General features: G+C 53.8%; 47 protein-coding genes, 5 tRNA genes and 2 pseudogenes (2 of these 54 running past the window's edge). 19 read left to right on the top strand and 35 right to left on the bottom strand.

All coding sequences use genetic code 11. The features are described from left to right. The 4 genes from thiH to LCD46_01035 all read left to right on the top strand — a co-directional run. Window positions 1-586, top strand: partial view of a 2-iminoacetate synthase ThiH gene (gene thiH / locus LCD46_01050; GenBank protein UOY70969.1) — the 3' portion only. It extends 548 nt beyond the left edge of the window; the window shows 586 of its 1,134 coding nt (coding positions 549-1,134); the start codon falls outside the window, past its left edge; its stop codon occupies window positions 584-586. 317 nt (window positions 587-903) lie between these two features. Further along, complete coding sequence (locus LCD46_01045) at window positions 904-2,445, top strand: sensor domain-containing diguanylate cyclase (GenBank protein UOY70968.1); 1,542 nt, start codon at window positions 904-906, stop codon at window positions 2,443-2,445. 179 nt (window positions 2,446-2,624) lie between these two features. Continuing rightward, the gene (locus tag LCD46_01040) at window positions 2,625-2,933 is read left to right on the top strand and encodes a PTS sugar transporter subunit IIB (GenBank protein UOY70967.1); all 309 of its coding nucleotides are present in this window, start codon (window positions 2,625-2,627) and stop codon (window positions 2,931-2,933) included. Next, the gene (locus LCD46_01035) at window positions 2,933-3,250 is read left to right on the top strand and encodes a PTS lactose/cellobiose transporter subunit IIA (GenBank protein UOY70966.1); all 318 of its coding nucleotides are present in this window, start codon (window positions 2,933-2,935) and stop codon (window positions 3,248-3,250) included. Before LCD46_01040 ends, LCD46_01035 begins: the two co-directional genes overlap by 1 nt. A 54-nt stretch (window positions 3,251-3,304) precedes the next feature. Here LCD46_01035 and rpoC read toward each other — a convergent pair whose 3' ends face one another. The 13 genes from rpoC to LCD46_00970 all read right to left on the bottom strand — a co-directional run bounded on the left by rpoC (window position 3,305) and on the right by LCD46_00970 (window position 17,375). Next, window positions 3,305-7,528, bottom strand: coding sequence for a DNA-directed RNA polymerase subunit beta' (rpoC, locus tag LCD46_01030; GenBank protein ID UOY70965.1), 4,224 nt, complete (start codon window positions 7,526-7,528; stop codon window positions 3,305-3,307). 76 nt (window positions 7,529-7,604) lie between these two features. Beyond that, window positions 7,605-11,633, bottom strand: coding sequence for a DNA-directed RNA polymerase subunit beta (gene rpoB, locus LCD46_01025; protein ID UOY70964.1), 4,029 nt, complete (start codon window positions 11,631-11,633; stop codon window positions 7,605-7,607). Between the two features lie 319 nt (window positions 11,634-11,952). After that, on the bottom strand, window positions 11,953-12,321 hold the full coding sequence (gene rplL, locus LCD46_01020) for a 50S ribosomal protein L7/L12 (GenBank protein ID UOY70963.1): 369 nt from the start codon (window positions 12,319-12,321) through the stop codon (window positions 11,953-11,955). Between the two features lie 66 nt (window positions 12,322-12,387). Further along, a complete protein-coding gene (gene rplJ / locus LCD46_01015) occupies window positions 12,388-12,885 on the bottom strand; it encodes a 50S ribosomal protein L10 (GenBank protein ID UOY70962.1) in 498 nt (165 codons plus the stop codon). A 291-nt stretch (window positions 12,886-13,176) separates the two neighbouring features. Then, window positions 13,177-13,881, bottom strand: a complete 705-nt coding sequence (gene rplA / locus LCD46_01010; protein ID UOY70961.1) for a 50S ribosomal protein L1 — start codon at window positions 13,879-13,881, stop codon at window positions 13,177-13,179. Window positions 13,882-13,884: 3 nt separating this feature from the next. Further along, window positions 13,885-14,313, bottom strand: coding sequence for a 50S ribosomal protein L11 (rplK, locus tag LCD46_01005; protein ID UOY70960.1), 429 nt, complete (start codon window positions 14,311-14,313; stop codon window positions 13,885-13,887). A 156-nt stretch (window positions 14,314-14,469) separates the two neighbouring features. Next, entirely contained in the window at window positions 14,470-15,015 is a 546-nt protein-coding gene (gene nusG / locus LCD46_01000) for a transcription termination/antitermination protein NusG (GenBank protein UOY70959.1), read from the bottom strand. A 1-nt stretch (window position 15,016) separates the two neighbouring features. Next, window positions 15,017-15,400: a preprotein translocase subunit SecE gene (gene secE, locus LCD46_00995; GenBank protein UOY70958.1), complete on the bottom strand. Its 384-nt coding sequence runs from the start codon at window positions 15,398-15,400 to the stop codon at window positions 15,017-15,019. A gap of 229 nt (window positions 15,401-15,629) precedes the next feature. Then, window positions 15,630-16,814, bottom strand: a complete 1,185-nt coding sequence (gene tuf / locus LCD46_00990; protein UOY70957.1) for an elongation factor Tu — start codon at window positions 16,812-16,814, stop codon at window positions 15,630-15,632. A 118-nt stretch (window positions 16,815-16,932) separates the two neighbouring features. Then, a tRNA-Thr gene (locus LCD46_00985) sits at window positions 16,933-17,008 on the bottom strand. Window positions 17,009-17,014: 6 nt separating this feature from the next. Continuing rightward, a tRNA-Gly gene (locus LCD46_00980) sits at window positions 17,015-17,089 on the bottom strand. 117 nt (window positions 17,090-17,206) lie between these two features. Further along, window positions 17,207-17,291 (bottom strand) — tRNA-Tyr (locus LCD46_00975). Between the two features lie 8 nt (window positions 17,292-17,299). Then, window positions 17,300-17,375, bottom strand: a tRNA-Thr gene (locus LCD46_00970). 317 nt (window positions 17,376-17,692) lie between these two features. Here LCD46_00970 and coaA point away from each other — a divergent pair. Beyond that, window positions 17,693-18,643 carry a type I pantothenate kinase gene (gene coaA / locus LCD46_00965; GenBank protein ID UOY70956.1) on the top strand — a complete coding sequence of 317 codons (951 nt, stop codon included), beginning with the start codon at window positions 17,693-17,695 and terminating at the stop codon, window positions 18,641-18,643. Between the two features lie 44 nt (window positions 18,644-18,687). Here the strand turns inward: coaA and dppF are convergent, their stop codons facing one another. The 9 genes from dppF to LCD46_00920 form a co-directional block, all read right to left on the bottom strand. Next, complete coding sequence (gene dppF, locus LCD46_00960; GenBank protein ID UOY70955.1) at window positions 18,688-19,701, bottom strand: dipeptide ABC transporter ATP-binding subunit DppF; 1,014 nt, start codon at window positions 19,699-19,701, stop codon at window positions 18,688-18,690. Continuing rightward, entirely contained in the window at window positions 19,698-20,681 is a 984-nt protein-coding gene (dppD, locus tag LCD46_00955) for a dipeptide ABC transporter ATP-binding protein (GenBank protein ID UOY70954.1), read from the bottom strand. The genes dppF and dppD overlap by 4 nt, the downstream gene beginning before the upstream one ends. Before the next feature lie 10 nt (window positions 20,682-20,691). Then, window positions 20,692-21,594 (bottom strand): dipeptide ABC transporter permease DppC, encoded by a 903-nt coding sequence (gene dppC / locus LCD46_00950; GenBank protein UOY70953.1) that lies wholly within the window; start codon window positions 21,592-21,594, stop codon window positions 20,692-20,694. A gap of 9 nt (window positions 21,595-21,603) precedes the next feature. Beyond that, window positions 21,604-22,623 (bottom strand): dipeptide ABC transporter permease DppB, encoded by a 1,020-nt coding sequence (gene dppB / locus LCD46_00945; GenBank protein ID UOY70952.1) that lies wholly within the window; start codon window positions 22,621-22,623, stop codon window positions 21,604-21,606. 160 nt (window positions 22,624-22,783) lie between these two features. Further along, on the bottom strand, window positions 22,784-24,391 hold the full coding sequence (locus LCD46_00940) for an ABC transporter substrate-binding protein (protein ID UOY70951.1): 1,608 nt from the start codon (window positions 24,389-24,391) through the stop codon (window positions 22,784-22,786). Between the two features lie 621 nt (window positions 24,392-25,012). After that, window positions 25,013-25,089, bottom strand: a tRNA-Pro gene (locus tag LCD46_00935). A gap of 91 nt (window positions 25,090-25,180) precedes the next feature. Continuing rightward, the gene (gene eptB / locus LCD46_00930; GenBank protein ID UOY70950.1) at window positions 25,181-26,872 is read right to left on the bottom strand and encodes a kdo(2)-lipid A phosphoethanolamine 7''-transferase; all 1,692 of its coding nucleotides are present in this window, start codon (window positions 26,870-26,872) and stop codon (window positions 25,181-25,183) included. A gap of 260 nt (window positions 26,873-27,132) precedes the next feature. After that, window positions 27,133-28,335, bottom strand: coding sequence for an MFS transporter (locus LCD46_00925; protein UOY70949.1), 1,203 nt, complete (start codon window positions 28,333-28,335; stop codon window positions 27,133-27,135). A gap of 238 nt (window positions 28,336-28,573) precedes the next feature. Continuing rightward, complete coding sequence (locus LCD46_00920) at window positions 28,574-29,272, bottom strand: autotransporter domain-containing protein (protein UOY70948.1); 699 nt, start codon at window positions 29,270-29,272, stop codon at window positions 28,574-28,576. Window positions 29,273-29,434: 162 nt separating this feature from the next. Between LCD46_00920 and tag the strand changes: the two genes are divergently transcribed. Both tag and LCD46_00910 read left to right on the top strand, forming a co-directional pair. Continuing rightward, the gene (gene tag / locus LCD46_00915; GenBank protein UOY70947.1) at window positions 29,435-30,016 is read left to right on the top strand and encodes a DNA-3-methyladenine glycosylase I; all 582 of its coding nucleotides are present in this window, start codon (window positions 29,435-29,437) and stop codon (window positions 30,014-30,016) included. Then, complete coding sequence (locus LCD46_00910; protein UOY70946.1) at window positions 29,994-30,440, top strand: N-acetyltransferase; 447 nt, start codon at window positions 29,994-29,996, stop codon at window positions 30,438-30,440. Before tag ends, LCD46_00910 begins: the two co-directional genes overlap by 23 nt. Here LCD46_00910 and LCD46_00905 read toward each other — a convergent pair. Beyond that, window positions 30,403-32,730 carry a molybdopterin guanine dinucleotide-containing S/N-oxide reductase gene (locus LCD46_00905; GenBank protein ID UOY70945.1) on the bottom strand — a complete coding sequence of 776 codons (2,328 nt, stop codon included), beginning with the start codon at window positions 32,728-32,730 and terminating at the stop codon, window positions 30,403-30,405. The two genes, LCD46_00910 and LCD46_00905, sit on opposite strands and share 38 nt — an antisense overlap. Before the next feature lie 163 nt (window positions 32,731-32,893). On the opposite strand from LCD46_00905, the gene LCD46_00900 reads away from it, so the two are divergent. From LCD46_00900 to ghrB, 6 genes are all read left to right on the top strand, one after another. Further along, a complete protein-coding gene (locus LCD46_00900; protein UOY70944.1) occupies window positions 32,894-33,556 on the top strand; it encodes an OmpA family lipoprotein in 663 nt (220 codons plus the stop codon). Window positions 33,557-33,653: 97 nt separating this feature from the next. Continuing rightward, window positions 33,654-34,670: a LacI family DNA-binding transcriptional regulator gene (locus LCD46_00895; GenBank protein UOY70943.1), complete on the top strand. Its 1,017-nt coding sequence runs from the start codon at window positions 33,654-33,656 to the stop codon at window positions 34,668-34,670. 103 nt (window positions 34,671-34,773) lie between these two features. Continuing rightward, on the top strand, window positions 34,774-35,523 hold the full coding sequence (locus LCD46_00890) for a sugar phosphate isomerase/epimerase (GenBank protein UOY70942.1): 750 nt from the start codon (window positions 34,774-34,776) through the stop codon (window positions 35,521-35,523). Window positions 35,524-35,526: 3 nt separating this feature from the next. Further along, window positions 35,527-36,465 carry a sugar kinase gene (locus LCD46_00885; GenBank protein UOY70941.1) on the top strand — a complete coding sequence of 313 codons (939 nt, stop codon included), beginning with the start codon at window positions 35,527-35,529 and terminating at the stop codon, window positions 36,463-36,465. A gap of 82 nt (window positions 36,466-36,547) precedes the next feature. Next, the gene (locus LCD46_00880) at window positions 36,548-37,828 is read left to right on the top strand and encodes an MFS transporter (GenBank protein ID UOY70940.1); all 1,281 of its coding nucleotides are present in this window, start codon (window positions 36,548-36,550) and stop codon (window positions 37,826-37,828) included. Window positions 37,829-37,854: 26 nt separating this feature from the next. After that, entirely contained in the window at window positions 37,855-38,829 is a 975-nt protein-coding gene (gene ghrB, locus LCD46_00875; protein UOY70939.1) for a glyoxylate/hydroxypyruvate reductase GhrB, read from the top strand. 58 nt (window positions 38,830-38,887) lie between these two features. Here the strand turns inward: ghrB and cspA are convergent, their stop codons facing one another. Then, window positions 38,888-39,100, bottom strand: a complete 213-nt coding sequence (gene cspA / locus LCD46_00870; protein ID UOY70938.1) for an RNA chaperone/antiterminator CspA — start codon at window positions 39,098-39,100, stop codon at window positions 38,888-38,890. A 246-nt stretch (window positions 39,101-39,346) separates the two neighbouring features. Further along, on the bottom strand, window positions 39,347-40,057 hold the full coding sequence (locus LCD46_00865) for a DUF3053 domain-containing protein (protein ID UOY70937.1): 711 nt from the start codon (window positions 40,055-40,057) through the stop codon (window positions 39,347-39,349). 330 nt (window positions 40,058-40,387) lie between these two features. Here LCD46_00865 and LCD46_00860 point away from each other — a divergent pair, with 330 nt between their 5' ends. Beyond that, window positions 40,388-40,675, top strand: coding sequence for an HTH-type transcriptional regulator (locus tag LCD46_00860; GenBank protein ID UOY70936.1), 288 nt, complete (start codon window positions 40,388-40,390; stop codon window positions 40,673-40,675). A gap of 38 nt (window positions 40,676-40,713) precedes the next feature. On the opposite strand, the gene LCD46_00855 is transcribed toward LCD46_00860, so the two are convergent. From LCD46_00855 to LCD46_00840, 4 genes are all read right to left on the bottom strand, one after another. After that, on the bottom strand, window positions 40,714-42,333 hold the full coding sequence (locus LCD46_00855; GenBank protein ID UOY70935.1) for an ATP-binding cassette domain-containing protein: 1,620 nt from the start codon (window positions 42,331-42,333) through the stop codon (window positions 40,714-40,716). 229 nt (window positions 42,334-42,562) lie between these two features. Next, entirely contained in the window at window positions 42,563-44,632 is a 2,070-nt protein-coding gene (gene glyS, locus LCD46_00850) for a glycine--tRNA ligase subunit beta (GenBank protein ID UOY70934.1), read from the bottom strand. Between the two features lie 9 nt (window positions 44,633-44,641). After that, window positions 44,642-45,553 (bottom strand): glycine--tRNA ligase subunit alpha, encoded by a 912-nt coding sequence (glyQ, locus tag LCD46_00845; GenBank protein ID UOY70933.1) that lies wholly within the window; start codon window positions 45,551-45,553, stop codon window positions 44,642-44,644. A gap of 160 nt (window positions 45,554-45,713) precedes the next feature. Beyond that, on the bottom strand, window positions 45,714-46,019 hold the full coding sequence (locus LCD46_00840) for a hypothetical protein (protein ID UOY70932.1): 306 nt from the start codon (window positions 46,017-46,019) through the stop codon (window positions 45,714-45,716). Window positions 46,020-46,202: 183 nt separating this feature from the next. Between LCD46_00840 and LCD46_00835 the strand changes: the two genes are divergently transcribed. After that, entirely contained in the window at window positions 46,203-47,198 is a 996-nt protein-coding gene (locus tag LCD46_00835) for an acyltransferase (protein ID UOY70931.1), read from the top strand. On the opposite strand, the gene LCD46_00830 is transcribed toward LCD46_00835, so the two are convergent. The 5 genes and pseudogenes from LCD46_00830 to LCD46_00810 all read right to left on the bottom strand — a co-directional run bounded on the left by LCD46_00830 (window position 47,191) and on the right by LCD46_00810 (window position 52,654). Beyond that, the gene (locus LCD46_00830) at window positions 47,191-48,111 is read right to left on the bottom strand and encodes a helix-turn-helix domain-containing protein (protein ID UOY70930.1); all 921 of its coding nucleotides are present in this window, start codon (window positions 48,109-48,111) and stop codon (window positions 47,191-47,193) included. The two genes, LCD46_00835 and LCD46_00830, sit on opposite strands and share 8 nt — an antisense overlap. Further along, on the bottom strand, window positions 48,087-48,650 hold the full coding sequence (locus tag LCD46_00825) for an isochorismatase family protein (protein ID UOY70929.1): 564 nt from the start codon (window positions 48,648-48,650) through the stop codon (window positions 48,087-48,089). Before LCD46_00825 ends, LCD46_00830 begins: the two co-directional genes overlap by 25 nt. 101 nt (window positions 48,651-48,751) lie before the next feature. Beyond that, window positions 48,752-50,206, bottom strand: coding sequence for a xylulokinase (xylB, locus tag LCD46_00820; GenBank protein ID UOY70928.1), 1,455 nt, complete (start codon window positions 50,204-50,206; stop codon window positions 48,752-48,754). Between the two features lie 60 nt (window positions 50,207-50,266). Beyond that, window positions 50,267-51,526, bottom strand: a pseudogene (gene xylA / locus LCD46_00815) (xylose isomerase). A 147-nt stretch (window positions 51,527-51,673) separates the two neighbouring features. Then, window positions 51,674-52,654 carry an IS5 family transposase gene (locus LCD46_00810; protein UOY70927.1) on the bottom strand — a complete coding sequence of 327 codons (981 nt, stop codon included), beginning with the start codon at window positions 52,652-52,654 and terminating at the stop codon, window positions 51,674-51,676. 68 nt (window positions 52,655-52,722) lie between these two features. On the opposite strand from LCD46_00810, the pseudogene LCD46_00805 reads away from it, so the two are divergent. From LCD46_00805 to LCD46_00790, 4 genes and pseudogenes are all read left to right on the top strand, one after another. Beyond that, window positions 52,723-53,310 (top strand): annotated as a pseudogene (locus LCD46_00805) (substrate-binding domain-containing protein). 72 nt (window positions 53,311-53,382) lie between these two features. Then, entirely contained in the window at window positions 53,383-54,924 is a 1,542-nt protein-coding gene (locus LCD46_00800; protein ID UOY70926.1) for a xylose ABC transporter ATP-binding protein, read from the top strand. After that, window positions 54,902-56,083 (top strand): sugar ABC transporter permease, encoded by a 1,182-nt coding sequence (locus tag LCD46_00795; protein ID UOY70925.1) that lies wholly within the window; start codon window positions 54,902-54,904, stop codon window positions 56,081-56,083. Before LCD46_00800 ends, LCD46_00795 begins: the two co-directional genes overlap by 23 nt. Before the next feature lie 33 nt (window positions 56,084-56,116). After that, window positions 56,117-57,295: a XylR family transcriptional regulator gene (locus LCD46_00790; GenBank protein UOY70924.1), complete on the top strand. Its 1,179-nt coding sequence runs from the start codon at window positions 56,117-56,119 to the stop codon at window positions 57,293-57,295. 39 nt (window positions 57,296-57,334) lie between these two features. On the opposite strand, the gene LCD46_00785 is transcribed toward LCD46_00790, so the two are convergent. Beyond that, on the bottom strand, window positions 57,335-57,671 hold the 3' end of the coding sequence (locus LCD46_00785) for a protein bax (protein ID UOY70923.1). 488 nt of this gene lie beyond the right edge of the window; the window shows 337 of its 825 coding nt (coding positions 489-825); the start codon falls outside the window, past its right edge; it ends in the stop codon at window positions 57,335-57,337.

Genomic DNA, 57,671 nt, shown 5'->3' with positions numbered 1-57,671 from the left:
AACCTACCACGAGGCGACATATGCCCGGCACCACCTCAAGGGAAAGAAACAGGATTTCTTTTTCCGGCTGGAGACACCGGACAGACTGGGACGCGCCGGGATCGACAAAATCGGTCTGGGGGCGCTGATCGGGCTATCGGATAGCTGGCGGGTAGATTGCTACATGGTGGCAGAACATCTGCTATGGCTCCAGCAACGCTACTGGCAGAGCCGTTACTCTATCTCCTTCCCCCGGCTGCGGCCTTGCACGGGAGGGGTTGAACCGGCGTCTCTGATGGATGAGCGTCAACTGGTGCAAACCATCTGTGCGTTCCGCCTGCTTGCTCCGGAGGTTGAGTTGTCTCTCTCAACGCGCGAGTCCCCGGCGTTTCGCGATCGCGTGATCCCACTTGCGATCAACAACGTTAGCGCATTTTCCAAAACGCAGCCCGGCGGCTACGCCGACGACCATCCGGAACTGGAGCAGTTTGCGCCACATGACGGGCGACGTCCGGAAGCCGTCGCTGCCGCCCTGATTGAACAGGGTCTACAGCCTGTCTGGAAAGACTGGGACAGCTGGCTGGGAAGAGCCTCGCAATTGCGTTGAAACGCACTGCAACACGTTAAAAAATTGTCGAGACGCGACGAAAAGGCAAAACCGGATGATTGTCAGCAATCGTCCGGTTTTTTATTGTCTCAAGGCCAGCAACGGACGCTGGCCAGGGCGAAAAGCTTCTTCCTCGTTTCGCCCTGCCTCTGCCTGAATCCAGAATGTTCATAAGTAATTTCTTAGTGATTCTTAATATAAATCATCTCGTCTGAAACCGTACATCGTATAATTCACAGCCAATCGCAGGACAGCGACTATGCTGAGAGGATATCGGCAGACAAAAAGCATTCACCATCAGGATCGATGTACAACTCATGGCACTTCACAGCAAAAAACTCTCTTTCACCCGGCCAATTATGCTCAGCTTCGCGGGGATCCTGTGCAGTTTTGTGCTGATCGCGGTCGCGGTGACGCTTTCGCAACGAAAAGATTTTCTTGAGGATTATCACAAGATTAATAGCAATTTCACGCATAACCTGGCGGTGAATTACACCGAATCTATCCTGCGTGAAAATGACTATATCCTTGGCCGTTCCGCGATGTACTTCGCGCGCGACGACAGGCTAAACGAGACGCTAAACGTTAACCCGACGCAGGGGCTGCAGATGATGATGCATTTGCAGAACCTGATGCCGACCGTCTCATCCATTTCACTGGCAGACACGCAGGGGCATTATCTCCGCGCACCGGAAGTGCTCCCTACGGAGACGAGTAAAACCTTCGATCCCCGGACGCGACCGTGGTTTGTCGCCCAGGCGGAAGCCAGCATCTTCAGCCACTATACCCGCCCTTATATGGATTACTTTACGGGTCACCCCACGGTCACTCTTTATAAGCCCGTGATTTCACCAGAAGGCAGGCTGAAGGGAACGCTCGCTTTTCATCTCGATCTCACGTCAATGGGCTATACTCTGCGCCAGATGGTAGCACCCGTTCAGGGGGAGTTCTTCATCGTCGAACGCGACGGTGCTGTGGTGCTGCACCCAGATACCGGTGCACTCTTCAAGCAGTACGTGAGCGAAGCGCTGATGGACAAAATGACCAGCGGCGAAGGGCATCTTTACGACAAGAAAAGCAACGCCTGGTATTACTATTATTCGTTTACCAACCCGGACTGGTTTGTTATTTACCGGGTATCGGGTGCGACGCTCACTGATATTACTCGCCACGAAACGACGATTGTTGGCTGGGGGTTTGCCCTGGCGGCCATCATCATCATCCTCTTTGGTTTATACCTGCGCCATGCATCGCGTACCGTGCTGATGCACATTATCAATGCCATCAAAACCGGCGTCGTCAGCGAAGCGCCGCGTCTGGAAGCGATGCTGAGCCACACTATCCAGTCCAATAAAGAGCGTGAGATGGCGTATGTCCGCCAGGCAACGCACGATGCGCTGACGGGCTGCAAAAACCGCCGCGCGTTCGATAGCGATGTGGCGGAGCTTCTGGAAGCACACCAGCCTTTTGCAATGGCGCTGGTGGATATTGATAACTTCAAGTCGATTAACGATACGCTGGGCCACTTAACCGGTGACATCGTCCTGCGCAACGTGGCCCGCGAAGGGCTCCAGATAATGCAGCCACATCACGTCTCGGTTTACCGTTACGGAGGGGAAGAGTTCGCGGTAGTCTTCCAGGCTGAGCAGATTGCTTCTGCACTTTCATTACTTGAGGCGTGGCGTACCGCCGTTGAAAAACGCGCCTGGCGGGAAGAAAACCTGCGGGTAACGTTCAGTGGTGGTCTGGGAGAATGGCACCACGAACCGCTGGGACAATTTGTGGGTAGTGTTGATAACGCACTTTACAGCGCGAAGCAGCAGGGAAAAAATCGCATTATCCGCACGTCCATCAGCTAATCCTCACCTTTCAGCCTGCCCGTTCCGGCGGGTAAGCTGCTCACCAATGCAAAATTGTAACCGGTTTCAGAAAATCGTCGGTTTCTTTGTGATGCCTCACACACAATCACGGTAAAGCGGTTGTTGAAGCGTTCTGCACGGGATAATTATCAATAAACACATGTAGATCGAGGCTGATTATGAAGAACATCGTTTTATGCTGTGCAGCGGGAATGTCAACCAGCATGCTGGTTCAACGTATGAAAGATGCCGCACAGAAAAAAGGGGTTGAAGTCACCATTAAGGCCGTTCCGGTTGCGGAGTTTAAAGACAACATCGCGACGGCCGACATCGTATTACTGGGGCCACAGGTTAAATACGAGCAGGCTAAACTACAGGCACAGGCCGACCCACTGGGTAAAAAGGTCGCGGTGATCGACATGATGGATTACGGCATGATGAAAGGCGATGCCGTACTGGAAAAAGCGCTCAAACTGCTGGAGTCATAATGGAAGACTTAGAAACCACAATCATGGAACTGCTCGTCAACGCAGGTGCGGCACGCAGTGCTGCCCTTACGGCGTTGCAGATGGCACGTAAAGGTGACTTTGCCGAAGCCGAAAAGGCGATGGAAGAGTCGCGCGAATATGTGAAGCATGCGCACACGATTCAGACGCAGCTTATTGGTCTTGATGAAGGTACCGGGAAGCTGCCGGTTAACCTGATCACCGTCCATTCTCAGGATCACCTGATGAACGCGATGGTCATTCAGGACCTGGCGGGCGATATGATAGAGCTGTACCGTCGGCTACCGCTGATTAACTGAAAAAAGAGATAAAAAAACCCGCCGAAGCGGGTTTTTTATTAGCTGAATCAACGATTACTCGTTGTCGGAACCACCCAGACCTGCGTTCAGCAGTTCTGCCAGGCTCGCGGATGCATCTTCAGCAGTGACCTGCGGTGCAGCTGGCAGTTCACCCGCAGCACGACGACGCATACGATCCTGATGGTACGCATAGCCGGTACCAGCCGGGATCAGACGACCCACGATAACGTTCTCTTTCAGACCGCGCAGTTCATCACGTTTACCTGCAACAGCCGCTTCGGTCAGGACACGCGTAGTTTCCTGGAACGATGCTGCAGAGATGAAGGACTCGGTTGCCAGAGACGCTTTGGTGATACCCAGCAGATCGCGTGCGAAGGTCGCACCGATTTTGCCGTTCGCTTCCAGATCGCGGTTAGCGATCTTAACGCGAGAGTATTCAACCTGCTCGCCTTCCAGGAACTCAGAGCTACCTGCGTTTTCGATGGTTGCTTTACGCAGCATCTGACGAACGATAACTTCGATGTGTTTATCGTTAATCTTAACGCCCTGCAGACGGTATACGTCCTGTACTTCGTTAACGATGTAACGAGTAACAGCATGCACACCACGCAGACGCAGGATATCGTGCGGCGCTTCTGGACCGTCGGAAACCACGTCACCACGTTCTACACGTTCACCTTCGAACACGTTGAGCTGACGCCACTTAGGAATCATCTCTTCGTACGGCTCGCTGCCATCTACTGGAGTGATAACCAGACGGCGTTTACCTTTGGTCTCTTTACCGAAGGAAATGATACCGCTGATTTCAGCCAGGATTGCCGGCTCTTTCGGACGACGTGCTTCGAACAGGTCCGCAACGCGTGGCAGACCACCGGTGATGTCCTTAGTACCGCCGGATTCCTGAGGAATACGCGCCAAGGTGTCACCAGAGCTGATCTGTACGCCATCTTCCAGCTGTACAATCGCTTTACCTGGCAGGAAGTACTGCGCAGGCATATCGGTACCCGGGATCAGAACGTCGTTACCCTGAGCATCAACGATTTTCAGTGCAGGACGCAGATCTTTACCGCCAGTAGTACGCTCTGCGGAATCCAGAACCACCAGAGAAGACAGACCGGTCAGCTCGTCAGTCTGACGAGTAATGGTCTGGCCGTCGATCATGTCAGTGAAGCGGATGAAACCACTTACTTCGGTGATAACTGGCATGGTGTGTGGATCCCAGTTTGCAACGGTTTCACCGCCGGCAACCTGCTCACCATCACCTTTCGCCATAACCGCACCGTAAGGTACTTTATAGCTCTCTTTGGTACGACCGAATTCGTCGATCAGTTTCAGCTCGGTGTTACGAGAGGTCACAACCAGCTTGCCTGCGGAGTTAACAACAGACTTCGCGTTGCTGAGCTTGATGCTACCTTTGTTTTTCACCTGGATGCTGGATTCAGCAGCCGCACGAGATGCCGCACCACCGATGTGGAACGTACGCATCGTCAGCTGTGTACCCGGCTCACCGATGGACTGCGCCGCGATAACACCGATTGCTTCACCTTTGTTGATGATGTGGCCACGCGCCAGGTCACGACCATAGCAGTGCGCACATACACCAAAGTCGGTGTCACAGGATACAACGGAACGTACTTTCACTGAGTCAACAGAGTTTGCTTCCAGCAGGTCACACCACTGTTCGTGCAGCAGCGTATTGCGTGGAACCAGAATGTCTGCAGTACCCGGCTTCAGAATGTCTTCCGCGGTTACACGACCCAGTACGCGATCGCGCAGCGGCTCTTTAACATCACCACCCTCGATAACCGGGGTCATGGTGATACCTTCGAGGGTGCCACAATCGTCTTCGGTTACAACCAGATCCTGCGCAACGTCAACCAGACGACGCGTCAGATAACCGGAGTTCGCTGTTTTCAGTGCGGTATCCGCCAGACCTTTACGAGCACCGTGAGTAGAGATGAAGTACTGGAGTACGTTCAGACCTTCACGGAAGTTCGCGGTGATTGGCGTTTCGATGATGGAGCCATCTGGCTTCGCCATCAGACCACGCATACCTGCCAGCTGACGAATCTGTGCAGCAGAACCACGCGCACCGGAGTCGGCCATCATGTAGATGCTGTTGAAGGAAACCTGCTGTTCTTCAACGCCGTCACGGTTAATCACGGTTTCGGTCTGCAGGTTATCCATCATCGCCTTGGATACACGATCGTTCGCCGCAGCCCAGATATCGATAACTTTGTTATAGCGTTCGCCCGCGGTTACCAGACCAGACTGGAACTGCTCCTGGATCTCAGCAACTTCGGCTTCCGCTTCAGAGATGATCTCGTGTTTCTTCTCTGGGATGACCATGTCATCAATACCAACAGATGCACCTGAACGCGCTGCATAAGCAAAGCCGGTGTACATTGTCTGGTCAGCGAAGATTACGGTCGGCTTCAGACCCAGAATGCGGTAACAGGTGTTCAGCATTTTGGAGATCGCTTTCTTGCCCAGCGCCTGGTTGACGATGGAGAAAGGCAGACCCTTCGGTACGATCATCCACAGAATGGCACGGCCAACGGTCGTGTCTTTCAGGCTGGTTTTCGCAACGAACTCGCCGTTTTCATCTTTTTCGTATTCGGTGATACGCACTTTAACGCGCGCATGCAGAGAGGCCAGGCCAGCGCGATAAATACGCTCAGCTTCTTTCGGGCCAGTCAGTACCATGCCTTCGCCTTTGGCGTTAACACAGTCACGGGTCATGTAGTACAGACCCAATACAACGTCCTGAGAAGGAACGATAATAGGTTCACCGTTCGCTGGAGACAGGATGTTGTTGGTAGACATCATCAGCGCACGCGCTTCCAGCTGGGCTTCCAGCGTCAACGGTACGTGAACAGCCATCTGGTCACCATCGAAGTCGGCGTTATATGCCGCACAAACCAGCGGGTGCAGCTGGATAGCTTTACCTTCGATCAGGACTGGCTCAAATGCCTGGATACCCAGACGGTGCAGGGTTGGTGCACGGTTCAGCAGTACCGGGTGTTCGCGGATAACTTCGTCCAGGATATCCCAAACGACAGCTTCTTCACGCTCAACCATTTTCTTAGCGGCTTTGATGGTGGTGGCCAGGCCACGCAGCTCCAGCTTGCCGTAGATGAACGGTTTGAACAGCTCCAGCGCCATTTTCTTAGGCAGACCGCACTGATGCAGACGCAGGTATGGACCTACGGTGATTACAGAACGACCGGAGTAGTCAACACGCTTACCGAGCAGGTTCTGACGGAAACGACCCTGCTTACCTTTGATCATGTCGGCCAAAGATTTCAGAGGACGTTTGTTAGAACCGGTGATCGCACGACCGCGACGACCGTTATCCAGCAGGGCATCTACTGCTTCCTGCAGCATACGTTTTTCGTTGCGTACGATGATATCCGGCGCAGCCAGATCCAGCAGACGTTTCAGACGGTTGTTACGGTTAATGACGCGACGATATAGATCGTTCAGGTCAGAAGTCGCGAAACGGCCACCATCCAGCGGAACCAATGGACGCAGATCTGGCGGCAGAACCGGCAGAACGGTCAGGATCATCCACTCTGGTTTGTTACCAGACTGAACGAACGCTTCCAGCAGTTTGATACGCTTGGTCAGCTTTTTACGCTTGGTTTCGGAGTTGGTTTCGTTCAGCTCTTCACGCAGCTGCTCGCACTCTTGCTCCAGATCCATGCTCTTCAGCAGGGCCTGAATAGCTTCCGCACCCATCTTCGCGTCGAATTCGTCACCGAATTCTTCCAGCGCGTCCAGATACTGCTCTTCAGTCAGGATCTGGTGACGTTCCAGATTCGTCATCCCGCCTTCGATAACCACATAAGATTCGAAGTACAGAACACGTTCGATATCGCGCAGCGGCATATCCAGCAGCAGACCGATACGGGACGGCAGAGATTTCAGGAACCAGATGTGAGCGGTTGGAGATGCCAGCTCAATGTGGCCCATGCGCTCACGGCGCACTTTGGTCTGGGTCACTTCAACGCCGCACTTCTCACAGATCACACCACGGTGTTTCAGGCGCTTGTACTTACCGCACAGGCACTCGTAATCTTTTACTGGCCCGAAAATACGCGCACAGAAAAGGCCGTCACGCTCAGGTTTGAACGTACGGTAGTTGATGGTTTCCGGCTTTTTAACTTCACCGAACGACCATGAACGGATCATGTCTGGCGAAGCCAGAGCAATTTTGATCGCATCAAACTCTTCGGTTTTAGTCTGCGCTTTCAGAAACTTTAATAAATCTTTCACGGATTTGCTCCCGTCGGAGTTAGCACAATCTGGTGCCGGGGGTTAACCCGGCACCAGTGACCTGTTTGAGCGAGAATTACTCGTCTTCCAGTTCGATGTTGATACCCAGCGAACGAATCTCTTTCAACAGTACGTTGAAGGATTCTGGCATGCCCGGTTCCATCTGATGGTTGCCGTCCACGATGTTTTTATACATCTTGGTACGACCGTTCACGTCATCAGACTTAACGGTGAGCATTTCCTGCAGGGTGTATGCCGCGCCGTATGCTTCCAGCGCCCACACTTCCATCTCCCCGAAGCGCTGACCACCGAACTGTGCCTTACCACCCAGCGGCTGCTGAGTAACCAGGCTGTAAGAACCGGTAGAACGAGCGTGCATTTTGTCGTCGACCAGGTGGTTCAGTTTCAGCATGTACATGTAACCTACGGTTACCGGACGCTCGAACTGTTCACCGGTACGGCCGTCAAACAGCGTAATCTGACCAGACGTTGGCAGACCACCCAGTTGCAGCAGCTCTTTAATTTCAGCTTCTTTTGCACCGTCGAATACCGGCGTTGCAATTGGCATACCTTTGCGCAGGTTCTCTGCCAGACGCAGCACTTCTTCATCGCTGAAGGTGTTCAGGTCGACTTTCTGACGCACATCGGTACCCAGATCGTAGGCACGCTGGATGAACTCGCGCAGTTTCGCGACTTCCTGCTGCTGTTTCAGCATGGCGTTAATCTTGTCGCCAATACCTTTTGCAGCCATACCCAGGTGGGTTTCCAGAATCTGACCGATGTTCATACGAGACGGTACGCCCAGTGGGTTCAGTACGATATCTACCGGCGTACCGTTAGCATCGTGCGGCATATCTTCGATCGGGTTGATCTTAGAGATAACACCCTTGTTACCGTGACGACCTGCCATCTTATCACCAGGCTGGATCTGACGTTTAACAGCCAGATATACCTTAACAATCTTCAGCACGCCTGGTGCCAGATCGTCGCCCTGAGTGATTTTACGGCGTTTCGCTTCGAGTTTTTTCTCGAACTCGTGTTTCAGTTCGTCATACTGCTCAGCCAGTTGTTCCAGCTGATTTTGTTTCTCTTCGTCGGTCAGGCCCAGTTCCAGCCAGCGATCGCGTGGCAGTTTGTCGAGCTTCTCAGCTTCAACGCCACCGGCAACCAGCACCGCATAAATACGGCTGAACAGACCTGCTTCGAGGATCTGCAGTTCTTCAGACAGGTCTTTCTTAGCCTGTTTGAGCTGCATCTCTTCGATTTCCAGCGCACGCTTATCTTTTTCAACGCCATCACGAGTGAAGACCTGAACGTCGATAACCGTACCGGAAACACCGTTTGGTACGCGCAGAGAAGAGTCTTTAACGTCAGACGCTTTCTCACCGAAGATTGCACGCAGCAGTTTCTCTTCTGGCGTCAGCTGGGTTTCACCTTTCGGCGTTACCTTACCAACCAGAATGTCGCCGCCGGTCACTTCCGCACCGATGTAAACAATACCGGATTCATCCAGTTTAGAGAGCGCAGCTTCACCCACGTTAGGGATGTCAGCGGTGATCTCTTCTGGCCCCAGCTTGGTGTCACGGGACACACATGCCAGTTCCTGAATGTGGATGGTGGTGAAACGATCTTCCTGAACCACACGCTCGGAGACGAGGATGGAGTCTTCGAAGTTGTAACCGTTCCACGGCATGAACGCTACGCGCATGTTCTGACCGAGCGCCAGTTCACCGAGGTCGGTGGACGGACCGTCTGCCAGCACGTCGCCGCGCTCAACTGGCTCACCCAGAGATACGCAAGGCATCTGGTTGATACAGGTGTTCTGGTTAGAACGGGTGTATTTGGTCAGGTTATAAATGTCGATACCTGCTTCACCCGGGTACATCTCGTCTTCGTTAACTTTGATAACGATACGAGAGGCATCCACGTACTGAACAGTACCGCCACGTTTAGCAACTGCAGTAACACCGGAGTCAACGGCAACAGCACGTTCCATACCGGTACCAACCAGCGGCTTATCAGCGCGCAGAGTCGGAACGGCCTGACGTTGCATGTTCGCACCCATCAATGCACGGTTGGCGTCATCGTGTTCCAGGAACGGGATCAGGGACGCACCGACGGATACCACCTGTTGGGTGGATACGTCCATGTAGTCAACCTGGTCGCGGCTGAACAAGCTGGATTCGCCTTTGCTACGGCAGGTAACCAGATCTTCTACAAAGTGGCCTTCGTCATCCAGGTTGGAGTTCGCCTGAGCGATAACGTAGTTACCTTCTTCGATAGCAGACAGGTAATGAATCTCGTCGGTTACAACACCGTCGGTCACTTTACGATACGGGGTCTCGAGGAAACCGTATTCGTTTGTCTGTGCGTACACGGACAGGGAGTTGATCAGACCGATGTTTGGACCTTCAGGCGTTTCGATTGGACATACGCGACCATAGTGAGTCGGGTGTACGTCTCGAACTTCGAAGCCTGCGCGTTCACGGGTCAGACCGCCTGGGCCGAGTGCAGAGATACGACGCTTGTGCGTGATCTCAGACAGCGGGTTGTTCTGGTCCATGAACTGAGACAGCTGGCTGGAACCGAAGAACTCTTTCACTGCTGCAGAGATCGGCTTGGCGTTGATCATATCCTGAGGCATCAGGGTATCCAGATCGCCCAGAGACAGACGCTCTTTCACCGCACGCTCTACACGTACCAGGCCAACGCGGAACTGGTTTTCCGCCATTTCGCCAACGGAACGGATACGACGGTTGCCGAGGTGGTCGATATCATCCACTTCGCCTTTACCGTTACGGATATCGATGAGCTTCTTCATCACTTCGATGATGTCGTCTTTGCTCAGGATACCGGAACCTTCGATCTCATCACGCAGCAGAGAACGGTTGAACTTCATACGACCAACCGCGGACAGATCGTAGCGGTCTTCGGAGAAGAACAGGTTCTCGAACAGGCTTTCAGCCGCTTCGCGAGTTGGTGGCTCACCAGGACGCATCATGCGGTAGATTTCAACCAGCGCACTCAGACGATCGGTCGTTGGGTCGACGCGGATAGTCTCAGAGATGTATGGACCATGGTCCAGATCGTTGGTGAACAGCGTTTCGATACGTTTGTGGCCAGACTGGCTCAGCTTAGCCAGCAGATCCAGGCTCAGCTCCATGTTCGCCGGGCAGATCAGCTCGCCAGTTGATTCATCAACGTAATCTTTCGCGGCTACTTTTCCTGCAATGTATTCAACTGGAACTTCGATGTGTTTGATATCATCTTTTTCCAGCTGGCGGATGTGGCGCGCGGTGATACGGCGACCTTTTTCCACATACACTTTGCCGTCGGCTTCGATGTCGAACGACGCGGTCTCACCACGCAGACGTTCCGGCACCAGCTCCATCTGCAGCTTGTTGTCGCGGATTTCAAAGATCACTTTCTCAAAGAACAGGTCCAGGATCTGCTCAGTGGTATATTGCAGCGCACGCAGAATGATGGTTGCAGGCAGTTTACGACGACGGTCGATACGGACAAACAGGTTGTCTTTTGGATCGAACTCGAAGTCCAGCCATGAACCACGGTAAGGAATGATGCGCGCGTTATACAGTACTTTACCGGAAGAGTGTGTTTTACCTTTATCGCTGTCGAAGAAGACGCCCGGGCTACGATGCAGCTGGGAAACGATAACACGCTCAGTACCGTTGATGACGAAAGTACCGTTGTCTGTCATGAGTGGAATTTCACCCATGTAGACTTCTTGTTCTTTAATGTCTTTTACGGTGCCTTCTGGCGCTTCGCGCTCATAGATCACCAGACGCAGTTTTACGCGCAGCGGTGCGGAATAGGTCACGCCACGGATCTGACATTCCTGAACGTCAAACACCGGCTCGCCAAGGCGATAGCTGACGTACTGCAGCTCGGAATTACCGCTGTAGCTCTGAATCGGGAACACGGAACGGAAGGCTGCTTCCAGACCGTACTGCCCTTCAGGATCTTGCTCGATAAACTTCTGGAACGAGTCAAGCTGGATAGAAAGGAGATATGGAATGTCCAGAACTTGTGGACGTTTACCAAAATCCTTACGAATACGTTTTTTCTCGGTATAGGAGTAAACCATAGGGTTCCTCAGCTCGCTGACAAGTCGACCCATCTGTCCGACGAAGGGACAGTTTGTGCAACACCATTTTGTGGACCGGAAAATCGAATACTTTCCGCAATACCTGTTGCTATCACGCTTAAACCATTTCGTTGCGATTTACACAGAGCGAGCACCCTGTCGCAATATATTAAGTCGTCGATAGAAACAAGCATTGTCAGGACAACCAGCAGTCAAACAGTGTGAAATGCTACTGATGCCTTACAGCGCAAAAAGGCTGGTGACTAAAAAGTCACCAGCCATCAGCCTAATTACTTAGGCTGCAACCAGAAAAGTTGGCTTATTTAACTTCAACTTCAGCGCCAGCTTCTTCCAGAGATTTTTTCAGTGCTTCTGCGTCGTCTTTGCTCACGCCTTCTTTCAGCGCAGCTGGAGCAGATTCTACCAGGTCTTTAGCTTCTTTCAGACCCAGGCCAGTTGCGCCACGTACTGCTTTGATAACAGCAACTTTGTTAGCGCCTGCAGCTTTCAGAATTACGTCGAATTCAGTTTTTTCTTCAGCAGCGTCAGCAGCTGGGCCAGCAGCAACAGCTACAGCGGCAGCAGCAGAAACACCGAATTTTTCTTCCATTGCAGAAATCAGTTCTACAACGTCCATTACGGACATAGCTGCAACTGCTTCAATGATTTGATCTTTAGTGATAGACATTTAAATTGTTCCTGAAAATCAGAATAAGTTTATACGTAAGCAAATGCTTTATAAAGACAACTGCGATTAAGCAGCTTCTTTCGCATCGCGAACAGCAGCCAGAGTGCGAACCAGTTTGCCAGCCGAAGCTTCTTTCATGGTTGCCATCAGGCGTGCAATTGCTTCTTCGTAGGTCGGCAGGGTTGCCAGGCGATCGATTTGCGATGCCGGGATCAACTCACCTTCAAAGGCTGCAGCTTTGACCTCAAATTTTGCATTCGCTTTCGCGAACTCTTTGAACAGACGAGCAGCAGCGCCCGGGTGTTCCATAGAGTATGCAATCAGGGTCGGACCAACAAACGTGTCTTTCAGGCACTCGAATGGAGTACCTTCAACTACGCGACGCAGCAGGGTGTTACGAACAACACGCATGTATACGCCAGCTTCACGACCTGCTTTACGCAGTTCAGTCATTTTGTCTACAGTAACGCCACGGGAATCCGCAACTACTGCAGACAGCGCGCCTTTGGCTACTTCGCTGACTTCAGCAACAATCGCTTGTTTGTCTTGAAGATTTAAAGCCATTAGCTTTGCTCCTGGATGTTTGCCGGAACTCATGTTCCGGAACTCACTTCACTCGACCCAACGGGAAGAGCGTCTAAATACGGTGAGCAGAAACAAGCCAGAGTATTCAAAAAATAATCTTAGCGTTCTGTCACCGTCTACGCAGGGGATTAAGTCTCTTACGAAACACCTGCGGTCTTCGACGGAGGCCTGGATAGGCCAGGCTCCAACGAACAAATCTTTTAGCCGCTAACTTTCGTTAGCAAACGTGGGGGTAAGATTGTAGACAAAATCACCGCCCACGTAAAGGCATTAGTTTGCAGCAGCGCTCAGGCCAGCCTGGTCAACTGCAACACCTGCACCCATGGTGGTGGAGATGCTAACTTTCTTGATGTACACGCCTTTCGCCTGAGTTGGTTTTGCTTTTTTCAGCGCAACCAGCAGAGCTTCCAGGTTTTCTTTCAGTTTGTCAGCGTCGAAGTCCACTTTACCGATGGTGGTGTGGATGATGCCGTTTTTGTCGTTACGATAACGAACCTGACCTGCTTTAGCGTTCTTAACCGCTTCAGCAACGTTAGGAGTAACGGTACCCACTTTCGGGTTTGGCATCAGGCCGCGTGGACCCAGAACCTGGCCCAACTGGCCAACAACGCGCATTGCATCTGGAGATGCGATAACAACGTCGAAGTTCATTTCGCCTTTCTTGATCTGGTCAGCCAGATCTTCCATACCTACCAGTTCAGCGCCAGCAGCTTTAGCAGCTTCTGCGTTTGCACCCTGAGTAAATACAGCTACGCGAACGGAACGGCCAGTACCGTGTGGCAGTACAGTTGCACCACGAACGTTCTGATCAGATTTACGAGCATCGATGCCCAGGTTAACAGCAACGTCAACGCTTTCAACGAACTTAGCGGTAGCCAGTTCTTTCAGCAGAGCGATAGCTTCGTTGATGTCGTACTGTTTGGTCGCATCAACTTTGTCACGGATCACGGACATGCGCTTGGTCAGTTTAGCCATTTCTTAGTCCTCCACTACCAGGCCCATGGAACGTGCAGTACCTTCGATGGAGCGAGTCATCGCTTCAATGTCGGCACCAGTCATGTCGGCAGCTTTGGTCTGCGCGATTTCCTGCAGCTGAGCGCGGGAAATTTTACCCACTTTGTCTTTGTTCGGTTTACCGGAACCAGACTTGATACCAGCCGCTTTCTTCAGCAGAACTGCTGCTGGAGGGGTTTTGGTAACGAAAGTGAAAGAACGGTCAGCGTAAACAGTGATTACGACTGGGATTGGCAGACCTTTTTCCAGGGATTCAGTTTTTGCGTTGAACGCTTTACAGAATTCCATGATGTTCACACCCTGCTGACCCAGAGCTGGACCAACTGGTGGACTTGGGTTCGCCATACCAGCTGCAACCTGCAGCTTGACGTAGGCTTGTACTTTCTTAGCCATTCTAAAATCCTCTGATTGGGTAATAACGCCTCAGCGAGGCTCCCCGTGAATAAAATTCGTTTTACGGGCCGTTGCCCATAAAAACAAAAGGCGCGAAATTGTATTCCAATCTCGCGCCCTGTGCAACGATTAAATCGTCGCTTTTTTGATCGCTGCTTAGGCTTTTTCGACCTGGGCAAAGTCCAGTTCTACCGGGGTCGCACGACCGAAGATAGAAACAGAGACTTTCAGGCGGGACTTCTCGTAGTCCACTTCTTCAACCACACCATTAAAGTCAGCAAATGGACCGTCATTAACACGAACCATTTCACCCGGTTCAAACAGCGTTTTCGGACGCGGCTTATCACCCACCTGCTGCAGGCGGTTCATAATCGCATCAACTTCTTTGTCGCTGATTGGCGCCGGACGGTCAGATGTGCCGCCGATAAAGCCCATCACACGCGGTACGCTGCGCACAAGGTGCCAGCTCGCGTCGTTCATAACCATCTGAACCAGCACGTAACCCGGGAAGAATTTACGCTCGCTTTTGCGACGTTGGCCGCCACGGATCTCGACCACTTCTTCGGTCGGAACCATAACTTCGCCAAATAACTCTTCCATGTTGTGTAATTTGATATGCTCACGCAGCGACGTTGCTACGCGGCCTTCAAAACCGGAAAACGCCTGAACGACGTACCAGCGCTTTTTAGGGGCTTCAGACATCTCAGAACCTCAGGCCAGTGATAAAGGATACCAGGCGAACCAGAATACCATCCAGTCCCCACAGGATCAGTGACATTACAGCGGTAACCGCCGCTACAATCAGCGTGGTGTGCAATGTTTCCTGGCGAGTCGGCCAAATTACCTTGCGGACTTCGGTACGCGCTTCGCGAGCAAAAGCGACAGTCGCTTTGCCTTTCGTCGTCAACAGCGCGACACCACCCGCTGCAGCAATCAGAATTACCACTGCAAGCGCACGTAGCGGCAGCATAATGTCACGATAAAGGTAGTTGCCAACAATCGCTACGATCAGCAGAACGGCTACCACTACCCATTTCATCGCTTCCAGGCCGCGCCCGCTCCCTTGAGCTTCGGTATTCGCACTCATAAACCAACCTGTCAGAAGTATTCTACAAACATTTTCACCCCGCGATCGCGAGGCAAACCAAATCGAAATGCTAATTCGCTTTTCGAATTATACGCTCTCTGCAGAGCCTGTCTCAGCAATGATTATGACAAAAATAATCACTGATGAGCCAGGTTCTGACGTGAAAGCGTGCAAAAAGGGCATCAAATGATGCCCTTTTATTGCGCATTGCGTCAAATGTTATCAGCAATTAGCCGAGAACTTTAGCAACCACGCCCGCGCCAACGGTACGGCCGCCTTCACGGATTGCGAAACGCAGGCCGTCGTCCATCGCGATTGGGTGGATCAGAGTCACAACCATCTTGATGTTGTCGCCTGGCATTACCATCTCTACGCCTTCTGGCAGTTCGATGGTACCGGTCACGTCAGTAGTACGGAAGTAGAACTGTGGACGGTAGCCTTTGAAGAACGGAGTATGACGGCCGCCTTCGTCTTTGGACAGAATGTACACTTCAGATTCGAACTTGGTGTGTGGCTTGATTGAGCCTGGCTTCGCCAGAACCTGACCACGTTCGATTTCTTCACGTTTGATACCACGCAGCAGAACACCAACGTTCTCACCAGCACGGCCTTCGTCCAGCAGTTTGCGGAACATTTCAACGCCAGTACAGGTAGACTTCGCAGTCTCTTTGATACCAACGATTTCAACTTCTTCACCAACTTTGATGATACCGCGCTCTACACGACCGGTAACAACGGTACCACGACCGGAGATGGAGAATACGTCTTCGATTGGCAGCAGGAATGGCTTGTCAATCGCACGCTCTGGTTCTGGGATGTAAGAATCCAGGAAGCCAGCCAGTTCGATGATTTTCGCTTCCCACTCTGCGTCGCCTTCCAGCGCTTTCAGAGCAGAACCACGAACGATTGGGGTATCGTCGCCTGGGAAATCGTACTGAGACAGCAGTTCACGAACTTCCATCTCTACCAGTTCCAGCAGCTCTTCGTCATCAACCATGTCGCACTTGTTCAGGAACACGATGATGTAAGGAACGCCTACCTGGCGACCCAGCAGGATGTGCTCACGGGTCTGAGGCATTGGGCCGTCAGTCGCAGCAACAACCAGGATCGCGCCGTCCATCTGCGCAGCACCGGTGATCATGTTTTTAACATAGTCGGCGTGGCCTGGGCAGTCTACGTGTGCGTAGTGGCGAGTCGGGGTGTCGTACTCAACGTGAGAGGTGTTGATGGTGATACCACGAGCTTTTTCTTCTGGTGCGTTATCGATCTGGTCGAATGCGCGAGCAGAACCACCGTAGGTTTTTGCCAGAACGGTAGTGATTGCAGCGGTCAGCGTTGTTTTACCATGGTCAACGTGGCCGATAGTACCGACGTTAACGTGCGGTTTTGTACGTTCAAACTTTTCTTTAGACATCGATTGTCCCTCTAAGACACGGATAAATCGGTGATATCACCACATCAACCAGGCGAAATGCCTGAATTGTTGAATACAGTAAAATTGAAACAGAGAGAAACGGGAAGGAGAAGTGAAGTGGTGCTGATACCCAGAGTCGAACTGGGGACCTCACCCTTACCAAGGGTGCGCTCTACCAACTGAGCCATATCAGCACGTATTGGAGCGGGCAGCGGGAATCGAACCCGCATCATCAGCTTGGAAGGCTGAGGTAATAGCCATTATACGATGCCCGCATCCTGAAACTCGGCTACCCAGTTCTTTCTGTAACAAAAAAAGAGATTTCTCTCTTTTTAAGTTTGAGCTGGTTAATTTTTCCAACCAGCTCCGGCGGCATTAACGCTGCCAGAAAGTGGTGGTGGGGGAAGGATTCGAACCTTCGAAGTCTGTGACGGCAGATTTACAGTCTGCTCCCTTTGGCCGCTCGGGAACCCCACCGGACTTGATGGTGCCGACTACCGGAATCGAACTGGTGACCTACTGATTACAAGTCAGTTGCTCTACCTACTGAGCTAAGTCGGCATCAAGTAGCGCGCATTCTATGGATACCTGCGCAGTCATGCAACTAAAAATTTGCATAAAACGTTCTTTCGCTCACATTTTATGCGAACAGCGTGCTGAACGCTGTAAAAGTAGTCATTCGAGGTCAAATATTCAACATATCACGCTGATTTGCACGGTATACACCGTAGCGTGACGGCTTACGCGTAACGCAGCGCTTTCCATCTTTTTTCTTATTATTCCTGTCATCTGGTGTTAACCTCCTGCCCATTGTCCAAAATTAACTGTGTGATGAGCCATGATCCGGCAGTATTGTGCTGGCTCACTGAAGCATGCTTATGAGCAAAAAAGAGCAATCGTTAATGACACCTTATCTTCATTTTAACCGCAGCCAGTGGGCTGCCCTGCGTGATTCCGTCCCTATGACGCTGACGGAAGGTGAAATCGCACGGTTAAAAGGGATAAACGAAGACCTGTCCCTGGAAGAGGTCGCAGAAATATATCTCCCCCTCTCTCGCTTGCTTAACTTCTATATAAGTTCCAACCTGCGCCGTCAGGCGGTGCTGGAACAGTTCCTCGGGACGAATGGTCAACGCATTCCTTATATCATTAGTATTGCGGGTAGCGTGGCCGTGGGTAAAAGCACGACTGCGCGTGTCCTGCAGGCGCTGCTGAGCCGCTGGCCGGAGCACCGCAGCGTGGAGCTGATCACCACCGATGGCTTCCTGCATCCAAACGAAGTACTAAAAGAACGCGGGCTGATGAAGAAGAAAGGCTTCCCGCTCTCTTATGATATGCACCGTCTGGTGAAATTTGTTTCTGACCTGAAATCGGGCGTGCCTCACGTGACTGCGCCGGTGTATTCACACCTGATCTACGATCGCATCCCGGACGGAGATAAAACGGTGGTCCAGCCGGATATCCTGATTCTGGAAGGGCTGAACGTTCTGCAAAGCGGAATGGACTATCCTCACGATCCGCATCATGTGTTTGTCTCCGATTTTGTCGATTTCTCTATTTATGTCGATGCGCCGGAAGATTTACTCCAGAACTGGTATATCAACCGCTTCCTGAAGTTCCGTGAGGGGGCATTCACTGATCCGGACTCCTATTTCCATCACTACGCCCAGCTTTCTGAAGAAGAAGCGGTTAATGTGGCAAGAGGGCTGTGGAACGAGATCAACTACGTGAACCTGAAAGAGAACATCCTGCCAACGCGCGAGCGTGCGAGCTTAATCCTCACCAAGAGCGAGAAGCACGCTGTCGACCAGATTCGCTTGCGGAAATAATAGCGCAGAGATAAAAAAACCGGCTTAACGCCGGTTTTTTTGTTTTAAGCATGTGGCTTTTCGCCATTTTCATCCTGATCGACTGCAAAGCAGGCGACCAGTTGACCACCATAATCCTTCAGCTGTGGCTGGAGCTGGGTGCAAGGACCGAAGCGACGACTGCAGCGGGCGTTGAATGCACACCCCGGAGGCGGATTCAGCGGGCTTGGCAACTCGCCCGTCAGCTTAATACGCTCACGACGATCGTCCGGGTTCAGACGCGGCGTCGCGGAAAGCAGTGCCTGGGTATACGGGTGACGAGGATTATTAAAGATCTGATCTTTCGTCCCCTTCTCCACGCAACGCCCCAGATACATCACCATCACTTCATCAGCAATGTGCTCCACCACTGAAAGGTCGTGCGAGATGAACACGTAAGAGAGCCCAAGTTCCTGCTGCAAGTCCATCATCAGGTTCAGCACCTGCGCGCGGACGGAAACATCGAGTGCCGAAACCGGTTCATCGGCAATCACCACATCCGGGTCGAGCATCAGACCACGTGCAATAGCGATACGCTGACGCTGTCCACCGGAGAACATATGCGGGTAGCGGTCGTAATGTTCAGTTTTCAGGCCAACTTTCGCCATCATCGCCAGCGCTTTTTCCCGACGCTGCTCTTTGCTCAGATTGCTGTTAATCAGCAACGGCTCTTCCAGGATCTGTCCCACTTTTTTACGCGGGTTCAAAGAGCCATACGGGTTCTGGAACACAATCTGGATTTTCTGGCGACGCAGTTTCTGTGCCTGCGGATCATGCTTGAGCAGATCTTGCCCCTGATAGTAAAGCTCACCACCGGTTGGCGTTTCAATCATCGTCAGCAGACGGCCCAGCGTCGATTTACCGCAGCCCGACTCCCCGACCACCGCCAGCGTTTTACCGCGTTCGAGGGTAAAGGAGACGCCATCCAGCGCTTTCACCAGGCGCTCAGGGGCAAAAATCCCCTTCTTCACCGGGTAGTGTTTTTTCAGGTCGATGGCCTGCAACAGCGGTTGTTGCGTGGTGGCCTGTTGCGTACTCATAGTGTTGGCCTCCCGGCATCATCGAGTGGGTAGTGGCATTTCGACTGACGACCGTCAGCCAGCTGGTTCAGCTCTGGCTCTTCTGCCCGGCATTTGTCCGTCGCATACGGGCAGCGCGGATTGAGCAGACAGCCCTGCGGACGGTCAAATTTACCCGGCACCACGCCCGGCAGTGACGCCAGCCGCGCTTTGTCCTGGGCAAACTCCGGCAGTGCACGTAGCAGAGCCTGAGTATACGGATGACGCGGCGCGCGGAAGATATCGTGCGAACTTCCGGTCTCCACCACCTGGCCGGCATACATCACGATGATTTTGTGCGCCGCTTCGGCCACCAGCGCCAGGTCGTGCGTAATCAGCACCAGCGCCATATTCTCTTTCTGCTGCAGTTCCAGCAGCAGCTCGATGATTTGCGCCTGAATGGTTACATCCAGCGCGGTCGTCGGTTCATCCGCGATCAGCAGTTTTGGCCTACAGGCAATCGCCATCGCGATCATCACGCGCTGGCTCATGCCGCCAGAGAGCTGATGCGGATAAACGTCCAGACGCGATGCCGGGTCAGGAATCCCGACCTGGTTCAGCAGATCGATCGCGCGCTGACGACGGGTTTTCTTGTTCCCGCCCTGATGCACCTTAATCGCTTCCATAATCTGGAAACCGACGGTATAGCACGGGTTCAGGCTGGTCATTGGATCCTGGAAAATCATCGCCACTTCCGCGCCCACCAGCTGGCGGCGCTGTTTTTCGGAAATACGCTTCAGATCCTGACCGTTGAACTGCAGGTTTTCCGCCATTACGCGGCCTGGGTAATCAATCAGCCCCATAATTGCCAGCGAGCTTACCGACTTACCGGAACCTGACTCCCCTACGATGCCAACCACTTCGCCCTGATTTACGCTGTAGCTGATGCGGTCCACGGCGCGAAACGGGGTGCCTTCATCGCCGAAGTGCACCGATAATTTATCTACATTTAATAACGCCATCTCGTGCCTCTTACTGCTTCAGTTTGGGATCAAGTGCATCACGCAGACCATCACCCATCAGGTTAAATGCCAGCACCGTCAGCAGAATCGCCAGACCCGGGAAGGTGACGACCCACCAGGCGCTTTGTGCGAACTGCAACACGTCGGAGAGCATAGTGCCCCACTCCGGTGTTGGCGGCTGCGCACCCATGCCCAGGAAGCCAAGAGCGGCCATATCAAGAATGGCGTTAGAGAAACCGAGCGACGCCTGAACAATCAGCGGCGCAAGGCAGTTAGGGAAGATATTGACGAACATCTGACGCATAGCGCCTGCACCCGCCACGCGAGACGCCGTGACGTAATCACGGTTCACTTCCACCAGCACCGCCGCACGCGTTAAACGTACGTAGTGAGGAAGCGCCACGAAGGTCAATGCAAGCGCAGCGTTACCAATCGACGGACCGAAGATCGCCACCAGCACCAGTGCCAGCAACAGGCTTGGCAGAGCCAGCATAATATCGACGATACGCATGATGATGTTATCAACGATACCACCGAAGTAACCGGCAACCAGACCCAGTACAATCCCCATGATCAGGGAAAGCACCACCACCAGGCAGCCGACCAGCAGCGACAGACGTGCACCGTACATCAGACGCGACAACACGTCACGACCCACATCATCGGTACCTAACAGGTGCGCCAGGCTACCACCGTCCTGCCACGCAGGAGGTGCTAGCAGAGCATCACGGAATTGATCCGCCGGGTTATACGGTGCCAGGACGTTCGCAAACACCGCAATCAGGATCATGATAGAGACATAGACCAGCCCCACTACCGCGCCTTTGTTGCGCTTGAAGTAGTGCCAGAATTCCTGCAGCGGCGTCATTGGAACCGGTGCAGCAACCACTTTATTTTCAGAAAGTTGTGACATGATGGCCCCTTACTTCTTATGACGAATACGCGGGTTCACCACGCCGTACAGCAAATCGACCAGCAGGTTAACGAGGATAATCATCGTCGCAACCAGCAGCACACCGCCCTGCACGACCGGATAGTCACGGCGTTGCAGCGCGTCAATCAGCCAACGCCCCAGGCCTGGCCAGGAGAAGATGGTTTCGGTCAGGATCGCACCTGCCAGCAACGTACCCACCTGCAGACCGATAACGGTCACCACCGGCAGCATGGCGTTACGCAGCGCATGAACGATGATGACACGCATACGCGTCAGGCCTTTGGCGCGCGCGGTGCGGATATAATCCTCACCCAGTACTTCCAGCATGGATGAACGGGTCATACGCACAATCACCGCCAGAGGAATCGTACCGAGCACCATTGCAGGCAGGATCATGTGCGCGACAGCATCAATGAAGTTGCCCTCTTCGCCCCAGATAGCCGTATCAATCAGCATAAAGCCGGTCAACGGGTTGGAATCATCGAGGAAGACCATATCACTGACGCGCCCGGAGACCGGCGTCAGGTTAAGCTGCACCGATACCAGCATAATCAGCATCATGCCCCACCAGAAGATAGGCATGGAATAGCCGGTCAGCGCCAGGCCCACAGCAGTATGGTCAAAAATAGAGCCACGTTTAACCGCAGCCAGGACTCCAACAGGAATACCCACCGCAGTGGCGAAAATCATGGCGCAGACACCAAGTTCGAGTGTCGCTTTGAAACGCGGCACGAACTCATCCCACACCGGAAGACGGCTTTTCAGCGAAATACCCAAATCACCGTGCAACACGCCCCAGATATAGTTGAGGTACTGCTGCCACAGCGGCTTGTTCAGACCAAGCTCAGCCAGCAGCTGTGCATGGCGCTCAGGGGAAATACCACGCTCGCCCGCCATAATCATTACCGGGTCGCCGGGGATCATATGGACGAAGGCAAAAGTGAGAAGGGTGATACCGATAAACGTGGGGATAACAAGTCCCAGACGTCGGAGGATGAACTGCAACATAACCCGGATTCTCTCTGATGACGCACGACCAATGGCGTGACGTCTGTATTGCTCACAAATGTAAATTCCCTCTCCCGTCGGGAGAGGGTTAGGGTGAGGGGATGCATGCACGTCCCTCACCCCTGCCCTCTCCCGGGGGAGAGGGAGAACACCCTACTTATTATTCAACCGATACGTTTTCGAAGTGGTGTTTGCCCAGTGGATCAACCACGTAGCCCTTCACTTCTTTACGCACTGGCTCGTAAACGGTGGAGTGAGCAACAATCAGCGCCGGAGCCTGATCGTGCATAACAACCTGAGCCTGCTTGTACAGTTCAATACGTTTGTTGTGATCGTCGGTCGCACGCGCCGGCTGGATCAGGTCTTCAAACGGCTTGTAGCACCAGCGAGAGTAGTTGGAACCGTCTTTCGCAGCAGCACAGCTGAACAGGGTGGCGAAGAAGTTGTCCGGATCCCCGTTATCACCGGTCCAGCCCATCATTACCGCCTGGTGCTCACCCGCTTTGGCGCGCTTCAGGTACTCGCCCCACTCGTAGGTCACAATCTTGGCCTGTACGCCAATCTTCGCCCAGTCAGCCTGAACCATTTCCGCCATACGGCGTGCGTTCGGGTTATACGGACGCTGTACCGGCATCGCCCACAGTTCAACGGTAAAGCCTTTATCCTGGCCTGCTTCTTTCAGCAGTGCTTTCGCTTTCTCAGGATCGTAGCTGTAGTCTTTAACGTCGTCGTTGTAGCCCCACATTGTTGGTGGGATCAGGTTCTTAGCGGCTACGCCTGCGCCCTGGTAAACGGCTTTGATGATCGCTTCTTTGTTCACCGCGTAAGTCAGCGCCTGACGCACTTTCACATCATCAAACGGTTTCTTCTCGGTGTTAAAGGAGAGATAGCCCACGTTCAGGCCAGCCTGCTCCAGCAGGTTGATATTCTTATCCTGCTTCATGCGAGCGATATCAGCCGGGTTCGGGTATGGCATAACCTGGCATTCGTTTTTCTGCAGTTTTGCATAACGCACAGACGCATCAGGCGTGATGGAGAACACCAGACGGTCGATCTGAGGTTTCGTACCCCAGTAGCCCGGGAACGCTTTATACAGGATGCGAGAATCTTTCTGGTACTGCAGCAGCTGGAATGGGCCGGTACCGATTGGATCCAGGTCCACTTTTTCCGGCGTACCGGCTTTCAGCATGTTATCTGCATATTCTTTAGACAGAATAGACGCGAAGTCCATCGCCAGGTCAGCCAGGAATGGCGCTTCCGGGCGAGTCAGCACGAACTGCACGGTTTTATCGTCAACTTTTTTCACTTCAGAGATCAGATCTGGCAGCCCCATCCCTTCGAAGTATTCATAGCTGCCGCCAGACACTTTGTGGTACGGGTTCTGAGCGTTTTTCTGACGGTCGAAGGAGAACACCACGTCATCGGCGTTGAAGTCGCGCGTGGGTTTGAATTCTTTGCTGTCCTGCCACTTCACGCCCTGGCGCAGGTGGAAGGTATAGGTTTTACCGTCTTCGCTGACGTCCCACTTCTCAGCCAGACCAGGAACAACTTCCGTGGTACCGGTTTTGAATTCAACCAGACGGTTATAGATCGGTACAGAGCTTGCGTCGTAAGTCGTACCAGAGGTAAAGAGCTGTGGGTTAAAGCCTTCCGGCGAGCCTTCAGAACAGTAAACCAGGGTTTTTGCCTGTACGCTTGCTGCCACGGTCATCGCCACCAGGCTCAAACCAAGCTTCAGCATCCCTGACTTCTTCAAGGAAATACTCATTATTCTGCTCCAATGTGATGTTTTGCTTTGTTGTGTTACGCCGCCTGACCTTTATTTATTTTTTACCCGGTCCGGTCGGTGATGCCCTAAGGCGTTAAAGGGATGGAGAATCCTTTCAGAAGAGCGTTTGAGTTGCAGCGCAGATCGTCCCTGAAATGCCCCTCATGCCCTACAATCTGTCAACAGAATGTGAAAACGTCAATACAGGTGGCGGGGATTTACGCTGAGTGTGAGAAACCGCAAACAAAGATTAAAAAAACTATGCATGCCAGTTTTCAGCAGGGAAATTTATGCTACTCGCTATCTTGCAGCACAAATATCTTCATATTTCGCAACAATTAGTGATTAACTTTTATTCAGAATGGGTAAATTTTCTTACAGAATGGCGATTATCTGAGCACTAAATTCCACGAACGTTAAAACGCACAGCGAAAAATGCTGAGGTTATCCATAAGCAACGCGAAAAAAGATCAATCTATATATAAAAAAATACAATGGATTATGTCACAAAATCGTTAACAGGCAGGGAGAAGCAGGGATAAGAGGCGTTTTGGTTAGTCTGGCGGGTTAAGGCTCTAATGCAAAAAGGGCTAACCTTACGGTTAGCCCTTTTTTAGAATGTGGTCGGCGAGAGAGGATTCGAACCTCCGACCCACTGGTCCCAAACCAGTTGCGCTACCAAGCTGCGCTACTCGCCGAATGCGGAGCGCATCTTACTGCTGAGGTGCGCCCCCGTCAATCCCTTATTTTCAAAAAGCCATTCAACTGGCGATATTCTCGCCAGGCGAGCTACTGCGCGGCTTTGGAGGTGCGATCAGGGAGTTTGCACCAGTTGTTATTTTCGTTAATACCGCCATCTGGTGAGGTGTAACCCAGGCAACCTAAAATGGTGTCGTACAGCTCAACATGACGACGCGGTACCTTCATATCAGCTTCTTTCTTCAGTTGAGCAAACATCTTCGCTTTCTCCGGATCTTCCAGATACTTGTCAGACATCCACACAATCATTGGCACGCGGAACTGCTCCGGTGGAGCCATCTTACGTGGCGTACCGTGCAGGTGCTCGAACTCATTGATGGATTCACCGTGGTCAGCCGCATAGAACACAATCGCTTTCTTATCGCGGACCTGGTCAATCACCGAATCAATAAAGTGATCCACATACATCACCGAGTTGTCGTAGGAGTTAATCAGCTGCGCTTTAGAGCAGTCTTTATCCACGCCAACGCACTCCGGCGTCCATTTGGCAAAGCTGCGCGGGTAGCGCTGGGTGTAGTTAAAGTGCGACCCTTTAGTATGCAGAATGATCATATGCTTACCATCAGGATTTCCGTTCAGAGACAGTTTCATCTCGTCAATCAGCAGCATGTCATCGACAGGCTTGCCACGGTTACGCGCCTCCGCACCAATCTGCTCGCGATAAGAAATGTTCTGGGCCATGGTGTTGCTGTAGAACCACATCTCGCTCTGCATCGCATAGAGGTCAGACGTAAACCCAAGCTGATGCAGCACCGAGAAGACGTTTTGCTCTTTCAGGGTACGTTGTGGGTTATCGCTCGCCCCACCCTCGCGTACGAACATGCAGCGTAAGGAGAGCTTGGTGGCGGTGTCGCAGGAATAACCGCGATAGGCAATCAGGTTTTTCTCCTGTGCCATTTTTGGTGTGGTATCGCGGTCATAGCCAAGAATACCCATATGATCCCAGCGCGTAGTTTCCCCGATAATAAAGACGACATAGGTATCATCGATATCTTTTGGCGCGACATAAGTGAATTTCTTCGCCGGGTTAATCAACGATTTATTATCAGAAGACTCATCCACCTGCGCCCACGCGTATAACCCCAGCGCGGAGATCCAGTTAGACGGTAAATAAGAGTTGGCGACCACACCACCGTAGCTTGGCAGATCCACGCCAGAGGTACGCTCATCATATTTCTGTTTCACTTCCAGCAGACGAATAGGTCCCCAGACCATCAGACCGGCCAGCAGAACTATCGCCACGCTTCTGAAACGTTTTCCCGGCGTGCGGATCTGGTGAACCAGCGTATACCGGCAACGGTTACTCCAGATAAGGAGCAGCGGCAGGGCACTCACGGCCACCAGCCAGAGTACAAAATGCAGCCCAACCACTTCTTTAGAGAGATCGATGTCCGTGGTCATCACCGAGGCGATAATGCCGTAGCCAATGACAACGTTCATAAAGGTCATGTAATAGCTGGCCCCTGCCGAGCACAGCACGATAAACGTCGCCAGCACTCGCCAGACGCGACGGCCAAACAGCGTAAGAATACGGAATAAAAAGAAGGTGACCAGTACAGCAGCGACCAATTCGACAACCGCTGCAATTCCTTTCCAGACGGTAAAATCTTGCGCGTAACCGTCGAACCGACGGAAAAACACTGCGCCATTCATAAACAGGCCGATGTACAACGCCAGCAAAAAGCACAGCTTTTGTTGCGCCATCGATTTAATGTATTTCATGCAATCTACCCGGAAAAAGGGACAGTACAGCCGCCCACCTCAATATAAAAAGTGGACAGATTAGACATACGCTCAGGGGATCGTTCAATGAAACGACTACAAGCGTGGTAAGTAGACCACAGGGAAGGGAAAAAGTGGCAGCAGAGAGTGTGATCGGTACAGTTATTTACAAAAAAGCAGACCCAGAATCCGACAAATGCGTCTAAAGGCAGTATTGTTCGATAAGAAAAAGGCCGGATGACCGGCCTTTTTCTTCGTTGTCAGGCATGCGCTTCTTTAAAGACTTCCCGCTGCGGCTGTCGAATCGTCGTAGACAGCGCCAGCGAAATGATCAGCAAGGCGAAGATCACGCAGAAGGTCACATAGAACCCACCGAACAGTGAGGCAATCAGCGAACCGCAGATACTGCCGATCCCGAAGCCAAGATAAATAACACCGTAGTTTTTCGCGAGATTGTTAAGACCAAAGAATTCGCTCACCAGTGACGGGAAGACCGTAATGGTGCCACCGAAGTTGAACGCAACGCAGGCAATCGCCGCGAAGAAGGTCGCTTCATTCAGAGGTGCGAAAAGCAGCGCCGCCATGCCCACCAGCGAAACAACCTGGCCAATCGTAATCACACGGATACGGGCGATTTTGTCAGACAGAATACCCAGCACCAGACGCCCGGAAAGGTTGGCAATGGAGATCACGGTCACCGCATTCGCAGCCGTTGCCGCATCCAGTTTCACCATTCCCTGAGCGATATCTTTCGCCACACCGATGACGTACAAACCACTCATGCAGGCCGTCAGGAACATCACCGCCAGCATCCAGTACTGCGGTTTACGCATAGATTGCGCCAGGGTGAAATCGTTCTCCACCACACCGTTCACGGATTTAACCTCCTGCTGAGGCGCATCTTTCATCAGCGTAGCACCAAAGAGGATCATGACCAGAACGATAACCCCCCAGATCATGAAGGTTTTTTCGAGACCAACGGAAGCCAGCAGATGAGAATCGATAAATTTAAAACCGAGGCTGCCCAGGCCATAAGAACCGATGGCAAACGCAGAGATAAGGCCTTTACGTTCCGGGAACCACTTCACGCAGTTCGAGAGTGTCAACAGGTAACCTGCACCATCTGCCAGCCCCACCAGTACCCCGGCGCTCAACCACAGCATCATCAGGTTGCTGGAGTGTGCCGTCAGGAAAAAACCCACGCCCAGCAGAATGCCGGACGCCATGGTCACACGCTTCACACCAAAACGCTCCTGCAGCTTGCCCGCGACGGAAGACGAGAGCGCCAACCCGAGACTCAGTAGCCCAAAGGAGAATGCAACCTGGCTGACCGGTGCGCCGAGCTTATCGGAAAGTGCGCTGTTAAACAGGCTCCAGGTATAGACCGAACCCAACGCAAACTGGGTGACGATGGTACCAAAGAGCGTTAGCCAGCGCGTACGGTTATAAGTTGATGTGTTCATGGCAGTTGTCCTGCAAGAGAAATTAAGGAAGTTCGCTGAGGACAACGATAAACAAAACCTTAAAAGACCTGGGGTAAAACGGCATGAAATGCAGGAAGAATGGAATGAAATGCCTGGAATCAGGAATGAATGACCTTGTGGGGGAATGAAGCGATAGCGTGTTAGTACCTGCTATCGCTACAACCCCTATGGCTATTGTATTTGAGATGTTACCGTAACGTTTAAAAAAGTAACAACTCTAGAAATTCGCACTCACGCCCAGGGTGTACATAAATTCCTCACCTGTGGTGGCGCGTTCCCCTTGAGCGAGCGACGCATAGGCCGCTACATGCGTGTTAAACGGAATATCCGTACCGACCGTCACATCCATCCAGCTCCCGTTTTGTACCGGGGCTGGGGTTTGCGGCATGCCAAACTGAGATTTCCACTGGTTTTCACCAAACTGCTGGTTATAGCTGATCTGTGCCCACGGACGAAGATCGCCGTACTGGGTATTCACGCGCCAGCCCAGCGTGCTAACACTGGCATGCCAGAGCGGGTCAGTGACTGACTGTGTCGACGCGCTATCACCAAATTCGTTGATCATCATGGGAGCCGTGCCGTCGTACCGCCACGCCACGACAGGGCCGGTAGTGATATGCGCTGAAACGGGAAAATTCCAGCCCACGCTCATTGCCCCCTCTGTCGTACTGCCAGACGGTACATTCAGGGCAAGACCTGGCGCATTTTGTGAAGTCTGAATACGCTCAGCAAGAATATCCTCATAACGCGGTTGGTGATCCGCGTCCCATGTATAGCGTTCCGCCGTATTATTTTGGGCGTCTGAAACGATATATTCCTGTTGCCAGGCAGACGCTGTATTACAAAAAAACAGGCAGGCTGAAATTCCCACCAGGCCAGAAGCAGCATGGCGACCACTGATTTTTTTTATCATCATCAACGCGACCCCAGAGAGAGCCGAATTCGGCGATATTTGTCGTTATTCAGGAAGAGCTTATAGAGCATATGGCCCTGTATTAACTATTGTCTTTATAGTAAACACGTCAAGCCAGTCAGAACGAAATATTTGCAAAATCAGTATCAATAAGGGAGATGACGGATGGAACGTTGCGGTTGGGTAAGCCAGGATCAGCTGTATATCGACTATCACGACCAGGAATGGGGCGTGCCGGAGAAAGATGGTAAAAAACTCTTTGAGATGATCTGCCTGGAGGGTCAGCAGGCGGGTTTGTCGTGGATTACTGTGCTCAAGAAACGTGAAAACTACCGCAATGCCTTCCACCAGTTTGATCCTGTCGCCGTCGCCGCCATGACCGATGAGGACGTCGAAAGACTGGTGCTGGATGCCGGCATCATCCGCCATCGCGGTAAAATTCAGGCCATCATCGGCAATGCACGCGCCTGGCTGGCGATGGAACAAAACGGCGAATCATTCTCAGACTTTGTCTGGTCGTTTGTGAATAACGATCCGCAAATCACCCACGCCGCCACGCTGGCAGAGATCCCGGCATCGACGCCTGAATCAGATGCACTCTCTAAGGCCCTGAAAAAACGCGGTTTTAAATTTGTCGGCTCCACCATCTGCTACGCCTTTATGCAGGCCTGTGGCCTGGTCAACGACCACGTTACCGGCTGCTTCTGTCATCCGGGAGGCCATCATGATCCGCAAATGGCAAAATGAGAATACCGCGCCACTTCTGAGCCTATGGCTTGAAAGCACCACAGAAGCGCATCCGTTTATCGAGGCGAGTTACTGGAAAGAGAACGAGGCGATGGTGCGGGACGTTTACCTGCCTTCGGCTGAAACCTGGGTCTGGGAAAAGGATGGCGAACCCTGCGGATTTATCAGCGTGATGCAGTCTAAATTTGTCGGGGCACTGTTTGTTGCACCACCGTTCATCGGGAAAGGCATCGGGCAAGCGCTGCTGAACCATGTTCAACAGCACTTCCCGTATTTAAGCCTGGAGGTGTACCAGAAAAATGTCCGGGCGGTGAATTTCTACCATGCTCAGGGCTTTCGCATCGAAAACAGCGCCTGGCAGGATGACACCCAACATCCGACCTGGATCATGAGCTGGCAGGCGGATCAAACGCCGTTAAGGTAAGCTCGGGTCCCTCATACTTTTCGACCCATGCCAGTGCCGTATTCCCTGCACAACCATTCCCCAGCTTCGAGCTGGGGAGATCTTTGGTCAGTACGTTAACCGCCCCGTTTTTACAGATACCGCCTTCGGCCGGCTCAAGATCTGGCCATGCCCCCTGGTGAATGCACAGAACACCCGGTTTAATCCCGTCACTGACCACCGCACCGGCCAGGACCTGTCCCCGCTGGTTCCAGACGCGCACCACGTCACCGTCTACAATCCCACGGGCTTTGGCATCGAGGATATTCAACGTGATCGGTTCTCGCCCGGCAACCGCATACCGTTCGCGCAGCGAGGTATAGTTAAGCTGGCTGTGCAGGCGGTGCGCAGGATGGGCAGACAACACCTGGAGCTGCTCCGGCTGGGCATTACCGTGCCACTCGTCCGGCTCGAGCCACATAGGGTGTGGCGGGCAGTCGGCATACCCGAAGCTGGCGATGCGCTCGCTGTAGATCACGATCTTTCCGCTCTCGGTTTTCAGCGGGTGGCTCTCCGGGTCACGGCGGAAATCGGCAAAACGAACAAACTGCGCGTTCTGTTCACTCTCGGGCATCTCGAATATCTGGTTCGCTTCCCAGAATTCAGTAAACGGTGGGAGTGTCACACCCTGGGCGGCACCGCGCTGGCTGGCTATCTGGTAGAACGTCTCAAGCCACTGCAGATCGGTTTTACCTTCGGTAAAACGCTCGCGGCCACCTGCTTCCCACAGCTCGCTCAGTTCAGCAAACACCTCGAAATCATCGCGAGCTTCATCACGCGGGGACACAACGCGCTTCATTGGCACCATATGCTGGTTGCTGTAGTCACCGGTCATGGTGAGATCGTTACGCTCAAACGAGGTGGTTGCCGGGAGCACAATATCGGCGTGTTTGGCCGAACCTGTCCAGAAGCACTCTGAGATCACCACCAGCTCTGGTTTCTGCCAGGCGCGGATCAGGCGATGGGTATCCTGATGATGCGTGAAGTTCGACCCGCCCGCCCACCAGACAAATTTAATATCCGGGAAGTGACGGTCCAGCCCATTGTGCTGATAAAACCCCCCCGGGTTTTCCAGGGCTTCAACAATACGCGCCACCGGGATTTTATCCACGGCATCCACGCCGCCCTGCACCGAGCCTTGCAGAGACGCCAGCACCGCCGCTTTACGCGTTGGGTTACCGCCGTTCGCAAAGTGATAGGAGAGACCAAAACCCCCGCCCGGCGTGCCGATCTGCCCAAGCATTGCGGCAAGCGTCACCAGCATCCAGTGTTTCTGCTCGCCAAACTGCTGGCGCTGCATTCCCCAGCCGGACATTAACATCGTGGTATTTTTATGGAATAACGCCGCCAGTTCGCGGATTTTATCCGCAGTAACGCCGCAAATATTTGCCGCCCACTCTGCCGTTTTCGCTACCCCATCGGATTGGCCCGTCAGGTATTCAGCGAATTTATCGAAGCCAGTGGTACAACGCCTCAGGAATTCGCCATCGTGCCAGCCGTTTTCGACCAGCGTATGGGCGATACCCAGCATCATCGCCACGTCGGTGCCCATATGCGGGGCAATCCACTCGGCACTGTCGCCGAAGAAATCCATGGTTTCAGAGCGCATCGGGTCAATGCAGATGATGCGCTTGCCGCTTTTGCGCAGCGCGTCGAAATACCCAATACCCTGTTCGTCGCTGGCATTCCAGGCAATTTTCAATGTGTTGAGAGGGTTAGCGCTCCACAGCACCACCACGTCGGTATGCTCCAGCACCAGCGGCCAGCTGGTCTGTTGCTGATAAACTTCGTTTCCCCCCACCACGTACGGCATGATCGCCTGCGCCGCGCCGGTGGAGTAATCCCCCAGATGACCGGTATAGCCTCCCGCCAGGCTCATATAGCGCTGCAGCAGCGTCGAGGCCTTGTGCAGCACGCCGTTAGAACGCCAGCCGTAAGACCCGGCAAAAATGGACGACGGTCCCCAGGTATCGCGAATGCGCTTATGCTGGGCGTGAATCAACGCCAGCGCCTCATTCCAGCTCACGCGAACAAACTCATCCTGACCACGGATTCCCTGCGGTTTGTCCGGCGAGGCCAGAAAACCTTTACGCACCATCGGCCAGCGCACGCGCGTTTTGCTATGCACCTGATCGCGAACGGTGGTCTGTAACGAGTTGGGATGTTGGGTTGGCAATGCCCCGCGGGACGACAGAACATTTTCGCCATCGGTTTCGACCAGCATCGGCCCCCAGTGGGCGGCGGTCAGAATGGTTTTCGTTGAGGTGCTCAAGCGTGCGCTCCTGGTTGCGTGCAGGTTTACCGCCTTCTTGTTGAGGCAGTTTATGGTTTGTCACAAATTTCAGAGTAATACCCGGAATTTTCTCCGTATCTGGACGTCATAATCAACTGCCACGCTCGCCGTGGCAAAGAATAAAAAGGATTAAGGAAAGAAGATGAAAAAACGCGTACTCGTTATTGCCGCTCTGGTGAGCGGTGCACTGGCTGTTTCTGGCTGCACAACTAACCCTTACACCGGTGAAAGCCAGGCGGGTAAATCCGGCATCGGCGCGGGTATCGGCTCGCTGGTAGGGGCTGGCGTTGGCGCGCTCTCCTCCTCCAAGAAAGACCGTGGCAAAGGCGCACTGATTGGCGCAGCGGCGGGAGCCGCATTGGGCGGTGGCGTCGGCTATTACATGGACGTGCAGGAAGCGAAACTGCGCGACAAAATGAAGGGAACCGGCGTGAGTGTGACGCGTAGTGGCGACAACATCATTCTGAACATGCCGAACAATGTTACCTTCGACAGCAGCAGCGCGACGCTGAAACCTGCGGGTGCGAACACCCTGACAGGTGTGGCAATGGTACTGAAAGAGTATAACAAGACCGCCGTGAATGTGATTGGCTACACCGACAGCACCGGTAGCCAGGATCTGAACATGCGTCTGTCTCAACAGCGTGCCGATTCCGTGGCCAGCTCGCTGATCACTCAGGGCGTTGAAGCGAACCGCATCCGCACCAGCGGAATGGGTCCTGCCAACCCTATCGCCAGCAACAGCACGGCGGAAGGCAAAGCGCAAAACCGCCGCGTTGAGATTACGTTAAGCCCTGTGCAGTAATCGCATTTCCCCCTCTCCTCGCAGGAGAGGGTATGAACCACTTGCCATCGTTGATTTTCCCGCTAAGGTATTCTCACTAAATTCAGGGAAATCAGCGATGAGCAAACCAGCCCGGGCCACCATCAGCGACGTGGCGAAAGCAGCCAAAACCGGTAAAACCAGCATTTCGCGCTATCTCAACGGCGAAAAACACCTGTTGTCCGATGCGCTGCTGGCTCGTATTGAACAGGCCATTGCCGATCTCGACTACCGCCCCAGTATCATGGCACGCGGGCTCAAACGGGGACGTACCCGTCTTATTGGGCTTATCATCGCCGATATCACCAACCCCTACTCCGTAAACGTGCTGAGCGGTATTGAAGCCGCCTGTCGTGAGAAAGGTTTTACGCCACTGGTCTGTAACACCAACAACGAAGTCGACCAGGAGCTGCATTATCTCGATCTGCTGCGTAGCTACCAGGTGGAAGGGATTGTGGTTAACGCCGTGGGTATGCGTGAAGAAGGTCTAAACCGCCTTCAACAATCGTCCCTGCCTATGGTCCTGATTGACCGTAAAATTCCTGAATTCGCCTGCGATGTCGTCGGACTGGATAACACCCAGGCCGCCACTACCGCCACCGAGCATCTGATCGAACAGGGTTTCGAAGCCATTCTATTTCTGAGTGAACCACTGGGGATGGTTAACACGCGTCGCGAGCGTTTGAGTGCATTTCGCGCCACTTTGGAACGTTATCCCGGAGTGATCGCCGAAAATGCCGAAACCCCGCTGCACGAAGCCGATCGACTCGACAATACCCTGCGCCAGTTCCACACCCGGCATCGTGGAATGCGCAAAGCCGTCATTTCCGCCAACGGGGCTCTGACGCTGCAAGTCGCCCGCTCGCTCAAACGCATTGGCCTGCACTGGGGCAGCGATATCGGTCTGCTGGGGTTCGATGAACTGGAGTGGGCGGAACTGGCAGGCGTCGGCATTACCACCCTCAAACAACCCACCTGGCAGATTGGCTATGCTGCTGTAGAACAAGTGGTTCGTCGTATTGAAGGCACCAGTGATGCCGTACGCGAGCAGGTCTTCTCCGGCGAGCTGATCGTTCGCGGCTCCACCGCGCGTTAATTTTCCCTTGTGATACCGATCATAATTTCGACATCCTGAACTTTCCTTTGGAACCGGTTCCATATAGCGTAATAACATTGATATGTTGCGATGGAGTCCGAAGATGGGCAGGAAAATCATGGTGGTCACCGCCGCGTACGGCGCGGAACAGGTGCGACAGGCAGGCGGTCAACGGGCAATGCTTCCCGTGATTGCGGGCGCAGGTGCCGACGGCGTGGAGATCCGCCGCGAGCTGTTCAACAGCGAAGAGTTACTGGCACTGCCTGCGCTGGGTGAATCTATTGAACTGTTGGGCCTGCTGGCGTGTTACTCCGCCCCCGCCGCCCTGTTTATGCCTGACGGTACCCTCAACCCGGACCTGCCCCGCTATCTCTCCGAGGCCAGCACCCTGAATGCGCTGTGGCTGAAAGTTTCACTCGGGTATTTCAGCGACACCCAGCCGCTTGAAGCCCTGCGGAACCTGCTGAATAAAAGCGGCATGGCACTGGTGGTGGAAAACGACCAGACCGACTGCGGCCAGCTTGCGCCAATGCAGCGCTTTAAAGCTGCCTGCCGGGAGAGGGCACTGCCCGTTACGCTAACCTTCGATATGGGTAACTGGCTATGGGTCGGCGACTCCCCTGAAGAAGCCGCCCGTCATCTGGCCCCTGCTGTGAGCTATATCCACGTTAAAGCCGCCGTTCCGCATAAGGATAATTTCCGCGCCGTGGCACCGGATCGTGCTGATGCGCGCTGGCTGGATCTGCTCTGCCAGTTACCCGCCGATGCCCCGCGCGGTATCGAGTTTCCGCTGGAAGGGACGGATTTAACCGCCGTTACCCGCCATTACGTCAACCTGCTGCGCGAGGAGTAAACCATGCACAAGACGCTGGATGTCATTACGATTGGCGAGGCCATGGCGATGTTTGTCGCTACCGAAACCGGCGAGCTGAGCGCGGTAGAGCATTTCATCAAACGCGTGGCTGGCGCAGAGCTGAACGTCGCAACCGGTCTGGCGCGTCTCGGCCTTAACGTGGGCTGGGTCAGCCGCGTAGGGGACGATAGCTTCGGTCATTTCGTTCTCGACTCGTTGAAAAAAGAAGGGATTGATTCGGCAGGCGTGACGCTCAACGGGCGCTTCGCGACCGGCTTTCAGCTTAAATCTAAGGTCGAAAATGGAACCGATCCCATTGTGGAGTATTTCCGTAAAGGGTCGGCGGCAAGCCATCTCTCAGTGGAAGATTACCACGCCGACTATTTTGCCTCTGCACGCCATTTGCACCTGAGCGGCGTGGCGGCAGCGCTCTCAGCCAGCTCATACGCATTGCTGGATCATGCTGCATCTATCATGAAGGCACAGGGTAAAACGATCTCTTTCGATCCTAACCTGCGTCCGGTGCTGTGGAAAAGTGAAGCGGAAATGGTGGAGAAACTTAACCATCTGGCATTCCAGGCTGACTGGGTTCTGCCGGGAGTGAAAGAAGGGATGATCCTCACCGGTGAAAGCACGCCTGAAGGCATCGCCGACTTCTACCTGAATAAAGGGGTAAAAGCCGTGGTGCTGAAAACCGGTGCCGATGGTGCATGGTTTAAAACCGCCGAAGGTGAACAAGGTGCGGTCGCTGCGGTAAAAGTTGAAAACGTGGTCGACACCGTCGGCGCGGGCGATGGCTTTGCCGTGGGAGTCATTAGCGCTCTGCTGGAAGGTAAACCACTGCAGCAAGCCGTCGCGCGGGGCAACAGGATAGGCTCGCTGGCTATTCAGGTACAAGGCGATAGCGAAGGATTACCAACCCGAGCAGAGCTTAACGAATAAACATTCCCCTCACTCAACAAAACAAACCACCGTGTACCCTACAGACAACGGCGGTAACAACCTCAACAACAGAGGCAAGCCTATGAACAGTTCGACCAATGCAGTGAAACGCTGGTGGTACATCATGCCAATCGTGTTTATCACGTACAGCCTGGCGTACCTTGATCGTGCCAACTTCAGTTTCGCGTCCGCGGCGGGGATCACCGAAGACCTTGGGATCACCAAAGGTATCTCCTCTCTGCTGGGTGCCCTTTTCTTCCTGGGTTATTTCTTCTTCCAGATCCCCGGCGCTATCTACGCCGAACGCCGCAGCGTGCGTAAGCTGATCTTCATCTGTCTGATCCTGTGGGGTGCCTGCGCATCACTGACCGGCGTGGTGAACAATATTCCTACACTGGCCGCCATTCGCTTTATCCTCGGCGTCGTTGAGGCGGCCGTCATGCCGGCGATGCTGATCTACATCAGCAACTGGTTTACTAAATCTGAACGCTCCCGCGCGAATACCTTCCTGATCCTCGGTAACCCGGTCACGGTACTGTGGATGTCGGTAGTTTCCGGCTACCTGATCCAGTCCTTCGGCTGGCGCGAAATGTTTATCATCGAAGGGGTACCCGCGGTTATCTGGGCCTTCTGCTGGTGGGTGCTGGTGAAAGATAAGCCGGCTCAGGCGAAATGGCTTTCCGAAGACGAAAAAGCGGCGCTGCAGGCACAGCTGGATAAAGAACAACAAGGTCTGAAGGCCGTACGTAACTATGGTGAAGCCTTCCGCTCGCGTAACGTGATCCTGCTTTGTGCGCAATATTTTACCTGGAGTATTGGCGTGTACGGCTTTGTGCTGTGGCTGCCGTTGATTATCCGCAGCGGTGGCGAAAACCTCGGCATGGTAGAGGTAGGCTGGCTCTCTTCCGTGCCGTATCTGGCGGCAACCATCGCCATGATCGTCGCATCGTGGGCATCGGATAAACTGCAGAACCGTAAGCTGTTTGTCTGGCCGCTGCTGCTGATCGCTGCCTTTGCTTTCATTGGCTCCTGGGCCGTAGGTGCGAATCACTTCTGGGCCTCTTACGCTCTGCTGGTCATTGCCGGTGCAGCCATGTACGCCCCGTACGGTCCGTTCTTTGCCATCATTCCGGAAATGCTGCCGCGTAACGTGGCGGGCGGCGCGATGGCGCTGATTAACAGTATGGGTGCGCTGGGTTCGTTCTGCGGCTCCTGGTTTGTCGGTTATCTGAACGGTGCTACGGGCAGTCCATCCGCATCATACATCTTTATGGGGGTAGCGCTTTTCGCCTCCGTGTGGCTTACTCTGATTGTTAAGCCTGCTAACAATCAACAACACCCCGTCGGCGCACGCCACGCCTGAATCCTTAGAAATCAACGGAGATTAGCATGAAGCCGTCCGTCATTTTGTATAAAGCCCTGCCGGAAGATCTGCAGAAACGTCTTGAAGAACACTTCAGCGTCACGCAGGTGAAGAACCTGAGCCCGGAGACCGTGGCACAGCACGCTGAAGCGTTCGCCAGCGCCGAAGGCCTGTTGGGTTCAAGCGAAAAAGTGGATATCGCCCTGCTGGAAAAAATGCCGAAGCTTCGTGCTACCTCTACCGTTTCCGTGGGTTACGACAACTTCGATGTGGATGCTCTTAACGCCCGCAAGATCCTGTTGATGCACACGCCACATGCCCTGACGGAAACCGTGGCCGACACGCTGATGGCGCTGGTACTCACCACGGCCCGTCGCGTGGTGGAAGTGGCTGAACGCGTCAAAGCGGGCGAATGGACAAAGAGCATTGGTCCGGACTGGTTTGGCGTGGATGTTCACGGCAAAACGCTGGGCATTGTTGGCATGGGGCGTATCGGGCTGGCGCTGGCGCAGCGCGCACATTTTGGTTTTAACATGCCGATTCTGTATAACGCGCGCCGCCATCACAGTGAAGCTGAAGAGCGCTTTAACGCGCGCTATTGCGAGCTGGATACGTTGCTGCAGGAAGCCGATTATGTTTGCCTGATCCTGCCGCTGTCGGAAGAAACGCATCATCTGATTGGCAAAGAGGAATTCGCGAAGATGAAGAAATCAGCCATTTTCATCAACGCGGGTCGTGGCCCGGTGGTGGATGAGAAGGCGCTGATTGAAGCCCTGCAAAACGGCGAGATCCATGCCGCAGGTCTGGACGTATTTGAACAGGAGCCGCTTCCGGTGGATTCTCCCCTGCTTTCGCTGCCTAACGTGGTTGCCCTGCCCCACATCGGCTCAGCCACCCATGAAACACGCTACAATATGGCGGCCACGGCGGTAGATAACCTGATCGCCGCACTCAGCGGAAAAGTGGAGCTAAACTGCGTCAACCCGCAGATACAACAGTAGAAACGAAAAAACCCGCCAGAAGGCGAGTTTTTAAATTCTTTGCTACTGGGTTGGAAGCTTACAGGCTTACAACGTTACCAGCTGCTGGGCCTTTAGCGCCGCTTTCAATGGTGAAGGAAACTTTCTGACCTTCGTCCAGAGATTTGTAGCCATCGTTCTGGATAGCAGAGAAGTGTACGAACACGTCTTTAGAGCCATCGTCAGGAGTGATGAAGCCGAAACCTTTATCAGCGTTGAACCATTTTACCAGACCAGTCATTTTAGCAGACATAGAAATTACCTTATTAACAAATATATTGTGCCTTCCGGCTTGATGGATTGCGTTACAGATTTTTAAGCGATGAAGGAAGGGTCACTACGAAGGGTATCTATGGATAACAATCTGGACTGCTTTACTAAACTGCTTTAGGTCTGTGTAACAAACCGACGGGAATAGTTATACCGATGTGCCAGAGGAATGACAAGCGTTATTTTAATCAGGAATAAAAAAACCCCGCCTGAGGCGGGGTTTTTCAGTTTATTCTGTGGCGGTGACCGCTGCAGTCCACGCCTGACTAAAGGCCTGATGCTGGGAGGCCAGCGGTCCAATCAGCGTATTGTACTGACTTGCCTGCTGCGAGGTCGGGAACTGAATACCGTTAGCGACAAAGCTCACCTGCGTATTCTGCTGGGAGATGAAGTCACCCACCTGAACCAGCTGCTGCGTGAAAATTTGTGCGGCCGGAATCAACGGCTGCAGCGCTTCAGAAGGTTTCGTCACCACTTTCTCATACACTTTGTCGAAGACCGGTTTGAGATCGTCGCCCTGCTTCAGCGCTGAACGTGACGCATCAGCCTGCATTTTCGCATTCTGCAGCTGCTGGCTCAGCACGCCGAGTGCACCGTTGGACTGGCGCAGCGGTTCACGCTGGGTCATATAATCCTGTGGCACGCGGATGGCGTTCACGCTATCCACCACCGGACGAATACCGGAATCCATCGCCTGGCTCACCTGCTGTGAATAACCGTAAAGAATGGCGTAATCGGACACGAAGGGGCCAAACTGTTTTTTCTGATCCGCAGTCAGCGTCGGCAACCGCTCGCCGCTGCGCATCACTGTATTCTGCAGAAAATCGATAAACGCTTTGCGCTGATCGCCTTCTTTATCAAAACACCCACTCAGGCTAACAACCATCAACAACGCCGCAATAGGCGCAAACCAGCGAGAGCAGGACTTTCCTGTCGCCATTTTATTACTCCTTTCACCCAAAAAAGCGCACACCGGCACACGCGTGCCCAACGCTGACAAGGATAGTCCAGGTCAGCCTTGCAAGATACTCTTTTCAATCAAAACGGCTATTGCCGTTTTATTTCTTAGCCTTTACAAAAAATGCCTGACGACGCCGACATATGAGTAATCAGGTAATTAGCATAACTATCCATATCGTTGATACGGGCAAAGCAATCTTTTCCGCACGATTAATCACAACCATGACGATCCCTCGTTTGTATTAGAGACTATCCTTAATTGGCTCTCTGATGTTCTTGATCCCGATGTGTGATTTAAGAGGAGTTCTCAATGGAATATAAAGATCCTGAGTTTGAGCTGCTGAGCAGTCTGGAACAGATTATTTTTAAAGATGTACCGCAGACGATTACCCTGCAACAAAAGTCCAATCCCTTTACAGAATATGAGCAATTGCGCAAAGGGACAGGACTGAAAACCGAAGAATTCGCCAGAGCAATGGGTGTCAGCGTGGCGATGGTACAGGAGTGGGAGTCAAAACGTGAAAAACCCACGCCAACCGAGTTAAAGCTGATGCGCCTGATTCAGGCCAGCCCTGCATTCAGCAAACAGATAGCGTAATAACGTTCGAATGCCCCCGCCTCTGCGGGGGCTTGTGTTTAAAGACTTTCACAGCGCCAACCCTCCTCTTCCCACACCAGCTCATGCGTCAACATTAACCCTTTTAAAAATGCCTCATCGTGTGACACCACCAGCAGCGCACCGGGGAAGCCAGCCAGTGCCGATTCAATCGCCTGGACTGATGCAAGATCCAGATGGTTGGTCGGTTCATCCAGCAGCAGGAGCTGCGTAGCCTCCGCGCGCCACAGTACGCAGGCCAGGGCAGCCTTAAGACGTTCGCCGCCGCTCAACTCTGCCAGCGGGAGCGTGACCTTGTCGGCACCCAGTTGAAGCTGGGCTAAACGGGTTCGTATCACGCCCTCATCCAGCGGTGTATTCCCCAGATTGAGATGCGTCATGACCGACTGCGAAAGATCGAGCTGAGACAGATGCTGGTCGAGATAAGCACAGCTTACAGATACCTTACAGGCACCGGAACGAGGGGTATTTTCACCGAGGATCGCTTTTAACAATGTCGACTTTCCGCAGCCGTTCGGTCCCTTTAACGCTACGCGCATCGGTCCGTCCATCCGCCAGTTGATCGGAGGAACTGGCACATGCGGCAACACCAAATCCTCCATAACCAGCACCTGCTTCCCTTCGGGGATCTGGCTTCCAGGCAAGGTAAACATCACCGGATTATCCGCTTCAACCCGCTCGCGAGCCTTGTTCACCGCGGCGTTCAGCGCTTCATTTTGATCGCTGTGCTGTTTTTTCCAGGAGCCGATCCGCTCCTTTGCCGCGCCTTTATATTTGACCCGCTCGAACGACGCGATATTCAGGGTATCGACGGTGCGCAATGTCTTTGCCGAACGCCGCTGGCTGTCGTCATGCTCTTTTTGCATTCGCGCTCGGGTGCGTTTTCGCTCCGTCGCCGCATGTTCCAGCGCCGCGCGGGCCGCCTGCTGTTCAAAATCCCGCTGATGGGTATAGTCCGCGTAATTCCCGCCGTAGCTGCGCAGACCCGAGGCGCTCAGTTCAAGGATACGCGACACCTGCTCCAGAAGTTCGCGGTCATGGGAGGCCACCAGCACGCCGCCCTGATAGCAGGCAAGCTGGTCGTAGAACCACGTCCGGCCTTGTCGATCAAGATGGTTGGTGGGTTCGTCCAGCAACAGATAATCTGCTTGTGCCGTGAATGCGCCGCACAGCAGGGCGCGAATGCGCTCACCGCCGCTGAATTCGCTGGCTATTTTATCGGGGTCAAACGGTGGCAATTTCGCATGGATAAACGCCTCGCTCAGGCGTTCTGCTAAATCCCAGTTCCCGTCGAGCATTTCCAGATCTTCAGGCTGATAGTCCCCGCTGTCGATACGCGATCGCGCCGCGAAGATTGCCTCGTATCCGAGCAGCTCAGCCAGCGTAGTGTGCGGCAAAATATCCTGCTGTTGAGCCACATAGACGTGTGTTCCTGTACGTTCGATATGCCCGCTTGCGGGCTCATCAAGCCCTGCAAGCAAGCGTAGCAGACGCGTTTTCCCGCTGCCGTTGCGGCCAACCAGTGCGCACAAAGACGCTTCCAGAGAAAAATTCAGCGGACCAAAAAGGGTATCGCCCGTCGCAAACTGACAGGTGACCTGATGCAAAATAAAAGAAGGGGACTGCGCAAAATGAGCCATAAGCACTCCTGAATGAAATCAAAACATCCCCTGCCGACGCGGTGGCGTTTAGCAAGGATCGAAATTCATCAGTCGTGTTTGTTCATTTTTGGGGGGCGCTCCTGAGGGCGAAATTTAACGGGGACAAGGATAGCGGGAATGCGTTGAACATTTCAAGGTTAAATTTTCAGCAACACACCATAAAAAAACCCGCCGAAGCGGGTTTTTAGCATTTGTAGCAACGGGCACATTACTGCAGCAGCGAAATATCCGCCACGCGCAGGAACAGCTCGCGCAGTTTTTCGAGCATAGAGAGACGGTTGATACGCAGCTCTTTATCTTCTACGTTCACCATCACTTTCTCGAAGAAGGCGTCGATAACGTCACGCAGTTCCGCCAGTTCTACCAACGCTTCCTGGTAGCGACCTTCAGCGAAAAACGGCTCGAGCTTGTCACGCAGCACCACAACCTGCATTGCCAGAGCGATCTCTTCCGGCTCTTTCAGGGTCGCGGCGTTCACGCGCTCGTTCAGCGTCTCGTCGGATTTCGCCAGAATGTTAGATACACGCTTATTGGCCGCGGCCAGGGCAGATGCCGCTTCCAGCGTACGGAAGTGGGACACCGCCTTCATACGCGCATCGAAATCGGCCGGACGGGTTGGACGACGCGCCAGTACCGCCTGAATGGTATCGACGGTGTAGCCTTCGTCCTGATACCACGCGCGGAAACGACCGAGCATAAAGTCGATCACGTCATCCACGACTTTCGCGTTGGTCAGCTTGTCACCATACAGACGCACCGCTTCTTCAGTCAGGGTCTGCAGATCCAGGTTCAGGTTCTTCTCAACGATGATGCGCAGCACGCCCAGTGCAGCACGACGCAGCGCGAACGGGTCTTTATCGCCTTTCGGATGCTGACCAATGCCAAAGATACCCGCCAGGGTGTCCATCTTATCGGCAATCGCGACGGCGCAAGCCACCGGGTTAGACGGCAGTTCGTCACCCGCAAAGCGCGGCTGATACTGCTCGTTCAGGGCAACTGCCACATCTTCCGCTTCGCCATCGTGACGCGCGTAGTGCATGCCCATCACACCCTGGGTGTCGGTAAACTCGAACACCATGTTGGTCATCAGGTCACACTTGGACAGCAGGCCAGCACGAGTGGCGTGGTTTACGTCCGCACCAATTTCACGCGCGATCCAGCCAGACAGCTCCGCGATACGGTCAGTTTTGTCACGCAGCGTACCCAGCTGCTGCTGGAACAGCACGGTCTGCAGACGTGGGAGATGATCTTCCAGACGTTTTTTACGGTCGGTGTTGAAGAAGAACTCCGCATCCGCCAGACGTGGACGAACCACTTTCTCGTTACCCGAGATAATCTGGATCGGATCTTTGGATTCGATATTGGCAACGAAGATGAAGTTTGGCAGCAGTTTGCCGTCGTTGGCATAAACCGGGAAGTACTTCTGGTCACCCTTCATGGTGTACACCAGTGCTTCAGCCGGAACGGCCAGGAATTTCTCTTCGAATTTCGCGGTCAGTACAACCGGCCATTCCACCAGTGAAGTCACTTCTTCCAGCAGGCTGTCGCTCAGATCGGCTTTACCGCCAATCTTGCGCGCCGCGTCTTCCGCGTCCGCTTTGATTTTGGCTTTACGCTGTTCGTAGTCAGCAATGACTTTACCGCGTTCCAGCAGGATCTCTGGGTACTGATCGGCGTTGTCGATGGTGAACTCAGGCTCGCCCATAAAGCGGTGGCCACGGATCACGCGATCGGACGCTACGCCCAGAATGGTGGCAGGAACAACGGTATCGCCCAACAGCAGGGTCACGGTGTGAACCGGACGCACGAAGTGCACGTCAGACGCACCCCAGCGCATCAGTTTTGGAATAGGCAGCTTAGCCAGGGAAGTGGCAATCATGTCAGGCAGCAGCGCTTCTGCGCTTTCACCTTTCACATGCGCACGGTACAGCAACCACTCACCTTTGTCGGTGGTCAGACGCTCAGCCTGGTCAACGGTAATACCGCAACCACGCGCCCAACCTTCAGCCGCTTTACTCGGCTTGCCTTCGGCGTCAAACGCCTGGGCAATTGCAGGGCCACGTTTTTCGACTTCGCGATCCGGCTGAGACGCCGCCAGATTTGCCACTTTCAGCGCCAGACGACGCGGTGCAGCAAACCACTCAATTTTACCGTGTGCCAGGCCAGCGTTATCCAGCTCGGCAGTCACGTTCGCAGCAAAAGATTCAGCCAGGCTGCGCAGGGCTTTTGGTGGCAGCTCTTCAGTGCCGATTTCCACCAGGAAAGTTTTCTCAGACATGGCCGCCTCTTATTTGTTTCGATTGCACATCGGGAAGCCAAGGGCTTCACGGGACGCATAGTAAGCTTCTGCAACGGCTTTGGTCAGGGTACGAATACGCAGAATGTAGCGCTGACGTTCAGTCACGGAGATGGCTTTGCGGGCGTCCAGCAGGTTGAAACTGTGGGCGGCCTTCAGAATACGCTCGTAAGCAGGCAGCGGCAGCGGAGTCTCCAGCGCCAGCAACTGCTGCGCTTCTTTCTCGTACTGCTCGAAGCAGGTGAACAGGAAGTCCACGTCTGCGTATTCGAAGTTATAGGTGGATTGCTCCACTTCGTTCTGATGGAACACGTCGCCGTAGGTGGTTTTACCCAGCGGGCCGTCGCTCCAGACCAGGTCGTAAACGCTGTCTACGCCCTGAATATACATAGCCAGACGTTCCAGACCGTAAGTGATTTCACCGGTAATCGGTTTACATTCCAGACCACCAACCTGCTGGAAGTAGGTGAACTGGGTCACTTCCATACCGTTCAGCCACACTTCCCAACCCAGACCCCAAGCACCCAGCGTTGGGTTTTCCCAGTTGTCTTCCACGAAACGAATGTCGTGAATGGTTGGATCCATACCCAGCTCTTTCAGTGACCCGAGGTACAGTTCCTGAATATTGTCTGGTGATGGCTTAATCACCACCTGGAACTGATAGTAATGCTGCAGACGGTTCGGGTTCTCACCGTAGCGACCATCGGTCGGACGACGGGAAGGCTGCACATACGCGGTCGCCATTGGCTCCGGCCCCAACGCGCGTAAGCTGGTCATCGGGTGTGAAGTGCCTGCGCCGACTTCCATGTCCAAAGGTTGAACAATGGTACAGCCCTGACGAGCCCAGTAATCCTGTAAGGTCAGGATCAGGCCCTGGAAGGTCTTGGTATCAAACTTTTGCATAGTATTTCGTGCTGGATACGTGTGGTTTTAAATGGAAGGGACCAGTATACCCGCTGGCTGCAAGATATACAGTATGAAACGGGTTTGTTTAGGGAAAATTGGGAAATAAGCCGTCAAGCCAGAGCGCTGATGGCGTCTGGCTGTAGATTATACGAGCAGGCTAACGCATGGAGAGGTGTAAAAACTGGCCATCCGCATCAAACGAGCAGATAAAGCCCTCTTTACGGGATGTATAACCCCTCAGCTCATAACTTCCCTGAAAGCGCTCAAACCCGGTGACATCAATTTTCTGCACGTCCGAGTTATAGCGTCGGGCCGCCTGCCCCTTACAGAGCTGTTCCATATTCAGCGAACGTTCCGGGCTTATTTTCCCCTGCTGCGCTTTTTGCACGGGGGCTTCTTGTGGGGCACTGCACCCTGCCAGCATGAACAGCAGAAAGAGTGACGCCACACGCTTCATCATCATTTTTATCACCGCCCTGGTCAGTGGCTGTTATTTTTAGTATCAAAGCTTTTATAGATTACGGTCCGGCATTCTGCGAATCTCGCGGCCTCCCTACAAGCCTTCTGAATAAAACTCAGATTTTTCCAGAAGAAGACTTCTGGAAAATGACAGTCATACTCAATTTACAGGGAATACGAGGAACTGATGCAGTCAAAAATTAACTGGATTGATAACCTGCGAGGAATAGCGTGTCTGATGGTGGTGATGATCCACACGACGACCTGGTATGTCACGAATCCGCACAGCATCACTCCTGTTAACTGGGATATCGCCAATATTCTCAACGCGGCTTCGCGCGTCAGCGTGCCGCTATTCTTTATGATTTCCGGCTTTCTCTTTTTTGGCGAGCGTAGTGCGCAACCAAAGCACTTTATCCGCATCGCCGCCTGCCTGGGATTTTACAGCGCCGTTGCCTTGCTCTACATCAGCCTGTTTACCTCCATTAATGCCGGGTTATCGCTAAAATACGTGCTGCAAAAACCGGTGTTCTACCACCTGTGGTTCTTCTTCGCCATTATCGTTATCTATCTGGTCTCCCCGCTTATCCAGGTGAAAAACGTCAGCGGCAAAATGCTCCTGGCTCTGATGGTCGTCATTGGCGTCATTGCCAACCCGAATACTGTCTCGCAGAAACTCGACGGTTTTGAATGGTTACCGGTCAACCTCTATATCAGCGGCGATACGTTTTACTACGTGCTGTACGGCATGCTGGGGCGCGCCATTGGGATGATGGATACTCAAAAACGCGGTATGAACTGGCTGTGTGGGGCGTTGTTCATCGCTGGCGTGGCGGTGATTTCACGCGGGACGCTGCACGAGTTGCAGTGGCGTGGCAATTTTGCCGATACCTGGTATCTGTATTGCGGACCAATGGTCTTTATCTGTGCCGCATCGCTCCTCACGCTAGCCAAAAATACCCTGAATACGCGTCCCTTGCCCATGCTGAGCGTTATCTCGCGGCATTCTCTGGGGATTTATGGATTTCACGCGCTGATCATCCACGCGCTACGAACGAGGGGCGTTGAGCTGAAAAGCTGGCCGGTGCTGGATATTATCTGGATTTTTGTCGCCACGCTGGTTGTCAGCCTGCTGCTGTCGATGCTGCTGCAAAAAATAGACACGCGCCGCTTCGTCAGTTAACGCTTCGCTGCCGGGCTCGATGATACTGGCGCGGGGAGGAAAACCCTGCCGCCAATGAAGCCTGCTCCACGGCGCGCCCCTGCAACAACCACTGCTCCGCCACCGCCAGACGCAACTGCTCCAGATAATCGCGAACGCTAATCCCTAAATGCGACTGAAAAAGCCGGGTTAGATGACGTGGGCTGACATGCGCCACGGCGGCGATCTCAGGCAAATTCCATGTTTTTTGCGGCTCGGCGGTGAGCGCATCCTGCGCCCGATGGATGGCCGGATGAAGATGATTACGGTAGCGCAACCACGGGGATAACTGGGGGTCATCGCCGGAGCGGCGGAACCAGACCACCATCTCACGTGCCACGGCCAGCGCCTTTTCCGGGCCGCACAGGCGGTTAATCATATGCAGTGCCAGATCGATGCCAGAGGTGATCCCTGCGCTGGTCCAGATATTCTCATCCTGCACAAATATCCGGTTTTCTTTAATCATCGCCGTGGGAGCCGCGGTGCGTAAACGGTTAATAACATCATGATGGGTTGTACACTGACGGTGATTCAGCAGGCCTGATTTCGCCGCCAGTAAGGCCCCAGAACAGACACACATCACGGTAATATCCTGGCGTTGGATCTGCGGTTGCAGGCGCATCAGCCAGTGCTGGATCTGCTGCGCCTGTGGCGTTGAGAATTGACAGCGGGAGTCGCTCACCCCCGGCAGGACCAGCAGGCTGCCGGGAGGCAGGCTTTCGGGCAGCGGCTTAATGCCGCTCATCGTCAGACCTATCGACGTCGGAACGTCCGGTTGCGGGCCAATGTAATGCAGACGAAACGCGTTGCCAGCCAGCACAAAGGTCTCCGCCGGGCCCGTCATATCTAATGACAGCACCCCGGGCAACATCACGAACCAGACGTCGATGCGCATTTCAATGACTCCAGCGTCTCCGCTACCGTTTTAATCTCGGCAAAACGCCCGGACAGCACCGTCTCGGTACGGTGGCGAATTTCCGCTGCGCTAAGGGTAATGCCCTTGTAGGTCATTGGAAATGTAAGCGTTGCCTCGCTAACAAAGGTCACAGCATAACCCAGATCGGATGCCACGCGTGCCGTGGTTTCACAGCATTGTTCAGTGCGAATGCCGCAGATAATAAGCTGATTGATATCACGCTCGCGCAACCAGCGGTCGAGCCCGGTATCCGTGAAGGCATTATGGACGTGTTTCTGGAAAACCACATCCGGCTGATGACGCAAAAAGGCCATTGGTTTGACATAGCCGCTCTGCAGGGTGAAAGGGCCATCTTCATCGACATGAAAGATATCAACGACCGAAATATTGCGTGCCTGGCAGCCCTCAATCAGCCCCAGCATCGCCTGCTGAAAGGCAGGAATGTCGTCCTCCTGCCAGTAATAGCGATGATGGAACGACTGCTGCGTATCAATATTGATTAATGCAATGCGTGACATGAGATCTCCTCGCCAGTGGGTGTGACACCATACTGGCAAGGAAAGGAAGGCACGCACAGACCAAAAAAGGACATCCTCGTGCCTATCCAGGACAAGCGTATTTACGACATCAGCGGCAGCAGCTGCTGATAGATTTTGCGGAACACGTCGCGTCTTTCCGCGTACCGCGCATGGCGTGACGCGTCAGGTAAATGCGCCTGTTCAAGCGTAAGCTGCGGCAACAGCTGCGAAAGCGGTTTTTCAGGGTTGATGGCTATCTGTGCCAGACGCGCGGCACCAAGTGCTGGCCCGACATCGCCACCGGTGCGAAAATCCAGCTGCAATCCACTGATATCCGCCAGCATCTGTCGCCAGTAAGGGCTTCGCGCACCGCCGCCGATCAGGGTGACGCTTGCCGGTTTCAGACCGCAGTCATGCACCACGTCCATTCCGTCGGCCAGCGCATAGCCCACACCTTCCAGCACCGCACGCGCCAGTTCTGCCGGGCCATGCTGATGGGTTAAACCGAAGAACACCCCTTTCGCTTCCGGGTTGTTGTGCGGCGTACGCTCGCCGGAAAGATACGGTAAAAACCAGACGGTACCCGCAGCGTCATCCGCCTGCTGCGCCGCAGAAATGAGCGCCGGAACGTCGGCCATGCCGGTCAGCTTCGCCGCCCAGTCCAGGCAAGACGCCGCACTGAGCATGACCGACATCAAATGCCATTTCCCCGGAAGGGCATGGCAGAAGCTGTGTACCGCACTTTCAGGATTGCTGCGATACCCGTCGCTGACGGCAAAATAGACGCCAGACGTTCCCAGAGAAAGCATCGCCTGTCCCGCCTCAACCATGCCGACGCCCACGGCACCCGCCGCGTTGTCACCGCCACCGGCCACCACCGGTACGGCAGGTATATTCCAGCGTTCAGCAACGGCTGGCAGCAATGTACCGGTAATTTCGCTGCCTTCGAACAGTGCGGGCATATGCTCGCGGGTCAAATGGCAGGCATCCAGCATCGCCTCGCTCCAGTCACGTTTCGCCACGTCGAGCCACATGGTGCCGGCGGCATCAGACATGTCGGACGCAAAATCGCCCGTCATACGAAAGCGCAGATAGTCTTTCGGTAGCAGGACTTTCGCCACCTGACGGAAAATCTCCGGCTCGTGTCGCTGCACCCACAGTAATTTGGGCGCAGTAAAACCGGGCATCATCAGGTTGCCGGTGATGTCACGGGATGTGGGCACGCGCGCCTCAAGAAGCGCACACTCTTCTGCACAGCGGCCATCGTTCCAGAGGATCGCAGGACGAAGCACGCGCTGCTGGCTATCCAGCAGCGTAGCGCCGTGCATTTGCCCGGCGATCCCCAGCGCTTTCACGTCACGCAGACTGTGTTGTTCACTTAAGGCCTGTATTGCACGATCCGTCGCCTGCCACCACTGCTCCGGATCCTGTTCCGACCACAGCGGATGCGGACGTGAAACCTGCAGCTTTTCTGTCTGTGTTGCTACCACATCGCCTTGCTCGCTTAACAGGATGGCTTTCACACCCGATGTGCCAAGATCGATCCCGATATACATTCCGGTGACTCCTTTAACAGAAATGCCCGGTGGCGCTGCGCCGACCGGGCCTGGATGCTGTTATTTATCGAACAGATAGTGATTGACCAGATTTTCCAGCAACTCCTGGTGCCCGCTCTGGTGCTGCGGTGCCAGTTGATGTTGTTCAGCGTACTTCGCGATTTCCGCAAGTGATAACTGACCTTTCAAAATTTGCTGGCCCAGCTCACTGTTCCAGCCGCTGTAACGCTTCGCCACGCGTTTATCCAGTTCACCGTCTTCAATCATACGCGCGGCCACTTTCAGCGCCAGCGCCATCGTGTCCATCGCGCCAATGTGGCCATAGAACAGATCGTATTTATCGGTACTCTGACGACGCACTTTGGCGTCAAAGTTCAGGCCACCCGTGGTGAAACCACCCGCTTTGATGATTTCATACATCACCAGCGCATTCTCTTCCACGCTGTTCGGGAACTGGTCTGTATCCCAGCCCAGCTGTGCATCGCCCCGGTTAGCATCAACAGAGCCGAAGATGCCCAGCGCAATAGCAGAGGCAATCTCGTGATGGAAAGAGTGACCCGCCAGGGTGGCATGGTTGGCTTCAATGTTAACTTTAATCTCTTTTTCCAGGCCGAACTGCTTCAGGAAGCCGTACACGGTCGCCACATCGTAGTCATACTGATGCTTCGTCGGTTCCTGCGGTTTCGGTTCAATCAGCAGCGTCCCGCGGAAACCGATTTTGTGCTTATGCTCGACAACCATTTGCATAAAGCGGCCAATCTGCTCGCGTTCCTGGCGCAGATCGGTGTTGAGCAGGGTTTCATAGCCTTCACGACCGCCCCACAGAACATAGTTCTCACCACCCAACTGATGCGTGGCGTTCATTGCCGTCACAACCTGCGTAGCCGCCCAGCTAAACACTTCCGGATCCGGATTGGTTGCCGCGCCCGCACCGTAACGTGGGTTGGTGAAGCAGTTTGCCGTGCCCCACAGCAGCTTCACGCCGCTTTGCTGCTGTTTCGCCGCCAGCACATCCACCATCTGCGCAAAATTGTTCAGGTACTCTTTCAGCGACGCGCCTTCCGGTGACACATCGACATCATGGAAGCAGTAGTACGGCACGTTCAGCTTGTGGAAGAACTCAAACGCCACATCGGCTTTACGCTTCGCCAGCTCGATGGCCTCACCAGGTTGCTGCCACGGGCGGTCAAAGGAACCCACACCGAACATATCGGCACCATTCCAGCAGAAGGTATGCCAGTAACAGGCGGCAAAGCGCAGATGATCTTCCATGCGCTTACCCAGCACCAGCTCATCCGGGTTGTAGTGACGAAATGCTAAGGAAGGTGCGAATAAGCAGGTCATTTCTTCCCAAGCTGACTCGCTGATTAAAATTTCGCGGATCTGGGCCGATTTTTTTCCCGCAAACACATCGAATCAGCCTATTTAGGCTATTTTTTCCACCATTTCTGGCGTTATTTCAGGTTTTTACTGAGATCTCTCCCTCTGACGTATCATTTGGTCCACTCGAAACAGGTTGGCCAGGGTGAATAACATCGCCAGTTGGTTATCGTTTTTCAGCAGCCCCTTGTATCTGGCTTTCACGAAGCCGAACTGCCGCTTGATGATGCGAAACGGGTGCTCCACCCTGGCACGGATGCTGGCTTTCATGTATTCGATGTTGATGGCCGTTTTGTTCTTGCGCGGATGCTGCTTCAAGGTTTTTACCCTGCCGGGACGCTCGGCGATCAGCCAGTCCACATCCACCTCGGCCAGCTCCTCGCGCTGTGGCGCTCCTTGGTAGCCGGCATCGGCTGAGACAAATTGCTCCTCTCCATGAAGCAGATTACCCAGCTGATTGAGGTCATGCTCGTTGGCCGCGGTGGTGACTAGGCTGTGGGTCAGGCCACTCTTGGCATCGACACCAATGTGGGCCTTCATGCCAAAGTGCCACTGATTGCCTTTCTTGGTCTGATGCATCTCCGGATCGCGTTGCTGCTCTTTGTTCTTGGTAGAGCTGGGTGCCTCAATGATGGTGGCATCCACCAAAGTGCCTTGGGTCATCATGACGCCTGCTTCGGCCAGCCAGCGATTGATGGTCTTGAACAATTGACGGGCCAGTTGATGCTGCTCGAGCAGGTGGCGGAAATTCATGATGGTGGTGCGATCCGGCAGGGCGCTATCCAGGGATAATCGGGCAAACAGGCGCATGGAGGCGATTTCGTACAGAGCATCTTCCATCGCGCCATCGCTCAGGTTGTACCAATGCTGCATGCAGTGAATGCGTAGCATGGTTTCCAGCGGATAAGGTCGCCGGCCATTACCAGCCTTGGGGTAAAACGGCTCGATGACTTCCACCATGTTTTGCCATGGCAGAATCTGCTCCATGCGGGACAAGAAAATCTCTTTTCTGGTCTGACGGCGCTTACTGCTGAATTCACTGTCGGCGAAGGTAAGTTGATGACTCATGATGAACCCTGTTCCATGGCTCCAGATGACAAACATGATCTCATATCAGGGACTTGTTCGCACCTTCCCAAGCGCAAAGCCTGATCGACAAGGTGCCTCAGGGTAATTATTTCCTGATGGGCGGTTCTCCGGTGGATAACAACGCCAAACTGTTCCGCGAAGGGCAAATGAAAGTCCTTAAACCTTACATCGACGACGGAAAAATTAAAGTGGTTGGCGATCAATGGGCCGACGGCTGGCTACCAGAAAACGCGCTGAAAATTATGGAAAACGCACTCACTGCCAACAATAACAAAATTGATGCGGTTGTGGCCTCCAACGATGCCACCGCAGGCGGTGCTATCCAGGCACTAAGCGCCCAGGGGCTGGCCGGTAAAGTCGCGATATCGGGTCAGGATGCCGATCTGGCCGGTGTAAAACGCATTATCGCAGGCACCCAAACCATGACGGTCTACAAACCCATTACCCAGCTCGCCAATACGGCTGCGGAAATCGCCGTAGAGCTGGGTAATGGTAAGCAGCCTAAAGCAGACGCGACGCTGAATAACGGGCTGAAGGATGTTCCGGCTCGCCTGCTCACACCGATTGAAGTCAATAAAGAGAACATTGACGCCACTGTCATTAAAGACGGTTTCCACAAGAAGAGCGAACTGTAACCTTACGCAGCCCCTGCTCTGCAGGGGCGCATCACGTTGTACTGTTCTTCCCTCGGGTTACGTGGAGCAGTTATGTCTTATTTACTTGAAATGAAAAGCATCACTAAGCGCTTCGGTACGGTGAAAGCCGTCGACAACGTCAGTCTCCGGCTGAACCCCGGCGAAGTGGTTTCGCTGTGTGGTGAAAACGGTTCGGGCAAATCAACATTGATGAAAGTGCTGTGCGGGATCTACCCGTACGGCAGCTACGAAGGCGAAATCGTCTTTGCCGGTGAAGTCATCCAGGCGACACACATTCGCGATACCGAACGTAAAGGCATCGCCATCATCCACCAGGAGCTGGCACTGGTGAAGCATCTCACCGTGCTGGAGAACATTTTCCTTGGGGCTGAGATTTCCCGCCACGGCGTGCTGGACTACGACACCATGACGCTGCGCTGTGAAAAGCTGCTGGCGCAGGTGAGTCTCAGCATTTCACCGGATACCCGCGTGGGCGATCTTGGTCTGGGGCAGCAGCAGCTGGTCGAAATTGCGAAAGCGCTTAATAAGCAGGTCAGGCTGCTGATCCTTGATGAACCAACGGCGTCGCTCACCGAACAGGAAACCGCGGTACTGCTCAATATCATCCGCGATCTGCAAAACCACGGCATCGCCTGTATCTACATTTCGCACAAGCTGAATGAGGTCAAAGCCATTTCTGACACCATCTGCGTGATCCGCGATGGGCAACACATCGGCACGCGCGAAGCCGCAGGCATGAGTGAAGATGACATCATCACTATGATGGTAGGCCGCGAGCTGACGGCGCTCTACCCGAATGAACCTCATGCAACCGGCGATGAAGTGTTGCGCGTGGAAAACCTGACCGCTTGGCATCCCGTTAACCGCCACATCAAGCGTGTAAATAACGTCTCGTTTTCTCTGCACAGCGGCGAAATTCTCGGTATTGCCGGGTTAGTCGGCGCCGGGCGCACCGAAGCCGTACAGTGTCTGTTTGGCGTGTGGCCGGGGCGCTGGGAGGGCACGATATATATCGACGGTCAGCCGGTGAAAATCGACAACTGCCAACAGGCGATTGCCCGCGGCATTGCCATGGTGCCGGAAGACCGCAAAAAAGACGGCATCGTACCGGTCATGGCAGTGGGTAAAAACATCACCCTTGCAGCTCTTGATCAGTTCTCCGGCACCCTGAGCAGCCTGGATGATGCCGCTGAGCAGCAGTGTATTCTCCAGTCGCTCGCCCGACTGAAGGTAAAAACATCCTCTCCGGAACTGGCCATTGGCCGACTGAGTGGGGGCAACCAGCAGAAGGCCATTCTGGCGCGCTGCCTGCTTCTCAATCCACGCATATTAATCCTTGATGAGCCAACGCGCGGGATTGATATCGGCGCCAAATATGAAATCTACAAACTGATTAATCAGCTTGTACAGCAAGGGATTGCCGTCATTGTCATCTCGTCTGAATTACCCGAAGTGCTCGGTCTGAGTGACCGCGTGCTGGTGATGCACGAGGGAAAACTGAAAGCCAACCTGATTAACCAGAACCTGACGCAGGAGCAGGTGATGGAAGCCGCTTTAAGGAGCGAACGTCATGTCGAAAAGCAATCCGTCTGATATCAAAGTCGCGGTTCCGACGCCCGGATCATTTGCGGGGCTAAAAGCGCTGAACCTGCAGGTTTTCGTGATGATCGCGGCGATTATCGTCATCATGCTGTTCTTTACCTGGATGACCGATGGCTCGTACTTAAGTGCGCGTAACGTCTCTAACCTGCTGCGTCAGACGGCCATCACCGGCATTCTGGCTGTGGGCATGGTGTTCGTGATTATCTCAGCGGAGATCGACCTGTCAGTCGGTTCGATGATGGGTTTACTCGGTGGCGTGGCGGCCATTTTTGACGTCTGGCTTGGCTGGCCGCTGCCGTTGACCGTTGCGGTAACGCTGGTGCTGGGACTTGTGCTCGGTGCCTGGAACGGCTGGTGGGTTGCCTACCGTAAAGTCCCGTCGTTCATTGTCACTCTGGCAGGGATGCTGGCCTTCCGCGGGATCTTAATCGGCATTACCAACGGCACCACCGTCTCCCCCACCAGCACGGCGATGTCGCAGATTGGTCAGAGTTACCTCTCCGATAGCGTGGGCTTTACGATTGGCGTGGTAGGTTTGCTGGCGTTTGTCGCGTGGCAGTGGCGTGGGCGCATGCGCCGTCAGGCACTGGGGCTGGCTTCTCCTGCATCAACGTCCGTGGTGGGGCGTCAGGCCCTTACGGCGGTTATTGTGCTAGGCGCAATCTGGCTTCTGAACGACTACCGTGGCGTCCCGACGCCTGTATTGCTGCTGGCACTGTTACTGCTGGGTGGCATGTTTATGGCCACGCGTACCGCATTTGGCCGCCGCATTTACGCCATCGGCGGCAATCTGGAGGCCGCTCGCCTCTCCGGGATCAATGTCGAGCGTACCAAACTCGCGGTGTTCGCCATTAACGGTCTGATGGTGGCTATCGCCGGGTTGATCCTCAGCTCACGTCTGGGGGCTGGTTCTCCCTCCGCCGGTAACATCGCCGAGCTGGATGCCATCGCCGCCTGCGTAATTGGTGGTACCAGCCTCGCAGGTGGTATCGGTAGCGTGGCGGGGGCCGTAATGGGCGCATTTATTATGGCTTCGCTGGATAACGGGATGAGTATGATGGACGTCCCGACGTTTTGGCAGTATATCGTCAAGGGGGCCATTCTTTTACTCGCCGTCTGGATGGACTCGGCCACCAAACGACGGGCCTGATAACAGTATGATGACTTAATTGGGAAGAGAGCCATGTTCGAAAAGCGTCACCGCATTACGTTGTTATTCAATGCCAATAAAGCCTATGACCGTCAGGTTGTTGAAGGGGTTGGTGAATATTTGCAGGCGTCGCAATCCGAATGGGATATCTTTATTGAGGAAGATTTTCGTACCCGTCTGGAGAACATCAAAGACTGGCTGGGTGATGGCGTTATCGCCGACTATGACGATCCCGTCATTGAGCAACTGCTGACAGACGTCGACGTCCCGATTGTGGGCGTCGGCGGCTCTTACCATTCCCCCGAACACTATCCGCCGGTTCACTATATTGCCACCGATAACCATGCCCTGGTGGAGGCAGCCTTTCTCCATTTAAAAGAGAAAGGCGTCCATCGCTTCGCTTTTTATGGCTTACCCGCCACCAGCGGCAAGCGCTGGGCCGTTGAGCGTGAACACGCGTTTTGCCAGTTGGTCGCGCAGGAGAAGTACCGTGGCGTAGTGTATCAGGGGCTGGAAACCGCCCCTGAAAACTGGCAGCACGCGCAAAACCGTCTGGCTGACTGGCTGCAAACGCTGCCACCGCAAACCGGGATTATTGCCGTCACGGACGCCCGCGCACGCCACGTTTTGCAGGTATGCGAACATTTGCACATCCCGGTACCGGAAAAACTGTGCGTGATTGGCATTGATAACGAAGAACTCACCCGCTATCTGTCTCGCGTGGCGCTCTCCTCCGTTGCACAAGGGACGCGTCAGATGGGTTATCAGGCAGCGAAGCTGTTGCATCGCCTGCTGGATAAAGAATCCCTGTCGCTTCAGCGGTTGCTTGTGCCTCCTGTCCGCGTCGTAGAACGTCGCTCAACCGACTATCGCTCCTTAAGCGACCCGGCCGTTATTCAGGCCATGCACTTTATTCGCAACCACGCCTGCAAGGGAATTAAGGTCGATCAGGTGCTGGATTCGGTGGGTATTTCGCGTTCGAATCTGGAGAAACGCTTCAAAGAAGAAGTGGGCGAAACCATTCATGCCGTCATCCATGCTGAAAAGCTGGAGAAAGCGCGCAGCTTGCTCATCTCCACGTCACTGTCGATTAACGAAATCTCGCAGATGTGCGGCTACCCGTCTCTGCAATATTTCTATTCGGTGTTTCGCAAAGAGTACGACACCACGCCAAAAGAGTACCGGGATCGCTACAGTGAGGTGCTGATATAGAAAAGAAAACGCCTTCCAGTGGAAGGCGTTTTTTTGAGATTACATATGGGCGGCGATTAAGCGCTGGTTATCCTGGTACATGGCGAACAGATAGTTGTTATAGCTCTGTCCCTTCGTCGAATAACCTTTCAGCTTGTGGATCATCGTCGTGGCCGTCACTTCCTGATCCGCTTTACGCAGCTGTGCGCGTGATTTACGGAACGATGAATAGGCCGGATGCGTGTTCAGATTCACCACGTAGGCACTTACGGAATCCTTCACGGATTCAAACTGCGAATAGCCTTTCACCTTACCAGGCGCATTGTTACAACGACCTTTCACACATTTCATGCCGAAAAGGTTGTTGTTGCTACGCGCCAGCTTTGACGTGCCCCAG

The organism is Enterobacter ludwigii, from assembly GCA_023023105.1.
Taxonomy (GTDB): domain Bacteria; phylum Pseudomonadota; class Gammaproteobacteria; order Enterobacterales; family Enterobacteriaceae; genus Enterobacter; species Enterobacter adelaidei.
Note: the sequence above shows the minus strand (reverse complement) of the source record. Positions and strands in the feature narration are given on the sequence as shown.

Excerpts from the sequence above, each read along its gene's own strand:
- LCD46_00925 (UOY70949.1), bottom strand. The coding sequence starts at position 28,335 with ATGAACACATCAACTTATAACCGTACGCGCTGGCTAACGCTCTTTGGT.
- rplJ (UOY70962.1), bottom strand. The coding sequence starts at position 12,885 with ATGGCTTTAAATCTTCAAGACAAACAAGCGATTGTTGCTGAAGTCAGC.
- LCD46_00910 (UOY70946.1), top strand. The coding sequence starts at position 29,994 with ATGATCCGCAAATGGCAAAATGAGAATACCGCGCCACTTCTGAGCCTA.
- rplL (UOY70963.1), bottom strand. The coding sequence starts at position 12,321 with ATGTCTATCACTAAAGATCAAATCATTGAAGCAGTTGCAGCTATGTCC.
- LCD46_00825 (UOY70929.1), bottom strand. The coding sequence starts at position 48,650 with ATGTCACGCATTGCATTAATCAATATTGATACGCAGCAGTCGTTCCAT.
- LCD46_01040 (UOY70967.1), top strand. The coding sequence starts at position 2,625 with ATGAAGAACATCGTTTTATGCTGTGCAGCGGGAATGTCAACCAGCATG.
- LCD46_00895 (UOY70943.1), top strand. The coding sequence starts at position 33,654 with ATGAGCAAACCAGCCCGGGCCACCATCAGCGACGTGGCGAAAGCAGCC.
- ghrB (UOY70939.1), top strand. The coding sequence starts at position 37,855 with ATGAAGCCGTCCGTCATTTTGTATAAAGCCCTGCCGGAAGATCTGCAG.
- LCD46_00865 (UOY70937.1), bottom strand. The coding sequence starts at position 40,057 with ATGGCGACAGGAAAGTCCTGCTCTCGCTGGTTTGCGCCTATTGCGGCG.
- glyQ (UOY70933.1), bottom strand. The coding sequence starts at position 45,553 with ATGCAAAAGTTTGATACCAAGACCTTCCAGGGCCTGATCCTGACCTTA.
- LCD46_01045 (UOY70968.1), top strand. The coding sequence starts at position 904 with ATGGCACTTCACAGCAAAAAACTCTCTTTCACCCGGCCAATTATGCTC.
- rpoB (UOY70964.1), bottom strand. The coding sequence starts at position 11,633 with ATGGTTTACTCCTATACCGAGAAAAAACGTATTCGTAAGGATTTTGGT.
- rplA (UOY70961.1), bottom strand. The coding sequence starts at position 13,881 with ATGGCTAAACTGACCAAGCGCATGTCCGTGATCCGTGACAAAGTTGAT.
- LCD46_01035 (UOY70966.1), top strand. The coding sequence starts at position 2,933 with ATGGAAGACTTAGAAACCACAATCATGGAACTGCTCGTCAACGCAGGT.
- LCD46_00795 (UOY70925.1), top strand. The coding sequence starts at position 54,902 with ATGTCGAAAAGCAATCCGTCTGATATCAAAGTCGCGGTTCCGACGCCC.
- LCD46_00920 (UOY70948.1), bottom strand. The coding sequence starts at position 29,272 with ATGATGATAAAAAAAATCAGTGGTCGCCATGCTGCTTCTGGCCTGGTG.
- dppB (UOY70952.1), bottom strand. The coding sequence starts at position 22,623 with ATGTTGCAGTTCATCCTCCGACGTCTGGGACTTGTTATCCCCACGTTT.
- LCD46_00885 (UOY70941.1), top strand. The coding sequence starts at position 35,527 with ATGCACAAGACGCTGGATGTCATTACGATTGGCGAGGCCATGGCGATG.
- LCD46_00890 (UOY70942.1), top strand. The coding sequence starts at position 34,774 with ATGGGCAGGAAAATCATGGTGGTCACCGCCGCGTACGGCGCGGAACAG.
- LCD46_00855 (UOY70935.1), bottom strand. The coding sequence starts at position 42,333 with ATGGCTCATTTTGCGCAGTCCCCTTCTTTTATTTTGCATCAGGTCACC.
- LCD46_00800 (UOY70926.1), top strand. The coding sequence starts at position 53,383 with ATGTCTTATTTACTTGAAATGAAAAGCATCACTAAGCGCTTCGGTACG.
- LCD46_00835 (UOY70931.1), top strand. The coding sequence starts at position 46,203 with ATGCAGTCAAAAATTAACTGGATTGATAACCTGCGAGGAATAGCGTGT.
- coaA (UOY70956.1), top strand. The coding sequence starts at position 17,693 with ATGAGCAAAAAAGAGCAATCGTTAATGACACCTTATCTTCATTTTAAC.
- glyS (UOY70934.1), bottom strand. The coding sequence starts at position 44,632 with ATGTCTGAGAAAACTTTCCTGGTGGAAATCGGCACTGAAGAGCTGCCA.
- LCD46_00830 (UOY70930.1), bottom strand. The coding sequence starts at position 48,111 with ATGCGCATCGACGTCTGGTTCGTGATGTTGCCCGGGGTGCTGTCATTA.
- dppF (UOY70955.1), bottom strand. The coding sequence starts at position 19,701 with ATGAGTACGCAACAGGCCACCACGCAACAACCGCTGTTGCAGGCCATC.
- LCD46_00900 (UOY70944.1), top strand. The coding sequence starts at position 32,894 with ATGAAAAAACGCGTACTCGTTATTGCCGCTCTGGTGAGCGGTGCACTG.
- rplK (UOY70960.1), bottom strand. The coding sequence starts at position 14,313 with ATGGCTAAGAAAGTACAAGCCTACGTCAAGCTGCAGGTTGCAGCTGGT.
- LCD46_00880 (UOY70940.1), top strand. The coding sequence starts at position 36,548 with ATGAACAGTTCGACCAATGCAGTGAAACGCTGGTGGTACATCATGCCA.
- tuf (UOY70957.1), bottom strand. The coding sequence starts at position 16,814 with ATGTCTAAAGAAAAGTTTGAACGTACAAAACCGCACGTTAACGTCGGT.
- LCD46_00810 (UOY70927.1), bottom strand. The coding sequence starts at position 52,654 with ATGAGTCATCAACTTACCTTCGCCGACAGTGAATTCAGCAGTAAGCGC.
- dppC (UOY70953.1), bottom strand. The coding sequence starts at position 21,594 with ATGTCACAACTTTCTGAAAATAAAGTGGTTGCTGCACCGGTTCCAATG.
- tag (UOY70947.1), top strand. The coding sequence starts at position 29,435 with ATGGAACGTTGCGGTTGGGTAAGCCAGGATCAGCTGTATATCGACTAT.
- dppD (UOY70954.1), bottom strand. The coding sequence starts at position 20,681 with ATGGCGTTATTAAATGTAGATAAATTATCGGTGCACTTCGGCGATGAA.
- eptB (UOY70950.1), bottom strand. The coding sequence starts at position 26,872 with ATGAAATACATTAAATCGATGGCGCAACAAAAGCTGTGCTTTTTGCTG.
- LCD46_00790 (UOY70924.1), top strand. The coding sequence starts at position 56,117 with ATGTTCGAAAAGCGTCACCGCATTACGTTGTTATTCAATGCCAATAAA.
- secE (UOY70958.1), bottom strand. The coding sequence starts at position 15,400 with ATGAGTGCGAATACCGAAGCTCAAGGGAGCGGGCGCGGCCTGGAAGCG.
- LCD46_00840 (UOY70932.1), bottom strand. The coding sequence starts at position 46,019 with ATGATGATGAAGCGTGTGGCGTCACTCTTTCTGCTGTTCATGCTGGCA.
- xylB (UOY70928.1), bottom strand. The coding sequence starts at position 50,206 with ATGTATATCGGGATCGATCTTGGCACATCGGGTGTGAAAGCCATCCTG.
- nusG (UOY70959.1), bottom strand. The coding sequence starts at position 15,015 with ATGTCTGAAGCCCCTAAAAAGCGCTGGTACGTCGTTCAGGCGTTTTCC.
- LCD46_00860 (UOY70936.1), top strand. The coding sequence starts at position 40,388 with ATGGAATATAAAGATCCTGAGTTTGAGCTGCTGAGCAGTCTGGAACAG.
- LCD46_00940 (UOY70951.1), bottom strand. The coding sequence starts at position 24,391 with ATGAGTATTTCCTTGAAGAAGTCAGGGATGCTGAAGCTTGGTTTGAGC.
- cspA (UOY70938.1), bottom strand. The coding sequence starts at position 39,100 with ATGTCTGCTAAAATGACTGGTCTGGTAAAATGGTTCAACGCTGATAAA.